Origin of the sequence: Butyrivibrio sp. NC2007 (assembly GCF_000421405.1) — a bacterium.
In the GTDB taxonomy this organism is placed as follows: Bacteria; Bacillota; Clostridia; order Lachnospirales; family Lachnospiraceae; genus Butyrivibrio.
Genome location: NZ_ATWY01000004.1, coordinates 115,343 through 173,013, shown reverse-complemented (window position 1 = coordinate 173,013; position 57,671 = coordinate 115,343). Strand labels below are relative to the sequence as shown.

General features: G+C 43.2%; 47 protein-coding genes, 2 tRNA genes, 1 pseudogene and 1 other annotated feature (1 of these 51 cut by a window edge). Of the genes and pseudogenes, 39 read left to right on the top strand and 11 right to left on the bottom strand.

Annotated elements, in window-relative coordinates; translation table 11 throughout:
• Nucleotides 1-23: 23 nt before the first annotated feature.
• The 15 genes from G632_RS0104820 to G632_RS0104750 are packed head-to-tail and all read left to right on the top strand — an operon-like array spanning nt 24 to nt 15,275.
• Nucleotides 24-740, top strand: a complete 717-nt coding sequence (locus G632_RS0104820; protein ID WP_022767898.1) for a Wzz/FepE/Etk N-terminal domain-containing protein — start codon at nt 24-26, stop codon at nt 738-740.
• A gap of 22 nt (nt 741-762) precedes the next feature.
• Complete coding sequence (locus G632_RS18835; RefSeq protein ID WP_022767897.1) at nt 763-1,467, top strand: CpsD/CapB family tyrosine-protein kinase; 705 nt, start codon at nt 763-765, stop codon at nt 1,465-1,467.
• A gap of 9 nt (nt 1,468-1,476) precedes the next feature.
• Nucleotides 1,477-2,397 carry a hypothetical protein gene (locus G632_RS0104810; RefSeq protein WP_022767896.1) on the top strand — a complete coding sequence of 307 codons (921 nt, stop codon included), beginning with the start codon at nt 1,477-1,479 and terminating at the stop codon, nt 2,395-2,397.
• 19 nt (nt 2,398-2,416) lie between these two features.
• On the top strand, nt 2,417-4,528 hold the full coding sequence (locus G632_RS20940) for a glycosyltransferase (protein ID WP_051154862.1): 2,112 nt from the start codon (nt 2,417-2,419) through the stop codon (nt 4,526-4,528).
• Nucleotides 4,529-4,539: 11 nt separating this feature from the next.
• Nucleotides 4,540-5,592, top strand: coding sequence for a glycosyltransferase family 2 protein (locus tag G632_RS0104800; RefSeq protein WP_022767895.1), 1,053 nt, complete (start codon nt 4,540-4,542; stop codon nt 5,590-5,592).
• A gap of 29 nt (nt 5,593-5,621) precedes the next feature.
• Complete coding sequence (locus tag G632_RS0104795) at nt 5,622-6,938, top strand: hypothetical protein (protein ID WP_022767894.1); 1,317 nt, start codon at nt 5,622-5,624, stop codon at nt 6,936-6,938.
• Nucleotides 6,931-8,031: an acyltransferase family protein gene (locus G632_RS0104790; RefSeq protein ID WP_022767893.1), complete on the top strand. Its 1,101-nt coding sequence runs from the start codon at nt 6,931-6,933 to the stop codon at nt 8,029-8,031. Before G632_RS0104795 ends, G632_RS0104790 begins: the two co-directional genes overlap by 8 nt.
• A gap of 15 nt (nt 8,032-8,046) precedes the next feature.
• The gene (locus G632_RS0104785; RefSeq protein WP_022767892.1) at nt 8,047-9,447 is read left to right on the top strand and encodes a class I adenylate-forming enzyme family protein; all 1,401 of its coding nucleotides are present in this window, start codon (nt 8,047-8,049) and stop codon (nt 9,445-9,447) included.
• Between the two features lie 21 nt (nt 9,448-9,468).
• Nucleotides 9,469-9,708: an acyl carrier protein gene (locus tag G632_RS0104780; protein ID WP_022767891.1), complete on the top strand. Its 240-nt coding sequence runs from the start codon at nt 9,469-9,471 to the stop codon at nt 9,706-9,708.
• 23 nt (nt 9,709-9,731) lie between these two features.
• Nucleotides 9,732-10,877: a glycosyltransferase gene (locus G632_RS0104775; protein WP_022767890.1), complete on the top strand. Its 1,146-nt coding sequence runs from the start codon at nt 9,732-9,734 to the stop codon at nt 10,875-10,877.
• A gap of 1 nt (nt 10,878) precedes the next feature.
• Nucleotides 10,879-11,721 carry an ABC transporter permease gene (locus G632_RS0104770; RefSeq protein WP_022767889.1) on the top strand — a complete coding sequence of 281 codons (843 nt, stop codon included), beginning with the start codon at nt 10,879-10,881 and terminating at the stop codon, nt 11,719-11,721.
• Between the two features lie 13 nt (nt 11,722-11,734).
• A complete protein-coding gene (locus tag G632_RS18825; RefSeq protein WP_022767888.1) occupies nt 11,735-12,673 on the top strand; it encodes a glycosyltransferase family 2 protein in 939 nt (312 codons plus the stop codon).
• A complete protein-coding gene (locus G632_RS0104760; RefSeq protein ID WP_022767887.1) occupies nt 12,663-13,892 on the top strand; it encodes an ABC transporter ATP-binding protein in 1,230 nt (409 codons plus the stop codon). The genes G632_RS18825 and G632_RS0104760 overlap by 11 nt, the downstream gene beginning before the upstream one ends.
• 10 nt (nt 13,893-13,902) lie before the next feature.
• Nucleotides 13,903-14,601, top strand: coding sequence for a polyphosphate polymerase domain-containing protein (locus tag G632_RS0104755; RefSeq protein WP_022767886.1), 699 nt, complete (start codon nt 13,903-13,905; stop codon nt 14,599-14,601).
• Nucleotides 14,598-15,275 carry a DUF4956 domain-containing protein gene (locus tag G632_RS0104750; RefSeq protein ID WP_022767885.1) on the top strand — a complete coding sequence of 226 codons (678 nt, stop codon included), beginning with the start codon at nt 14,598-14,600 and terminating at the stop codon, nt 15,273-15,275. Before G632_RS0104755 ends, G632_RS0104750 begins: the two co-directional genes overlap by 4 nt.
• 14 nt (nt 15,276-15,289) lie before the next feature.
• Here G632_RS0104750 and G632_RS0104745 read toward each other — a convergent pair whose 3' ends face one another.
• Nucleotides 15,290-16,645 carry a CotH kinase family protein gene (locus G632_RS0104745; protein ID WP_022767884.1) on the bottom strand — a complete coding sequence of 452 codons (1,356 nt, stop codon included), beginning with the start codon at nt 16,643-16,645 and terminating at the stop codon, nt 15,290-15,292.
• Between the two features lie 148 nt (nt 16,646-16,793).
• Between G632_RS0104745 and G632_RS0104740 the strand changes: the two genes are divergently transcribed.
• Nucleotides 16,794-18,350 (top strand): glucosyltransferase domain-containing protein, encoded by a 1,557-nt coding sequence (locus G632_RS0104740; RefSeq protein WP_022767883.1) that lies wholly within the window; start codon nt 16,794-16,796, stop codon nt 18,348-18,350.
• A 47-nt stretch (nt 18,351-18,397) separates the two neighbouring features.
• Here the strand turns inward: G632_RS0104740 and G632_RS0104735 are convergent, their stop codons facing one another.
• A complete protein-coding gene (locus G632_RS0104735) occupies nt 18,398-19,357 on the bottom strand; it encodes a glycosyltransferase family 2 protein (RefSeq protein WP_196802268.1) in 960 nt (319 codons plus the stop codon).
• A gap of 30 nt (nt 19,358-19,387) precedes the next feature.
• Between G632_RS0104735 and G632_RS0104730 the strand changes: the two genes are divergently transcribed.
• Nucleotides 19,388-20,173, top strand: a complete 786-nt coding sequence (locus G632_RS0104730) for a glycosyltransferase family 32 protein (protein ID WP_022767881.1) — start codon at nt 19,388-19,390, stop codon at nt 20,171-20,173.
• 24 nt (nt 20,174-20,197) lie between these two features.
• Entirely contained in the window at nt 20,198-21,157 is a 960-nt protein-coding gene (locus G632_RS18820) for a glycosyltransferase family 2 protein (protein ID WP_022767880.1), read from the top strand.
• 62 nt (nt 21,158-21,219) lie between these two features.
• On the opposite strand, the gene G632_RS0104720 is transcribed toward G632_RS18820, so the two are convergent.
• Nucleotides 21,220-21,292: transfer RNA gene (locus G632_RS0104720), tRNA-Gly, on the bottom strand.
• A gap of 112 nt (nt 21,293-21,404) precedes the next feature.
• On the opposite strand from G632_RS0104720, the gene G632_RS0104715 reads away from it, so the two are divergent.
• Together G632_RS0104715 and G632_RS0104710 are read left to right on the top strand one after the other, a co-directional pair.
• On the top strand, nt 21,405-22,646 hold the full coding sequence (locus G632_RS0104715; protein ID WP_022767879.1) for a class I SAM-dependent rRNA methyltransferase: 1,242 nt from the start codon (nt 21,405-21,407) through the stop codon (nt 22,644-22,646).
• Nucleotides 22,647-22,728: 82 nt separating this feature from the next.
• Nucleotides 22,729-22,801: transfer RNA gene (locus tag G632_RS0104710), tRNA-Gly, on the top strand.
• Nucleotides 22,802-22,913: 112 nt separating this feature from the next.
• On the opposite strand, the gene G632_RS0104705 is transcribed toward G632_RS0104710, so the two are convergent.
• The gene (locus G632_RS0104705; protein ID WP_022767878.1) at nt 22,914-24,647 is read right to left on the bottom strand and encodes an ABC transporter ATP-binding protein; all 1,734 of its coding nucleotides are present in this window, start codon (nt 24,645-24,647) and stop codon (nt 22,914-22,916) included.
• 441 nt (nt 24,648-25,088) lie between these two features.
• Between G632_RS0104705 and G632_RS18815 the strand changes: the two genes are divergently transcribed.
• The 7 genes and pseudogenes from G632_RS18815 to G632_RS0104665 all read left to right on the top strand — a co-directional run bounded on the left by G632_RS18815 (nt 25,089) and on the right by G632_RS0104665 (nt 36,324).
• Nucleotides 25,089-26,387, top strand: a complete 1,299-nt coding sequence (locus G632_RS18815; protein WP_035782011.1) for a GNAT family N-acetyltransferase — start codon at nt 25,089-25,091, stop codon at nt 26,385-26,387.
• A 150-nt stretch (nt 26,388-26,537) separates the two neighbouring features.
• The gene (locus G632_RS0104690; RefSeq protein ID WP_022767877.1) at nt 26,538-27,005 is read left to right on the top strand and encodes a GAF domain-containing protein; all 468 of its coding nucleotides are present in this window, start codon (nt 26,538-26,540) and stop codon (nt 27,003-27,005) included.
• 12 nt (nt 27,006-27,017) lie between these two features.
• A complete protein-coding gene (locus tag G632_RS0104685; RefSeq protein WP_022767876.1) occupies nt 27,018-28,088 on the top strand; it encodes a threonine aldolase family protein in 1,071 nt (356 codons plus the stop codon).
• Between the two features lie 64 nt (nt 28,089-28,152).
• Nucleotides 28,153-28,394 (top strand) — a binding site (T-box leader).
• A 40-nt stretch (nt 28,395-28,434) separates the two neighbouring features.
• Nucleotides 28,435-31,626: an isoleucine--tRNA ligase gene (gene ileS / locus G632_RS0104680; protein WP_022767875.1), complete on the top strand. Its 3,192-nt coding sequence runs from the start codon at nt 28,435-28,437 to the stop codon at nt 31,624-31,626.
• A gap of 219 nt (nt 31,627-31,845) precedes the next feature.
• Nucleotides 31,846-32,247, top strand: a pseudogene (locus G632_RS22655) (flagellin); the annotation flags it as partial.
• 279 nt (nt 32,248-32,526) lie between these two features.
• Nucleotides 32,527-33,744 carry a flagellin gene (locus G632_RS22650; RefSeq protein WP_442852341.1) on the top strand — a complete coding sequence of 406 codons (1,218 nt, stop codon included), beginning with the start codon at nt 32,527-32,529 and terminating at the stop codon, nt 33,742-33,744.
• A 99-nt stretch (nt 33,745-33,843) separates the two neighbouring features.
• Nucleotides 33,844-36,324, top strand: a complete 2,481-nt coding sequence (locus tag G632_RS0104665) for a glycogen/starch/alpha-glucan phosphorylase (RefSeq protein ID WP_022767874.1) — start codon at nt 33,844-33,846, stop codon at nt 36,322-36,324.
• 52 nt (nt 36,325-36,376) lie between these two features.
• On the opposite strand, the gene G632_RS0104660 is transcribed toward G632_RS0104665, so the two are convergent.
• Complete coding sequence (locus G632_RS0104660; RefSeq protein ID WP_022767873.1) at nt 36,377-37,291, bottom strand: AraC family transcriptional regulator; 915 nt, start codon at nt 37,289-37,291, stop codon at nt 36,377-36,379.
• Nucleotides 37,292-37,415: 124 nt separating this feature from the next.
• On the opposite strand from G632_RS0104660, the gene G632_RS20930 reads away from it, so the two are divergent.
• The 4 genes from G632_RS20930 to galT all read left to right on the top strand — a co-directional run bounded on the left by G632_RS20930 (nt 37,416) and on the right by galT (nt 42,773).
• On the top strand, nt 37,416-38,660 hold the full coding sequence (locus tag G632_RS20930) for a 5-bromo-4-chloroindolyl phosphate hydrolysis family protein (protein WP_196802267.1): 1,245 nt from the start codon (nt 37,416-37,418) through the stop codon (nt 38,658-38,660).
• Nucleotides 38,661-38,703: 43 nt separating this feature from the next.
• Nucleotides 38,704-39,876, top strand: a complete 1,173-nt coding sequence (locus tag G632_RS0104650; RefSeq protein WP_022767871.1) for a toxic anion resistance protein — start codon at nt 38,704-38,706, stop codon at nt 39,874-39,876.
• A gap of 177 nt (nt 39,877-40,053) precedes the next feature.
• The gene (locus G632_RS0104645) at nt 40,054-41,217 is read left to right on the top strand and encodes a galactokinase (protein ID WP_026512389.1); all 1,164 of its coding nucleotides are present in this window, start codon (nt 40,054-40,056) and stop codon (nt 41,215-41,217) included.
• A gap of 14 nt (nt 41,218-41,231) precedes the next feature.
• Nucleotides 41,232-42,773 carry a UDP-glucose--hexose-1-phosphate uridylyltransferase gene (gene galT, locus G632_RS0104640; RefSeq protein ID WP_022767869.1) on the top strand — a complete coding sequence of 514 codons (1,542 nt, stop codon included), beginning with the start codon at nt 41,232-41,234 and terminating at the stop codon, nt 42,771-42,773.
• Here galT and G632_RS0104635 read toward each other — a convergent pair.
• A complete protein-coding gene (locus G632_RS0104635; RefSeq protein WP_022767868.1) occupies nt 42,742-43,371 on the bottom strand; it encodes a hypothetical protein in 630 nt (209 codons plus the stop codon). The genes galT and G632_RS0104635 overlap by 32 nt on opposite strands.
• 63 nt (nt 43,372-43,434) lie before the next feature.
• On the opposite strand from G632_RS0104635, the gene G632_RS0104630 reads away from it, so the two are divergent.
• From G632_RS0104630 to G632_RS0104595, 8 genes are all read left to right on the top strand, one after another.
• Nucleotides 43,435-45,012 carry a VanW family protein gene (locus G632_RS0104630; RefSeq protein ID WP_022767867.1) on the top strand — a complete coding sequence of 526 codons (1,578 nt, stop codon included), beginning with the start codon at nt 43,435-43,437 and terminating at the stop codon, nt 45,010-45,012.
• Nucleotides 45,013-45,029: 17 nt separating this feature from the next.
• Entirely contained in the window at nt 45,030-45,998 is a 969-nt protein-coding gene (locus G632_RS0104625; RefSeq protein WP_022767866.1) for an AIR synthase-related protein, read from the top strand.
• Between the two features lie 50 nt (nt 45,999-46,048).
• Nucleotides 46,049-46,537, top strand: a complete 489-nt coding sequence (locus G632_RS0104620) for an Lrp/AsnC family transcriptional regulator (protein WP_026512388.1) — start codon at nt 46,049-46,051, stop codon at nt 46,535-46,537.
• Nucleotides 46,534-47,691, top strand: coding sequence for an aminotransferase class I/II-fold pyridoxal phosphate-dependent enzyme (locus G632_RS0104615; protein ID WP_022767864.1), 1,158 nt, complete (start codon nt 46,534-46,536; stop codon nt 47,689-47,691). Before G632_RS0104620 ends, G632_RS0104615 begins: the two co-directional genes overlap by 4 nt.
• A 199-nt stretch (nt 47,692-47,890) precedes the next feature.
• Entirely contained in the window at nt 47,891-48,859 is a 969-nt protein-coding gene (locus G632_RS0104610) for a glycoside hydrolase family 43 protein (RefSeq protein ID WP_022767863.1), read from the top strand.
• A complete protein-coding gene (locus G632_RS0104605) occupies nt 48,856-50,421 on the top strand; it encodes a glycoside hydrolase family 43 protein (RefSeq protein ID WP_081647070.1) in 1,566 nt (521 codons plus the stop codon). The genes G632_RS0104610 and G632_RS0104605 overlap by 4 nt, the downstream gene beginning before the upstream one ends.
• Nucleotides 50,399-51,904, top strand: a complete 1,506-nt coding sequence (locus G632_RS0104600) for an alpha-N-arabinofuranosidase (RefSeq protein WP_022767861.1) — start codon at nt 50,399-50,401, stop codon at nt 51,902-51,904. The genes G632_RS0104605 and G632_RS0104600 overlap by 23 nt, the downstream gene beginning before the upstream one ends.
• Nucleotides 51,905-51,948: 44 nt before the next feature.
• Nucleotides 51,949-52,872: an ArsR/SmtB family transcription factor gene (locus G632_RS0104595; protein ID WP_022767860.1), complete on the top strand. Its 924-nt coding sequence runs from the start codon at nt 51,949-51,951 to the stop codon at nt 52,870-52,872.
• A 54-nt stretch (nt 52,873-52,926) separates the two neighbouring features.
• On the opposite strand, the gene G632_RS0104590 is transcribed toward G632_RS0104595, so the two are convergent.
• The 5 genes from G632_RS0104590 to G632_RS18795 all read right to left on the bottom strand — a co-directional run.
• Complete coding sequence (locus tag G632_RS0104590) at nt 52,927-53,823, bottom strand: carbohydrate ABC transporter permease (RefSeq protein WP_022767859.1); 897 nt, start codon at nt 53,821-53,823, stop codon at nt 52,927-52,929.
• Between the two features lie 13 nt (nt 53,824-53,836).
• Nucleotides 53,837-54,754 carry a carbohydrate ABC transporter permease gene (locus tag G632_RS0104585; protein ID WP_022767858.1) on the bottom strand — a complete coding sequence of 306 codons (918 nt, stop codon included), beginning with the start codon at nt 54,752-54,754 and terminating at the stop codon, nt 53,837-53,839.
• 81 nt (nt 54,755-54,835) lie between these two features.
• Nucleotides 54,836-56,317: an ABC transporter substrate-binding protein gene (locus tag G632_RS0104580; protein WP_022767857.1), complete on the bottom strand. Its 1,482-nt coding sequence runs from the start codon at nt 56,315-56,317 to the stop codon at nt 54,836-54,838.
• Between the two features lie 165 nt (nt 56,318-56,482).
• Nucleotides 56,483-57,427: a 3'-5' exoribonuclease YhaM family protein gene (locus tag G632_RS0104575; protein ID WP_022767856.1), complete on the bottom strand. Its 945-nt coding sequence runs from the start codon at nt 57,425-57,427 to the stop codon at nt 56,483-56,485.
• A gap of 24 nt (nt 57,428-57,451) precedes the next feature.
• A protein-coding gene (locus G632_RS18795) for a S1C family serine protease (protein WP_022767855.1) crosses the window boundary here: on the bottom strand, nt 57,452-57,671 show its 3' end. The gene runs 1,127 nt beyond the window's last position; the window shows 220 of its 1,347 coding nt (coding positions 1,128-1,347); its start codon lies off the right edge, out of view — the gene reads right to left on this strand; its stop codon occupies nt 57,452-57,454.

The window sequence follows — 57,671 nt, the reverse complement described above, 5'->3', positions numbered from 1 at the left end:
ATTAGTAAGTGAAAGGAAAAGATATGTATAAGAATGAGTATGAAATAGACGTATTTAGATGTGTACGTTCATTATTCCAACACAAGTTATTCATCATTATTGTCACTACACTAGGTTTTTTGGCAGGATTAGGATTAACACTGGATGTGGGAGAAGACAAGTACACGTCAGTAGCTACCGTTTATGCTGCAGCGGACACTTCATATTCTGATGCTACGGCAGCTGTTACAGCCATGAATGCATATCTGGATGTTGCTTCATCCCTTAAAGTAAGCAAGAGGGCAGCACTTTTATTAGGAAGAAGTGATGTGGATGCATCCGATATTCAGAGAGCAGTATGGGTCAATTCTTCAGTGAAAAAAGCCTCTTCATCATCTTCGATTTCAAGTTTCATGAACAGTTCGGCTACGATCATATCTTTTTATGCCACCACGACAGACCCCGAATTGTCAAGGCAGATAGCGGACGCAGTGGCGGATTCATATGTTATTGAGATGGCCAATATTCTTAAGCTCGACTCTGTTAAGAATCTTGATAATGCTGAGACAGGAAGTTTGTCAACAAATGCAAATCGTGAAGCATGGAAAGGCAGGATTCAGTATATGCTTGGCGGTTTTATGATTGCCTGCATGATCGTTGTTGGTTGTGAGATGTTTGATAAAAAAGTCAGAACTGTCAGAGAAGCTACTATCAGAAATCAGTTGCCGGTTATAGGGGTTATTCCTGAGTACAAGAATTAATTTAGGAGAAAGAACATTGAAAATGCTAGAAATATATAAAAATGATAATGTGGTACTAAATGATGCGTTTGATCAGGCGGTCATGAATTTGCACGTCCTCAAAAGGCAGAATGGATATAAGAGCTTTGTAATATGCGGATGTGAGCCTGGAGATGGAGCAACAACTGTGGCTATTAACCTTGCTGCAGCCATGGCTTCTTCCGGATGGAAGACGGTTCTGATTGACGGAGATATGAGAAAAAAGAGTAGCTATAAGAGATTGAATGAAAATGCCAACTGTGGATTGTCAGATTATCTTCTTGGAAAAACTGCTCTAGAAAACGTTATATATGATACGACTACTGATAATTTATCGTATATACCTTGTGGTGAGTTGATTGATAATCCTATAAGGCTTCTTTGTTCAAACAAGATGAACGAAGTAAGGGAAGAGCTTTCTAAATCGTTTGACTACGTTATTTACGATATGCCGGCACTGGATTCTTCAATGGATGCTAAGGTGATCGCGGTTGCTGCAGATGCGACTATTTTGGTATCTGCAATTGGTAAGACATCAAAGGCGGGGCTGGTAGAAGCTGCCAATACCCTACAGGAAGGTAAGGCCAATCTTATAGGAACGATTATTAACAAGACTGATATGGATCAGTATGCATCACTTCATAAGGACTATGATTATTTCCTGAAAGAGAGATACGCCGGCAAATCGAAGAGAAAGGCTAAGAGGTAATTTGGAACAATGAAAATGCTTAAGAGATTAAATAAAATTATTAGTTGCCTTTTGGTAGTTGTGCTCACTGCATTATGTTCGAATTTTGTGGTATATGCAGTTGAGCCGACCGAGGAGCAGGGCAGCATCTCCTTTAACTCCGTAGTTGAAATTGAGAGTTACTCCATAGAGGGAGGATATATTGAGGCGGGAAAGGAGTCCAATATATCGTTGACACTTCACAATGCCAACAGAACTTCTGATGTACACAATTTAGTTGTCGTTAGCAGAAGTTATTCCGGAAAGATTTACCCACAATATGGTGATGATAACCAGCTCTTTGTGGGAGATCTAAAGGCCGGCAGCAGAACAACAATAAACATACCAATCCTTGTTTCGACGGATTTTTCCGGTGATTATGTGGACTTTATATGTGATCTTGTATATGTATGCGGAGGTCAGAGGTGTACAAATTCTTCCACGATGATCCTAATTGGACAGAGCTATGATGTTGTTGTAGTGAATTCCATCGAAGTTAGCGCTCATGCGGTAAAGAATAATCAGTCACTTTTGAGTATGGGTTATAGCAATAAGGGAAGTGATAACATAATTGACGCAAAGCTTGTTGTTGAAGGAAATGTCAGTGAGTCGACTAGAGAGATAGATCTTGGCGCTATAGCAGCAGGCAAGACATACAGCAAAGACTTTAACGTCATTTTTACAGAATCCGGAGACCAGACTATATCAGTTGTGCTTAAGTACACAGATTTGGGCGGTGAACCGGTTCAGAAAGAGCTGGGAACTTTCAGGGTAAATGTTACAGAAGATCATGCTTCTACAGTTATTGAGAAAGCTCCTAATCCTTATCTTGTGTGGGGGGGAAGAGGTATTTTTGTGGCAGCTGAGCTTTTGGCTTTGATTGCAATAATCATGTATATAAAGAAGCGCTGATTTATTTCGGAGTCTTGTTATGATGAAAATAGCTATTATTGCGCCTTGTATCCTTCCGGTTCCGGCGAGCAGGGGAGGAGCTGTAGAAGTATTGATATCAAAACTCATTGATGCCAATGAAGAGCACAAAAAGTTTTCCATAGATCTGTTTACCATTGATCATGATGAGAAGCCTAACTACTCTTTTGCTTCCACAAATCTTATATATATTAAAACAAGTGGTTATGCAAAAGCTGTAGACAGAGTCCTTGATAAGTATTACAGAACAGTTCCGAGCAGCAGTGCCACGCGATTACTCGACGCATCGATACAAAAGGCTTTCTTCAACAGACTATCTGAGCTTTCTTATGACTATGATGCAGTTATCATTGAAAATATGATGTCTACTGCTTGCGAGATAGTACGCAATTGCAAGGGGGAATATGGTTTTTCTGTATATTTTCACATGCACAATGATGTGGATATTTATCGCACTCCGGAATATATCAGAGAACTAGTGAGAAACGGCGTTCAGTTTATTGCTGTCAGTGGCTATATCAAAAAACAGATTCTTAAATATGCTAGTGATGCAACAGTACATCTTCTCTACAATGGTGTTGACCTGTCCGAATATCGGGCTGACGTGAGAAGTAATGACGGGGTATCTTTTCTGTATGCCGGAAGGATAATTCCGGATAAGGGAGTAAAAGAGCTGGCGACAGCCTTTAATATGTTTATAGACGGGATTGAATCCTCGGAAAAACAGAAATATTCCATGGAAATAGTTGGCTTTTCGGGTTTTGATAATAGATATGAGAGTGAAGTACGTAGTTTATCAGAACGAAACAAACAGATATCATTATATGAGCAGGTTTCTGGTCGGGAGCTTGTAAAGAGATATGATTCTGCAGATATAGTTGTTATTCCCAGTATGTTTGAAGAGCCCTTTGGGCTGGTTGCACTGGAAAGCATGGCTATGGGAAAAGTGATCATTGCATCTGATTCCGGAGCTTTACCCGAGGTACTGGGGGACGCGGCAATAATTGTAGATAAGAGCAAAGAGTTTTCAAAACATCTCTGTGAGGCGATGAGAGAGGCTGCAATGGATGAGAAGCTTCGGGATAAACTGGCAGAGAGCGCATATAATCGAGCAAGACAGATTAAAGATTTTGATATATCGTTCTATTATTCAAATTTTCGCAGGATAATTGACAGAGGAAAACCTGAAGGCAGAATATCAGTAATAGTTCCTGTGTACAATGTTGAAACCTACCTTCCCAATTGTGTCGAGTCTCTTATTTCACAGACATACAGTAATATTGAAATAATACTGGTAAATGACGGATCCACGGATTCATCCGGAATGTTATGTCGGAAATATGCCGACAAAGACACCCGTATCAAAATTGTTGAACAGGAGAATCAGGGATTGTCGGTGGCACGTAATACTGGGTGTGACATCGCTACAGGGGACTATATTTTCTTTTGCGACAGTGATGACCATATAAAGCCTGATACATTTGAGAAAATGGTAAATAAAATGTTTGCTGATAATTCAGATGTTGTTGCGTGTGGTATCGATAGAGTTTGGTATGGTAAAAGTGGTGAGATTATCCGGCAAAAGCCCTTTACAAACGCATTGCCGGGCAAATGGAGTGGAAGGGAGTCTCTTGTGCAGATGATGAGAAATAATAACATCTGCACGGTTGCCTGGAATAAGCTGTATAAAAAGAGGATTTTTGACAACATACGCTTCAATGCTGGGGTGCTTCATGAGGATGAAGCCGTGGTATACAAGCTGTTGTACAGGGCAGGAATAGTATCATATATGCCTGAAGGCCTATATCTGTATCGCCAGCGCAGTGGCAGCATAATGCAGGATGACATGGAAAAGCGATACAAAGATCTTATCAGGGCAATCCAGGACAGGACAACTTTTTTTGAAAGTCATGGGGAACATGAGCTTGTACAGCAGAGCCGTGCTTCACTACTGAACCACATCAAATATATATACAGAAATATTGAAGATAAACAGAAAAAGAAAGAATTAAGTGAATTATACAGAGAGGAATTACATTCAGGAGGTATTCCTGATGTGAGAGGGCTCAAAAAAAAGATTTCACTTTTGGCATGGGAATTTATTAAGTATTAAGTAAGTGTGTTATGAAAAAATACAATTTAGTTTCGGTAGTAATACCGGCGTATAATGCAGAGAATTCAATAGAGGAATGTCTAAGGGCTGCAATTTTCCAGACTTATAGAAATATTGAGATAATTGTGATTGATGACGGCTCTGATGATGGAACATTTGTAAGAGCGGATTCATTTTCAAAAAAGGATAGCAGGATACAAGTGATACGACAGGATAATTCCGGGCCATCAGCAGCCAGAAATCGCGGTATTAAAGAAGCAAAAGGCGATTATATCGTATTTTGGGATGCAGATGATTATCCGGAGCCAGATCTTATAGAGAGCTATGTCGTGGCGTATGACAGCTGGGTTGGTAAAGATATTTCTTTTGTAGCATGCGGGATGTTTTTTGATAACAGATTTAATAAAAATATAGATGACAAGGTCAGTATTTTAGAGTCGGGACTGGGTTATGCTGAAGGCGAGAACTATATCATGCTCCGAAGTTCAGCTGCTATGATGGCATATCTCAAGCTGTTTAATTTTGTGACAAATAAGTGTTACAGCTTAAAAACAATCAAGGATAAAGTGATTATTTTTGATGAAGAGATTAAGATTGGAGAGGATCTAAAGTTTAATCTGGACTATCTTGACAATTGCCCCGGTAGTATCGGAATGATTAACAGACCGCTCTACCATTACGTCAAAAGAACTGATGACAATCTTTCAATTTCATATCATAAGGGAGATATGGAAGATACCAAAGCGGTTTATAGACGCTTTGTTGAGTGGGAAAGTCGTCAGTTGGGAGCTACAGCCGACAGCATTCTCGTCGTAAAGGGGATATTTATTACTGACTGGGTAAGCAGAATGACTTCCATGTATGAAGCGCTTAATAAGACCGACAAGCGCTTTAAAATGCAACATACGCTTCGTCAGGAACTGGGAAGCAAAGAATTTAGGAATATGCTCAGTGAGGTTCATAAGGCTCACAAGATTAGCACACTGAGATACCTGTGCCTAAAGACTACAGATTTCTATATGTTTTATTTCTTTAGAGGGTTCTATCAGTGGTTCAAAGGATAAAAATAAAGGATAATTGGAGATAAGGTAAAATGGAAAGAAAAGATAGAGAATTAGGTGTGGATGATCAGGTATATTTCTGGTTTAGCTCCGGCAATCAGTCATGTACTGTGGAATGGGGAATTGAACTAAAGGAAGAGATTGAGGAGGAAAAGCTTAGACAAGCTGTTTTATCTGCAATGAAAGACCTTCCTGTATTCAGAAGCCACTTTGTAGTATCAAAAGGAAGAGTCAAAGCATTTATTGAAGACAATATTGAAAAGGTGCCTGTTTTTGCTGAAGATAACAAGTTGCGCAGGTTTGGAACAGCAGATACTTATGGATATCTTTTTTACCTTTCTTTTAATAAAAAATCTTTGGTATATCATGAATTTCATGCGATGACTGATGGTACATCTATTCATGTTTTTTTAAAAACTATAATGATGTACTACCTTTCTGAAACAAAAGGTGTTCAGGTTGATAAGACTTACCTATCGGATGTGGGTGAATGTGTTTTAATGACCGAGAGTGTGCTTAAGAGCAACGCAGATTCCGATTCAAAAGGGGATTTTGTTGTAGAAGATCATGCGGAAGAGGTATTTCATTTTCCGATAGAATTATTTAAGGAAAGCGATCGTAAATGGCGCTACTTTGAAATAGATCTGCCTATAGCACCACTTCTTAGTCTGGCTAAGAGCTATAACAGCTCAGTCGTTCCGCTTTTGGAATCAATGATTGGAAACGCTATAAGAAGTAATTTTGAAGTTGGTGAAAAGATCATTGTGGGTCATACTCCTGTCGATATGCGACGTATATTTGGAATTAAAACCATGAGCAATGGTACAACAACTGCAGCACTTCCCTACGGCCCCATGATGGATAAACTGGCGCCTGAAGATCGCGCTGCATTATTACGAAAAATCCTCAAAAACCAAATCCAACCAGAAAATATCTGTGGACGATTGAAAACCATGTTGGATGAATACTTGCAGATGGATTCCCAGCCATATTCAATTGAACAGATTATTTCGGGATTACAATGGATAGAAAAGCGTAATAAAACCAGAAGCCCTTATACTTATGCATTGTCTTATATGGGGAAAGTTCACTACTCAGATGAAATTGACAAATATATTGAGGCAGTAAGGGGCAACACAGTGGTAAAAACAGTGCCGGTCATGATAGTAGCCAGTGAGAATGCCGGTGTTTTACACTTAATAATAACTCAGATGTTTGAAGGTGATGAGTTAGTTAGAAGCATTTACAATGAGCTTGTAAGCATTATACCTGAGACAAAATATTTAGATAGAGGTGTACGCTTCTTTGACAAATTGGATTTAGAAGAGTTGGAACATTTTGATGAATAAAGAAAAATATGTGATAAAAAATACGATAGGAATGTTTGACCTGATCAAAGGAATAGGAATGTTTTTTGTTGTTGCGATGCACACAACATCTCTTTTTCCAAGTGTATTTGGTGATTTTGCGGTACAGACTTATTTTAATACATTACCAATTCTACTAATTTTGCCATTAAGTTTATATGTTTCGATTGGCTTTTCCATGATGCCGGCCCTTTTTGTTGTTTCCGGATATGGATTTAGAAAAAGAGATGTTAAAAAGACTATTGTACAACAGGCAAAGTCGCTGCTGATTCCCTATTTCGTGACCGCTGTTATTACCATTGTATTTCATTTTTGTATGCATTATTTGTTTTTTAGATACTTTCCGGGAGCAGCAAAAGAGACATTAAAACTTGGACTTGGATTTTTGCTGGGGCTTTCCAAGACGGTTGAATTTGGCAATTATACTATATTCTCATGTGGCCCGGTCTGGTTTCTTCTTGCTTTGTTTTTTGGATGGAGTATTTTCGCAATAATCGTCAACTTTGTTAAAGAATCATTTATAGCTCCTACGGTCATATGTGTTGCTACAGTGGGATGGGGACTTAGCTTTTTAAAACTTTGTCCTTGGTGCATCAGTTCCGGCCTGGTTTCTGTTTTTTACTTATACTTGGGAATGTATATCAAAAAGAAAAAAGTTTTCTTAAGTGACCATTCTGCCGTGCAGAAATTGTTATACTTGCTACTTGTATTTGTGCCAACAGTGGCGATGAATATGTTTGGGCAATATATAGAAATGGCTGATAATTTTTACGGTTTGGGGCCGATAACCATTATTGAAACGGGTTTATTTTCCATCTTTTCAATTTATTGTTTTCTTTGGTTAAATAGGTTTAATGGTTTGATATCCGGTTTTATAAGGTACATTGGACGATCATCATTATACCTTTTCTGTATACACACTATTGAGATGATGGGGTTTCCGTGGTATGTAGTATCGGAAAAAGTCCCGGATACTGTTGCGGCTTACTGGATTTTTTCGATGTTAAGATTTGGTATTGATAGTATTATTTGTTTTATATTTTTAAAAGCTAAGAACATAAAAAAAGCAAGTTAAGAAAGGAAATCTGCTATGTTTAAATTTTTTGAAACTATTGCGCAAGGAAAGGAAAAACTTTTTTACAGATATCTGGATAATGATAATCAAATATGTGAATTGACTTATAATGACTATGCTGCTGATATATATGAGGCGTTTAACAATCTTAACAGAATGTTTTCGGATATACGCGGGAAGCATATAGGAGTTCTTTCTAATAGAGCATATGATTCTATGGTGTTATTGGCTGCGGCTAATCTTGGCAAAGCTGTTGTGGTACCGATAAACCAGTTTGAATCGCCTGATAATATTGAGTATATTATTGATAACGCTGATATAGAGATTTTGATAGTGTCAGATGCATATAAAAAGTATCATGCCACATTTACGGTTAGTGTGTCTGAAATAGTTACTTGTTCTCGAAAAGAGCGGTTTGAATATGATAATGCAATGGATGAGTTTTCAGATGATAATTACATGATTGTATATACTTCAGGGACTACTGGAAAGGCAAAAGGTGTTGTTATACCATTTGAAAACATTAAAAATCTGGTACAGACAAATACTGATGATATTCCCGAACTGCTTGAGAATGTCACTTCTATGTATTTAACAATACCCTTATACCATATCATGGGTATTTATTATTGGATTGGAGCTGTCTACACTGGATGGCTTATGCATGCAACACAAAATTTTGGTGACATGTTGCATGAATTAACAATATTCAATCCCAATATTGTGATAGCTACACCAGGGTTTATTAAAATGCTTGAGGCAGCTATAAAAAGGGGAAGGGACGATATATTTGGGAATCTTAAATATATTATATCAGGAGGAGCAACGCTTAGCGAAATCCTTGCAGATAGATTAGTTAAATTAGGAATAACGGTTCTTGATGGATACGGTATGACTGAGACAGCAGCTGCCGGAACAGTGAATAGAGATGCATTAGCCCATCCGGGATCAATCGGGAAACCTTTGCCATATGTGAATGTAAGAATTGTTGATGGCGAGATGTGCATAGAAACCAAATACAACATGAAGGGATATTATAAGAATGAAGCAGCCACAGCGGAATGCCTTATAGATGGAATGGTTCATACAGGAGATCTGGCTTATATTGACGAAGAAGGATATGTATTTATCACAGGCCGCAAAAAGAATTTGATCATTCTTTCTGGTGGAGAAAACGTCAGTCCTGAGGAGATAGAAAAGAAGCTATACGAGAATAAGTATATTAAGGAATGCAAGGTCTTTGCAAAAAACGACAGGATATATGCGGGAATATTTGCCAATGTTGAGCATCAGGAGGAAATTAGAGCATTTATCACAGAACTAAACAGTTCACTGCCTATATTTAAAAGAATCAATAAAGTAGAGTTCCAGGAATCAGAATTTGAAAAAACAGCAAATGGTAAAATAAAAAGGTAATTATATAAGAGGAGATTATAAATGAACGGAGAGATATTAAACAAGATAAAAGAAATAATAATGGATATAAGTGACATTGATGTGAGCGAGATACAGCTTGATTCGTCAATAATGGATGATCTTGATCTTTCTTCTGTTGAAGCTATGACAATTCTGGCAGAGATACAGAGAGCATATAACATTACTATTTCTGCAAATGAATTGATGGATGTAGAAACTGTTGGAGAGCTAGTTGAGCTGATTGATAGAAAGATACAATAATAACCTGTAATATGGGCACGAAAATGAAAAAGAAACTACTTATCATGAATGACCTTGCCTTTGGAGGCGGGGTAGAAAAGTTGATGTATGACTTAGTAATGGCTTGGCACGAGAAATATGACATTACAGTTCTTACGTATAAACATTACGAGAACTTCTATGACCAATATCCCGAGGATATCAAATACATCTCGCAGCAGGTACCCAAAGAGTATAAATCCAATTTCTTTGTTCATGTCTATAGCTACATCAACCGCAGATTGTATGAGAGTACCCTGAATTGGCGAATCGAAAAACAAAACTTTGATGTTTTGCTGTGTATGAAGGAGGGGGGGATGGCAAAAAGTGCTCTTTCGTATAATGTTCCCCTTAAGTATGCCTGGAATCATACAGATTACAACAATCATTACTATACTGCAAGTGTTTTTGGGGATGCTATGGCTGAACTGGAGGCTATGAAGCAGTTTAAAAATGTTGTCTGCGTCTCACAGGACATTAAAAAGGGAATCTGCGATGTAATTGGTGATCCGGGAAATCTTATAGTAAAGTACAACCCCATCAATGTTGAGAATGTGATAAAGAAATCCAAGGAGCCGGTAGTTGATATTGACTCTCTGGATCTTCCCAAAGAAGAACAGCCGGTAAGGTTTGTCAGTGTGGGCAGGATAAATGAGCAGAAAGGCTACACTATGCTAATTGAAGTGGCCAAGGCGCTTGAAGATGAGGGGTACAACTTTGAAATAATCGTAGTTGGCGGTAAGGAAGAGTGGCCGGTGGAGTATGACAGGATTCAGGCTCTTCTGGAAAAAATCAAGCCTAAATGCATTAAATTTATTGGAGCCAGAAACAACTCATACAAGTATATTGCCTGTGCTGACTGGTTTATTTCATCATCGATTTACGAAGGCTATTCTCTGGTGAGCCAGGAGGCGGCTGTACTCGATGTGCCCATGCTCCTGACAGACTGTTCCGGCGTCAGGGAACTTTTGGGTGATAGTGAATATGGCATAGTAATGCCTATAAGTATAATAGGTATTTATAGGGCTATGAAGAGGGTTCTTGATGAACCAAGTCTTCATGAACATTACAAAAAGAAGATCATGGAGCGAAAGAGCATTATAACTTATCAGGAGCGTATCAGAGAAATTGAACAGCTGATCGAGGAGTAAAATGAGCAAGAAGTGGACCACAGTGATTGAGCCAAAGGTTCCCCTTTTACGGATACCTTTCGGCGAGATAATTAAGTACAGGGAACTGGTCTGGACATTGGTAAAAAGAAATTATGAGGTTCAGTACAAGCAAACGATTCTAGGACCTCTCTGGTTGATTTTCAGCCTTATTATTAATTCCGGGTTATTTTCATTTATTTTTGGATATGTTGGTGGCTTTTCCTCTGACGGTACGCCATATTTTCTTTTTTATATGACAGGAAGTGTAGCTTGGGATTTCTTTGCCAGCTGCTTTGGTAGCAACACGACAGTTCTTTTGGACAACAGTTATCTTTTTGGAAAGGTTTACTTCCCAAGGCTTATAATGCCGATTGCCAATGTGTTTTTTAATATGATTCGCGTAGGAATTAAGCTGATTGTCACATTATTGGTATGGCTATTTTTCTTTCTTAACGGTGAAGCCAATATGATAGGTCCTAGAATAGTATTTCTTATTCCCTTAGGACTGATAATGGCAGCGCTTGGTACTGCAATGGGGCTTATAGTATCATGCAATACTATTAAGTACAGGGATTTTTCTCACATTGTAGGTCTTCTTACAACAATTATGATGTATGTGTCGCCTGTAATCTATTCCACTAGCCAGCTTCCTAAACTGATACAGGACGTGGTTTACATTAATCCAATATCATCTTTAGTTGAAGCATTTCGTTACTGTATAGTGGGGAATGGGGAGATTCACGTAATCCCTCTTATTTACAGTACATTGTTCACGCTGGTAATAGTTATGATTTCACTGGTGCAATATAATCAGACTGAGAAAGACTTCATTGATATTATCTGAGGCCATATATAATATGAAATATAGTTTTATAATTCCTGTTTATAATGTTGAGTTATATATTCGAGAGTGCCTTAAGGCGGTTGCAGAGCAAACCTTTAAGGATTATGAAGTTATCCTCGTCGATGATGGAAGTACAGACCATTCAGGTGAGATATGTGATGAGTTTAAAAAAAATTTCGAAGGAAAATGCCAGGTAATCCATAAAAACAATGGTGGACTCTCCTCTGCTAGAAATGCAGGGCTTGAAGTTGCCAAGGGTGAGTGGATTGTCTTTGTTGACAGTGATGACTATGTATCTGTGCAACTACTTGAAAAACTTGAGGATGCACAACAGGAGACTTTGGCAGATTTATATTCTTTTAATGCAATGCGTATTGACAGAGAGGGAAACCTATTTGGAAAGCTTGTTTATGCTGTGGAGAATGAGCATATTAGGCTAAAACAAGCAGTTGATATAAGTGAGTATATTATTAATAATATAGCTACGTATACAGCAGGATGGGAAGCATGCTTCAAGTGTTATAGAAAAAGAATAATTGATGAGTATAAAATAAGGTTTATCGATACCCGACAGGTTTTTGCAGAAGATCTTTGTTTTACGTTGGAGTATATGCTTCATGTACATTCGTTGTATAGAATATGCGATATGTTGTATTACTATCGTCTTACCCCTGGATCTTTAATACAAAATGCTGACAGGAATACGATGCTTGGCAGACTTTACAGTTTGACTGAGTATATTTATGAGAAATGTATTGTCTTCAATGAACCGCTGGCAGAGAATTATAATCGCTTCTTTGAAACGCTTATAGTCTATCACATAATATATAAGATGAAAGGCTATAGCGATGAGATGATTGAAGAACAATTGCAATGGATTAGAGAAAATACCCGTTACGGTAAAAATTGGGCGGATATTGATATTAGAGGGATAAAGCGAATTGAACGATAATGATGTTGTTCTGAAAATTGAAAATGTTGGTAAGGACTATATTCTGGGAACTGTTACGGGTGAGACTCTGAAGGATGCCATCAGGCGGAGGAGGAATCTGAAGAAAGGTGTTTCGTCCGATGATCTTGTTCATAACAGTGTATTTACGGCCCTGGATGATGTGTCGTTGGAGATAAGAAGGGGAGAGTGCATCGGTATTATTGGTTCAAACGGAGCGGGAAAATCCACACTTCTTAAGCTTATATCCAGAATAACTATCCCAACCAGAGGACGGATATTTATAGATGGCAAGGTATCAAGTATGCTGGAGGTTGGAACAGGCTTTCACCCCGAGCTTACAGGAAAGGAGAATATTTACCTAAATGGATCAATCTTGGGAATGAGAAGGCAGGAGATTGATGCCAAGCTGGATTCGATCATTGAATTTTCCGAATGCCAGGAGTTCATAGACACTCCTGTTAAGAGATATTCCTCCGGAATGTATGTAAAATTGGCTTTTTCTGTTGCTGCCCACCTGGATTCAGACATTATGATAATGGATGAGGTTCTGGCGGTTGGAGACATCAAGTTTCAGCACAAGTGTCTGGACAAGATGAAGGAGATAGCAAGGACTGAAGGAAGGACAATTCTTTATGTTAGCCACAACATGGAAACAGTGCATAATCTGTGCGACAGATGCATTGTTCTTAATCATGGCAGGCTGGTCTTCGATGGTTCGGTGGATGATGCGGTAAAAATGTATAATGGTGTCAACGTGAAAACTGAGACAACGGCTGACTTCGCCAGATATATAAGACCCGGTTGGCTCGGAAGAGATGATGTCAGGCTGAGTTGGGCAGAGTTTTCGGACAAAAATGATAACGTGTTTAAAGATGACAAAATGAATATATTGTTCAGATATAAGAACAATGCTGACGTTCATAATGCCGGAATACGGATTGAGTTTACGTCTGATTCAGACCATCCTTTTGCAACGCAGGTATTTAATAATGTTATTGATGGACCTGATGGTTCTGAGGGGGAGTTCTGTGTGTCTGTTGACCTGTCCAAAATCCAAAATGGAACATACCAGACATATTATACAGTGTTTGTGCTAGACCCTTATGATGATGGTGTGGATCTTGATTGTGTCCGTGGCCTTGATGTGACAATAGCAAGAGAGCATGTACCAGGTGAGATTAAATGGCGAGCTAGTTCATGGGGGAGCGTAAAGCTCTGATGAGTTTATTATGATGAAAAATAAGAGTAATAAGTACAGGCATGAATACAAGTACTTTATATCGGATTCAGAGGCTGCTATTTTGAGAAAGAGAATAGAAAAGCTAATGCCTCTTGATAAGCACGTAGGCCCATCAGGGGTGTATCTGATCACCAGTCTGTACTTTGACGATTATTACGATTCATGCCTGACTGAAAATGAGAATGGTACGGATCCCAGGGAAAAACTCAGAATCAGAATATATAACCATGATACGAGTAGAATAAGGCTGGAGTGTAAAAGAAAAGAGAGGGGTAAAACTCTAAAAAGATCTGCGAGAATCTCAAAGGAGCAGGTTGAGGATATTATAAATGGTCAATTGCTAAAATATGAAAACGATATAGACCCCTTGCTGATAAAGTTTGGCGAGCAGCAGCGTAGCAAGATGCTTGTGCCAAAAGTGATTGTTGAATATGAAAGAATACCCTACATATATAGTCTGGGTAATGTAAGAGTGACATTTGACAGGTATCTTTCGTCATCAAACAGAATCGAAAATTTTCTGAGCGGAGATTACATGAAGAGGCCGGTTATGCCTGCAGGTAAGCTTTTGTTAGAAGTAAAGTTTGATGAGTATCTGCCGGATTATCTTCATTCAGCATTGCAGCTGGATAACTTGGTACAGACTGCTTTTTCAAAATATTATTTGTGCAGGAAAGTTGGCTTATGATTAGTATTAGAGACATAATTAAAAAATCATTTTTAGAAGGTTATTCCGCAAAGGACATAAACCTTGAAGTGGTCATTTTCACAATTCTTTTTACCGCATTGATCGCAGCTTATATTTTTGCAGTGTACAAGCGTATGTGTAGAAAGACTTTTTATTCCAGAGAATTTAACATAAGTCTTGTGGGAGTAGCACTGATTGTAGCAGCAATAATAATCACAATCCAGTCAAGCATTGTGGTTTCTCTTGGTATGGTCGGTGCGCTATCCATCGTGAGATTCAGAACGGCAATAAAAAATCCATTGGATCTGATGTTTCTGTTCTGGTCAATTAGTACTGGTATAATCTGTGGAGCAGGATTTGCAGAGTATGCAGTAGTTCTGGCGGTTGCACTTACGATTATAGTGATGTTACTAGATCATTTTCCTGCAGGCAAAGCGCCTATTATTCTTGTAGTGAATGCTGACACGCTGGAGCTAGAAAAAAGCATATTGGATGTAGTAAGCGAATATTCTAAGCATTATACGGTTAAGGCAAGAAATATCTATTCTTCTTCGCTTGATCTGACTATTGAAATAACGTCTAAGGACGTCTCAGAACTACTAAAGAAATTGTCTTCCATTGAAGGTGTTAAAGGGGTATCTGCGCTGGCGCATGATGGAGAAACTACCTTCTGACATTTTGTAAAAGGTTATCCGTTATACAGTGACTTTAGATAATCAAGCCTTTTATATGTCCAAGTTTTCATATAGCTGATGGACTCATCATAGGTCTGCGCAGCCTGATACTCATCTTCGCCTATTCGGCCCCACGATGCACGAATATTGAATTCATTTTCAAGATCGCTTCCAGAATAATCAACTGCTTCGTCTATCTTTGTTTCAATAAATTCCCCTAGTCCAGGATAAATTTCCATGTATCTTTCTTTAAAGCGTTGATTAAACTCAGGGACCTCAGTAAGCTTCAGCCATAATGTGTTAATATAAACAATGACTTCAGATGAATTGGAACCTGCTCCAAAAGTAAGATCCATATCCCAAACTGGCCCATATGTCAATTTGCCACCAGAAGGAAGATAGTAATATAAGCTCTTGTAAGCAACATCTCCATTATTGGTTATTAATGAAACGAGATATCCATTTATGAAGGAATCTACATCAACAGCCTGTTGTATGGCATCCCAGTCCTTAGATAGTATTATGTCATATATTTCACCTAAGCGTTTTTGGGCGTAGGCGGTATATTCCCTTGTGTACCCATCGTCATCCGGGTCGGGGCTCTTGATCTCAAATGGGGATATAGATCTGTCAAACCAAAACCAGGCCAAACCTTCTTGGTCAGAACTCTTATCATAGTATGCATAAGCGTCATTTTCAAACAAGAAATCTGTTTCTTCAGGAGTAGACTTAACTTTACCGCTGATGGGGACGCGCGTTTTGCCGGTTTCAATCTGATCGCACAAATTATAGACACCCTGATACTCATTGTTGATATACAGATTGACTATCTGAACCATAGGAACGAAGGTATCCTTAGCAGATATTTGGCGGTAGATTTCCATGGCAATATAATTGTGTAATCCGGTGATATCGTTTGCATTCGCAAGTAAAACCCAGCTCTTTTCATCACCGCCGCCGAAAAGGGATGTTTTTTCATTGAACTTGATCTTGTATGGCTTTTTGTCAGCATACTGAGTTGAATTGCCGCGTATTCTTATCTTGGCGTCTGAAGGGTCCAGATTGTACTCTGCTGCATTAGATATTTGGACAGAGCATTCTGTGTAATTTGTTTTACTCAGACTATAATCATCGTCCATAAGAATATCAATTCTTGGAATTTTGCTGTTCTTAGGTTCTGTGTAGTTTAGAGTTGAATGGTAGTCTTCAACCGGTATCGAGGAGCTGCTTTTAAGCCGCGCCCACCTAGGGATTGAGAACTCACCATAACCTTTATAAACAAGAAAGACTGCTGCACCTGACAAAGTTAATAATGAGAGGACAACAATCAATATGGTACGAATGATTTTTTTGAATTTTACTTTTTCCATTTCTATGATCCAATTCTTGACATTTTTTGAAGTGATTTATGACATAATAATATAGTTTCAGCGAGAATTCAAGAAAACATCTTTTTCAGGCTTGGCAGATTACTATGGATGCTGAGCTTGGAAATTAATGAAGGAGTTACGAGTATAAATGAATAGTCTTGGAATCAAATATAATGAAAAGGGTTATTACTTTATAAAGTACACAATGATTATTATGCTTATTAGTGTAGTGTGTTTTCTTCCGATAATTGCTAATAGCCTTACAAATTCTTATGATGGTCTATGGTATTCTACTTATTATCAGGCAGGCAATCTTGAGTTGGCTAGTGGAAGATGGGCATGGCTTTTCTTGGATAAAATCAGAGAAGGCTATAGTGCAGAGCCCTTTAATTCTTTATTAGCCCTTCTTTTCATGACTGCCGGAACCTATTTTTTGTTCTTGCCATTTATGCATAAGAAACATATTTTGCTGTATGCGCTTTTAATAATCGTAAGCACAACAACATGTTGCTATCTTTCTTATAGGTTTCAATCGCCAACTTTTGGAGCATCTTTTTTTACGGCAACTCTTTCAGCATGGTTTGTTATCAACAGTGATACATCTGGAAATATCAAAAAAGTATTGCTTTCTTGTGCTTTAGGAACTCTGCTGCTTTCTGTTTCATTGGGGCTGTATCAGTCAAATATCGGTTGTTTTTGCCTGGCATTGCTTGCGTATTCCATGTACATGCTGCTCTCTGACAATAGAGCGAATACACCAATAATTCTAATTAGAGGAATTGGGGTATTATTAGCAGGATGCATTGTGTATAAAATATTATGGGATGTAGCACTGATTTTAAGACATACGGCAGCAGCAAGTTATAGAGGTGCAGATTCAGTATCTATCTTAACTATTATCAAGATGTTGCCTCAAAGTATTCTTGGCACATATGCTTCGTTTGTTGATTTTTTTAGCTTCAATGAGGGATATTATGTTTTCAAGATCATAAGATGTTTTCTTGTAATTGTTTTGTTCGCGTTTTTATTGTTTCAAGGGATCAGGAAGTTAAGAAATAATCTTAGAGATTGCATATTATTTATAGCGTTGTGGTTATTGATTCCTGTAGCAGCAAATCTTTTTTTGCTTCTTGCACCTTTTGCAGGTTGGCTAAGCATGCAGATGACCGGCCCATTATCCATTGTTGTTCCTTTGTTGCTATGTGTTTTGGAACAAGGCATTAAAAGAGCAAAAATATGTTTGATTTTGGGGTGCGTATTTCTTTATGGCAACATATATGCTGTTGGTACAGATATAGATGCTTTGTCACAAGGAATGACATCTTCGCAAGCTATCGTCCAAAATGTAATTGCGTCTATAACTGAAGAAGAAATATATTCTGACGATAATGAATACTTATTTGTTGGTAACATATCAGATAGTCCTCTTTTCAGAAAAAATATACTATGGAGTAGAGCGAGTTCATATGCGAAAGCCGGTGATTCTGGAATTTATAGTAGCAGTTATTATGATAGTTACAAAGGTGTGCTGGATGATATTGGAATACAATTAAAGATTGGATCTTTAGATGATTACTTTTCTGTTTTGGAGGATGATAGTGTATTAAGCGCACCAAATTATCCAAATCCTAAATCGATTATCAAGAAAGGCAACTTAGTGATTATTAAGATATCTGATAATATTGGTATAGAGTATCCACAGTGATTGTGCTGTGCCAATCTTATTTGATTTTACTGTTTGCAGTGGTGGAATTAAAGTGAAATAAGAACTTGTGCAGGTGCTAACTCATAGAAAATACGCCTTTTGCTCTTTTGGGCAAGGGGCGTTTTTGTTTGGCGCATTTCTTTCTGTAGCATTCTAATCTGAGCCTTGGTCTCAGCATTTTTGCCAAGCTTGTACTGATTCAACAAGGTGTACATGGAATAATCAAGAATGGAATTGTAGCTACTGAGCACATAATCTGATGAGATACAGCTGGAAATGCGGTCATATGCAGGCTTGTAAATGAAAGTTTCGCCATCAAAAAAGCACTTCGTCACTGTTGCTGAAGCCTGATCCTGTATGTAGTGGTACATGGGAAGGGGAAGGCATGCGAAATGTACATCTTTTGATGAAAAGAGCCGTGTCTGGAACAGAAGGTCCTCGCAAATTCTTATGTCCGTGTCAAAAGAAAGCTCTTTTAACAAATCTGTTTTAAAAAGTCTTGTGAAAAGAAATCCTCTAACCGTATCATCTGTAAACATTAGTCTTAACAAGTCTTCAGATGAAAGAATTTCAGATGAGTTATATGAATAAGGCGTCACAACACTGTCTTTGTGGGTGAAGTATCCGCAGAGGCAGCCGTCCACGTTGCGATTCCCGTTTAATCCATGGTCTGATGAAGCGGATTCGATAGCTTCTAGCATTTTTGCATACATATCAGGTTCGATATGATCGTCTGCATCAAGAAAACTGATCCAATATCCGCCGGCATTCTTTATCCCTAAGTTCCTTGCTGCTGACACGCCTGCGTGGCTTTGAGATAATGCCTTGATAAAAGCATATTTCTGTGCATAATTATAAGCGACGTCTGATGAACCGTCGCTTGAACCATCATCAATGAGAATTATCTCATAAGGTAGCATTGTGCCGGCCAGAATGCTCTCTAACATTCTAGGCAAAGCGTCTTTGCAGTTGTAGAATGGGATTATAATAGTAATTGTCTTATCCATGCTACTAATTATAGTTACTGAGGATATGAAATGGAAGATAAAAAACAGTATCCGATTCCGAAAATAATACATTATTTCTGGATGGGTGGGGGAGAAAAGCCCGAGTCTGTGCTGAAATGTATTGAGAGCTGGAAAAAGAACTGCCCAGACTTCGAGATCAGGGAGTGGAATGAGGATAACTACGATGTTCACAGCCATCCATATATGGAAGAAGCATATAATAAAAAGAAGTGGGCATTTGTTACTGATTATGCAAGATTGGATGTTCTGGTGCGTTTTGGGGGTATTTACCTGGATACAGATGTCGAGGTGTTAAAAGACCTCTCGCCTCTTTGTCAGTATCGGGCTTTTATTGGGTTTGAGAATCCTCAGAAAACCAATGACGGTCAGGGATTTGGCTGTGAGCCGGGTATGCCTGTGTTTCGAGAAATGCTTGAATGCTATGACGGAGACGGACCTTTTGAACTTATAGATGGAGTCTTAAGTTATGCAGAAAGCCCGAAGCTTCGGACAAAAGTGCTTCTGGCACATGGTCTCGTGCTTGATGGATCAAGACAGCAGGTGGATGGCGTTGAGGTGTTTCCTGTCGAATATTTCTGTCCTTTGGATTATGACACCGGCAGGCTTAAGGTCACAGAGAATACATTTAGCATTCACCACTTTGACTCCAGTTGGCAAGGGAAAAACGCCGCAATATACAATAAGATCCGTCAAAGCCTGAACATGATATTTGGAGTAGAACGCGGGAAGAGATTGTTTAAAAAAATCATGCAGGCAAAAGATGTAATAACGAAGCCATTAAAGAAAGATAATTGATAAGCATGACGATTAGGAGACACTTTGAAAACTGAGAGACAGATTTCGGTCATCGTACCGGTTTACAACGTGGAAAACTATATAAGAGAATGCCTGGATTCAATCATGGCTCAGACCGTCAGCTCTTTTGAACTAATACTGATTGATGATGGCTCCACGGACGACAGTGGCAGAATCTGTGATGAGTATGCGCAGCAAGACGAGAGGATACGGGTTATACATAAGGAAAACGGAGGGCTTTCGTCAGCTAGGAACAGTGGACTTGATATGGCGACAGGAGACTATGTATGCTTTATTGATTCCGATGACATTGTAAAGCCGGACTACATGGAGAAGCTGCATGATAGTATCATACAACACAAGTCAGACCTGGTAATCTGTGATATAGAGGATCAGAGGCTGGCCAATTGGAGCAATGAACCAGCCACAATGGTAGGGGGCACATCGAAAGATGCGCGGCGCTGGCTATATGATCAGCATTCTCGAGAGTATGTGCTCATGGTCGTGGCATGGAATAAGTTGTATTCAAAAGAACTTTTTGATGGCCTACGTTTCCCTCTTGGCAGGCTCCATGAGGACGAGTTTATGATCGGGCCGATTCTGAAAAAGGCCAACAAGATCTCTTTTGTCCCTGAAAAGCTCTACGTGTATAGGGAAAATACTTCCGGAATTACCTCTAATGCAAACAAGTTCAATATAAGGCATCTTGACGCAATAGATGCTTATACAGAAAGGATTGACGGCGCCGTAGAGGATGGTGACCTGGAATTTACTGTTGCTACCCTGAAAAACGCATTGTATAAATGCGCTAGATTTTACAAGGAAGGGAAGGAACTGGGATTCACAGAGTTTGCGAAAGCGGCAGCTAAGAAGTATAAAGAGGTTTTTGCAAGATATGGAAATCTTTTAAGTGCAAAACAGCAGCTTAAGTACAGGGTGTTCCTGATATTGCCTAGTGCATTTATATCGATGTTCAACCCTTGATCGATCCAATTAGTAAGAAATGACATAGAAAAAGGACATCCGATCGGATGTCCTTCTTTTAGAGCGATAGACGGGGCTCGAACCCGCGGTCTCGACCTTGGCAAGGTCGCGCGTTACCAACTACGCCACTATCGCATTTCGCTGTCATGATTATAAAGGTGACAACGAATTGATTTTAGAATAATATTGTTGTATTGTCAACATATATTTCAAAACAAGTCAGCAACAAATCAGGTTAGGAGCATTAATGAGCGCAAAAGTTATTCTTAGAAAAGGACAGGGAAGAGAGTTTAAGTCAGGAGGTCTCTGGATTTACGACAACGAGATCGACAGAGTTGAGGGTGGTTTTGAAAATGGCGATATCGTTGAACTCCATGACTTCGACGATTTCTTTTTGGGATATGGATTTATAAATGAGAATTCCAAGATAAGGGTTCGAATGATGTCCAGGAAGAAGGAGAATCTTGTCACAGATGAACTTATAGAGACAAGAGTCAGAAACGCCTGGGAGTACAGGAAGGCAGTTATGGCTGATTATTGTGATGAGTACTTAAAGGGTGATGATGCCCTTACGAGGCTCTCCTGTAGACTGATCTTCGGTGAAGCGGATTTCCTGCCTGGCATCACAATAGATAAATTTTCGGATGTGCTTGTTATTGAGTCTCTTGCCCTCGGAACAGACAGAATGAAGGACAAGATCCTTGATGCCTGCAAAAGAGTTCTTCTGGAAGATGGGGTTAAGATCCGCGGAATTTATGAAAGAAGTGATGCCAAGGTTCGTGAGCTTGAGGGCCTTGAGAGAACCAAGGGCTTTATCGGAGAGTCTTTTGACACAAAAGTACTTATAGAAGAGAACGGAGTAAAATACTACGTCGATGTTGAGAACGGCCAGAAGACAGGCTTTTTCCTCGACCAGAAATTTAACAGACAGTCTATCAGGGGGCTTTGCAAGGGTAAAAGAGTCTTAGACTGCTTTACACATACCGGCTCTTTTGCACTCAATGCAGCAGCCGGCGGTGCTGCTTCAGTCCTGGGCGTTGATGCTTCAGACCTGGGCTGCGAGCAGGCAAGAGAAAACGCAGCACTGAACGGCCTTGAGAATATTGCAAGCTTTGAGTGTGCAGATGTATTTGAGCTTCTTCCCGATCTTGAGAAAAAGGGCGAGAAATTTGATGTGGTCATCCTTGATCCTCCGGCCTTTACCAAGTCCAGAGCTTCGATCAAGAAGGCTACGACCGGATACAAAGAGATCAACCTTCGCGGAATGCGCCTTGTCAAGAACGGAGGGTATCTTGCAACCTGCTCCTGCTCTCACTTTATGGATGAGGAGCTGTTCCTTAAGACCATTGCAGATGCAGCAAGAGATGCTCACAAGCGCCTTCGCCAGGTGGAATTCAGACAGCAGGCGGCTGACCACCCGATCCTTTGGGGAGGAGCAGCTTCATACTATTTGAAGTTCGTCATCTTCCAGGTTTGCGATGAAATGTAAAAAAATTTAAAAAACATGTTGACAACACGCCACAAATGCTTTATTATTTATTTTGCTGTCGCGAAAGCGACTTTACATATATGCGATAGTGGCGTAGTTGGTAACGCGCGACCTTGCCAAGGTCGAGACCGCGGGTTCGAGCCCCGTCTATCGCTCTGAAACTTAGGACATCCAATCGGATGTCCTTTTTCGTTGCCCTGAATAATGAGTCAAAATGAAACGTCCCCGGTGTCTCATTTTGAGTCACCGGGGACGTTTCACTTTGACTCACATCTGCACCTTCTGCATTTCGTAGTAGAATCCCTTTTTATCCATGAGTTCCTGATGTGTTCCCTGTTCTATGATGCGACCTTCGCTGAATACAAGTATCAGATCGGCATTTATTATTGTTGAAAGCCTGTGGGCGATAGCGATGATTGTGCTCTTTCCGGCTATTTGATTTATTGCGGACTGAATCTGTCTTTCTGTCTGCACATCTACAGATGCAGTGGCTTCATCGAGAATTATGATCGGCGAGCTTCTAAGGATCGCTCTTGCTATAGCTACGCGCTGCTTCTGGCCGCCGGACAGGCGAAGGCCTCTTTCACCGACCTGTGTATCGTACAGCTTGGGCATGTTGAGAATATCGTCGTGGATATTGGCAGCCTTAGCTGCTTCCACAATTTCTTTTCTTGTGGCATCAGGTCTTGCGTATCCGATGTTCTCTGCAATTGTGCCGTTGAACAGGAATGTATCCTGAAGCACCGGTGAAATGGTGTGCCTCAAACTCTCAAGGGTTACGTGCTTGATATCCTTGCCGTCAATCAGTATTCGTCCTTCCTGAGGGTCATAAAATCTTGAAATGAGCTGAGTTGCAGTGGTCTTACCAACTCCGGTTGGACCTACCAGAGCCACCATCATGCCGGGCTTACAGGAAAAAGAGACATCTTTGAGCACAGGGATCTCATTACTATAGTGGAAACTTACATTTTCAAAGGCAATAGCCCCTTTGACATCGGTCAGCTCTTTTGCATCCTCTGAATCAGATATGGCTGATGGAGTATCAAGTATAAGCGCGACTCTCTCGGTCCCGGCAAGAGACTGCTGAAGGTCCTCAATGAGCTTGGCAAGTCCGGATACCGGCTGGTAAAAGAGAGAAAGATACAGCATAAAGGCTACAATATCTGCAACACCAAGCTGTCCCCTATAAGCTAGATAACCGCCAAAGAAAACTACTAGAATTGTACCGATAGATGAGAGGAACTCAACGCTGGGGTGGAAGATTCCGCTGGCCCTTAAGGCCCTTAGCATCGCTTTGACCTGCTGAAAGCTCTTTTCCCTGATCCGGTTGCTCTCATGCTTCTCCTGTCCAAAGGCCTGTATCTCATGTAGTCCGGACAAAGAGTCCTGGAGCAGGGCGTTTAGCTCGCCCATAGTCTTCTGGGATACTCTGAAAAAAGGACGTACAATTTTGGCAAAGATAACTCCGGACACCAGTATAAGCGGGATTGGGGCACAGGTGATAAGAGCGAGCCTTACATTTATCGTCATGAGAATTATCAGAACGCCGAAAAAGGTGACAAAATTAGTGATCATATCCGGGATCATATGAGCATACAAAAGCTCAAAATCCCTTGTGTCATTGACAATTCGGCTCATAAGATCACCGGTTTGCTTGTCATGGAAAAAGCCAAGGTCAAGGCTTTGAAGCTTATCATAGAGTCTGCTACGGAGGTCGCCTACAAGAAACCAAGCAGCTCTGTGCGCAAGATAATTGCTGAGAAACCTGAAAAGAACACGCAACAGATACAGAAAAAGCAGAATCAGAGCTAGGTGCTGAACCCTGACCAGAGCGACTTCATCCACGCCTTCTCCGACAATTCCCACCATGTTTGAAAGAACTTTTGGCGCAGTCAGATTTACAGCTGTAAGGCCAAAGGTAGCCAGGATTGCTATTATGTATAGCCCTTTATAACGAGCTGCTTCTTTGGTCAGTTTCCATAATGTTTTCCATACTCCCATGTTTACAATCCTTCCCCGAATTCTCTAACTGATTTGCATAAATATACTCTTGATACAGATAGTATCAAGAACGTGGACGCCTCACAAGCGAAAAATGAGTCAAAGTGAAACGTCCCCGGTGTCTCATTTTGAGACAATGGGGACGTTTCATTTTGACTCATCGATTTATGCTTGACACAGAGTTGTCAGTCAATTATACTAACAACTAATATTTTTCAGAAAAAGGAAATGCTTATGATCAAATTATTCCTCATCAACCCCAATACAGCATCTACTAAGCCCGTGAATGATAATAATCAGGGGTCTGTTGGTGTTACGGTGATGAGGATGAAGACAGGTGCATAAAGAGCTATCATAAATGCATTATAGTTGTTAATTAAGCCTCATCAGACAGCAAAGTTTGATGAGGCTTTTTATATTCAGAAAACAGGAGGAGAAATTATGGAACTAATCAGAGTGCAGGATTCAGACTACAAAAAGACCTATGATCTTTACATGACATTCCCGAAGAATGAGAACGGGTATATGAACAATGTATATGGCTATGATTATGAGAAGTTTCTCGATTGGATAGAGATGAAACGTAACTGGTCCATGGGAAAAGAGCTACCGGAGGGCTTCGTTGCGGATACGACATATGTACTTTCAGATAAGGGCAACTACGTTGGTGTATTTAACTTAAGGCATTACCTCAACGATTTTCTGAGGGAAGGCCCGGGGCATATAGGCTACTGCATATCCAAGGAATACCGTGGCAGAGGATATGCCACCAAAGGGCTGGCGCTGACACTTGATAAGGCAAGGCAGCGATGCATTCATGAGGTTTATATGTCTGTGAATAAAGACAATCCGGCGAGCCTACGGGTGCAGATCAAGAACGGAGCCTATATCCATCACGAAAACGAGACCGAATATTTCACCAGGATCAATGCAATAGAAGATGGCGCTTCGAGAAAAGAGATTGTCAGCAAATTCTATTCTCAATATGAAGAGGATGGCAGACTTGAAAGATCAGTACATGGCAGGCTTGAGTATGCAACAACCATGAATTATATTCACAGGTATGCACAGAAAGGCTCTAAGGTACTGGAAATTGGTGCCGGAACAGGCAGATATTCTGTGGCACTTGCAAGGGAAGGCATGGATGTTACTGCGGTTGAGCTTGTGGAAGAAAACCTGAAGGTTTTAAGAGAGCATAGCAAAGATATTGAGAATATAAAGTCATATCAAGGTGACGCCACGAACCTGTCTATGCTTGATGATGCTGCTTTTGATGTAACACTTGCCTTCGGACCGTTCTATCACCTGTATGAACCTGATGAGATAAGTAAAGCAATCGATGAGGCTATCAGAGTTACAAAGCCTGGCGGAGTGATCCTGTTTGCTTTTATTTCAGTATTTGCGATCATGTACTCCAACTACTTTTATGGTAACTGGGCTGCTGGAGAAGAAGAGAACTTTACAGATTATCATAAGGTAAGGCATTTTAAAGAGCAGCTTTTTACCGGCTACGATATAGAGGAGTTCGAGCAGTTATTTAAAGGAAGGCCTGTGGAATGGATCATCACAACAGGTGTTGATGGCCTTCTTGAACCAATCGAGAGAAGAGCAGATTTTTCCGTATCAGATGAAGACTTCGAGAAATTGGCAAGCTGGTATCTGGCATTTTGTGAAAAGAGAGAGCTCCTTGGAAACACAAACCACCTTCTCTATATTTGCAGAAAAAATGAGTCAAAGTGAAACGTCCCCATTGACTCAAAATGAGACAAAGTGAAACGTCCCCGGTGACTCAAAATAAAATGATTGTGCACAAGGTAAATTGATGTTAGGATAATGGGTGTGATTTCAGGAAACTGGAATCACTCCCATTTTTATTTGGAGGAAAAACAAATGACTGATTATAAACTTCTTGCAGCGCAGATCAGGTCACTGGCTGAGGATGAACCCAATTACATCCCTGTAATGTCCAATGCATCAGCACTGTTATATGAGAATATGGAAGACCTCAACTGGGCAGGATTTTATATCATGAACAAGGGATCCCTTATGCTTGGACCTTTCCAGGGCAAGGTTGCCTGCATCAGAATCGAGCTTGGCAAGGGCGTTTGCGGAACTGCAGCACAGAGCAATGAAACACAGCTGGTAAAAGACGTTCATCAGTTCCCGGGGCACATCGCCTGCGATAGCGCATCAAACTCCGAGATCGTCGTTCCCATTCACTCAGAAGGCAAGGTTGTTGCTGTACTTGATATCGACAGTCCGAGCCTTAGCCGCTTTGATGAGAATGATAAAGAGGGGCTTGAGCAGTTTGTAAAAGCGCTGGAAGAGACCGTAGATTTTTCAGAACTATCAAGATAACAGGAGATTACCATGGCACAGACCATTTCTTTTTCAAGTGATTACACAAAAAACGCACATCCCAATATCCTTAAAAGGCTCCTTGACATGGGTTTGGAGCAGAACGTGGGCTACGGTACCGATGATATCTGCAAAAGCGCCGCAGAAAAAATAAAGAAAGCCTGCGAGTGCCCTCAGGCAGAAGTCTTTTTCCTGGTGGGCGGAACCCAGACCAATCAGACCATTATAGATATGCTTCTTAAGCCCTACGAGGGTGTTGTTGCAGCACAGACAGGGCACATTGCAGCCCACGAAGCCGGAGCCATCGAGTTTTCCGGTCACAAGGTTCTTCCGCTTCCTGCTAAGGGAGAGGAGGCAGACACAGAGAAATACGGCTCAAACATCGGTAAGATTTCTGCAAAAGAGCTAAAGGCATACCTTTGCACTTTCTTTGGCGATGATAACCATGAGCATATGGTATTTCCGGGAGCTGTGTACATTTCTCACCCCACTGAGTACGGAACTCTTTACACCAAGAAAGAGCTTCAGGACATATCCGCAGTCTGCAAGGAGTATGAGATCCCTCTTTTCCTTGACGGAGCAAGGCTCGGATACGGTCTTATGAGCAAAAGAACTGACGTCACCTTGAAAGACATTGCAGAGCTGACAGATGTCTTTTACATAGGCGGAACCAAGGTTGGAGCGATGTTTGGAGAGGCGGTTGTGTTCACAAAGGGCGGAAAGCCAAAGCACCACGTTCCGATCATCAAGCAGCACGGAGCGCTTCTTGCAAAGGGATGGCTTCTTGGAGTTCAGTTCGACGAGCTCTTTACCGATAACCTCTACTTTGATATCAGCAGAAACGCCATCGATATGGCAGAGCTTCTGCGTGAAAAGCTCAGGGAAAAGAACTATGAATTCTTCCTTGATTCACCCACAAACCAGCAGTTCATTATTATTGACAACGACAAGCTGGAAGAACTAGGCAAGAATGTGGGCTACAGTTTCTGGGAGAAATATGATGATACTCACACAGTCATAAGACTTGCCACAGACTGGGCTACAACCAAAGAAAATATCGATACTTTGGTGGAGTATCTGTAAAAGTTCTTAAAAACCATTTGCATATTTTCTGATAAGGTAGTAGAATGTGTGCATTAAATCGAATAAAAAAGCTATGACGAAGACAGTAGGCTCTACTGAAAGCATCCAGAGAGCTGCCGGTTGGTGAGAGGCAGTGCGAGTAAGAGATGACCGAAGATCACTTCCGAGCTTCAGGATTGAAAGCGTAAGTAAGTAGAGCCTGACGTGAATCTCCACGTTAGAGAGAAGCGTATTCAACCGGATTTTCCGGCGCGTATGTGTAAACAGGTGGTATAACGAGAGTACATTATTGGCCTCGTCCTTTTTACAAAGGACGGGGCTTTTTCATTACTGAAAGGAGCTCAAGATGTATAACAAAGTCGAAACCGATATGAACTTTGTCGGAAGAGAGAAAAAAGTTGAGGAGTTCTGGAAAAAAGAAGACATATTCCAGAAGAGTGTTGACACCCGCAGCCAGGGCGAGATGTATATGTTCTATGACGGACCGCCTACAGCTAACGGTAAGCCACATATCGGACACGTTTTAACACGTGCCATCAAGGATATGATCCCTCGTTACAGAACCATGAAGGGATATACAGTTCCCCGTAAGGCAGGATGGGACACACACGGTCTTCCTGTTGAGCTCGAGGTTGAGAAGATGCTTGGCCTTGACGGCAAGGAGCAGATCGAAGAGTACGGAATGGAGCCCTTCATCAAGAAGTGCAAGGAATCCGTATGGAAATATAAGGGAATGTGGGAGGATTTCTCCGGCACAGTTGGATTCTGGGCTGACATGGAGCACCCATATATCACATATGATGACAATTTCATCGAGTCCGAGTGGTGGGCTCTTAACGAGATCTGGAAGAAGGGGCTTCTTTACAAGGGATTTAAGGTAGTTCCTTACTGCCCTCGCTGTGGAACACCTCTTTCATCTCACGAGGTTGCACAGGGCTATAAGACATTAAAAGAGCGCACAGCGGTTGTTCGTTTCAAGGTTGCTGGCGAGGATGCATACTTCCTTGCATGGACAACAACACCTTGGACACTTCCTTCAAACATCGGTCTTTGCGTAAACCCTGATGAGAAGTACGTCAAGGTTAAGGCAGCAGACGGCTACACATATTATCTGGCTGAGGCCCTTGCTGATACTGTTCTTGGCTCACTTGCCAAGGAAGAGGGACAGAAGGCCTATGAAGTACTTGAGACATATGTAGGAACAGATCTTGAGTATAAAGAGTATGAGCCTCTTTACCAGTGTGCTAAGGACGAGGCTGACAAGCAGCACAAGAAGGCATTCTTCATCTACTGCGACAACTACGTAACCATGTCTGATGGTACAGGTATCGTACACATTGCTCCTGCATTCGGTGAAGATGACGCAAGAGTTGGACGTAAGTACGACGCTCCTCTTGTACAGATGGTTGATTCAGAGGGTAGACTTAAACCCGAGACACCTTTTGCGGGATACAGATGTAAGCCTACTCAGAAAGAGATGGATGAGGGTGCTATCAGCGCAGATCCTGAGGTACTTAAGGACCTCGATAGCAGAAGCCTTCTCTTTGCAGCACCTAAGATGGAGCATGATTATCCTCACTGCTGGAGATGCTCAACACCTCTTCTGTACTACGCTCGTTCATCATGGTTCATCAAGGTTACAGAGGTTAAGGATGACCTTATCCGCAACAATAAAGAGATCAACTGGGTTCCTGAGTCAATCGGTAAGGGAAGATTCGGCGACTGGCTTGAGAACATTCAGGACTGGGGTATCTCCCGTGACAGATACTGGGGAACACCTCTTAATATCTGGGAGTGCGATGACTGCGGCCATCAGCTTTCAGTAGGTTCAAGAAAAGAGCTTGCTGAGCTCTCCGGAGATCCGGCTGCTGAGACAACAGAGCTTCACAGACCATACATCGATCAGTTCGAGATCACATGTCCCAAGTGCGGCAAGAAGATGCACAGGGTAAAAGAGGTTATCGACTGCTGGTTCGATTCAGGAGCAATGCCATTTGCACAGCTCCACTATCCATTTGAGAATAAAGAGCTCTTTGAGAAGCAGTTCCCTGCTGAGTTCATCTCAGAGGCTGTAGACCAGACAAGAGGATGGTTCTACTCACTGCATGCTGAGGCTACACTGCTCTTCAACAAGCCTGCATTTAAGAACGTTATCGTTCTGGGTCTTGTACAGGATGAGAACGGACAGAAGATGAGTAAGAGTAAGGGTAATGCGGTAGATCCTTTCGAGGCTCTTGAGAAGTACGGCGCAGACGCGATCAGATGGTACTTCTATACAAACTCAGCTCCATGGCTTCCTTCACGTTTCTCCGGCGATGCGGTTATGGAGGGACAGCGTAAGTTCCTTGGAACACTTTGGAACACTTATGCATTCTTTGTACTTTATGCAAACATCGATGGTTTCGATGCTGCTAATTATAAACTTGAGCTGGATAAGCTCACAGTTATGGACAAGTGGCTTCTTTCTAAGCTTAACAGCTGCGTAAAGGCTGTTGACGAGAACCTTGCAAACTACAGAATTCCTGAGGCAGGTAAGGCGCTTGATAACTTCGTTGATGAGATGAGTAACTGGTATGTTCGCCGCAGCCGTGAGAGATTCTGGGCTAAGGGAATGGAGCAGGATAAGATCTCTGCTTACATGACTCTTTACACAGCTCTTGTAACCGTTGCCAAGGCAGCAGCTCCTATGGTTCCTTTCATGACAGAGGAGATCTACCAGAACCTTGTAAGAAACAGCTTTAAGGATGCGCCCGAGAGTATCCATCTCTGCGACTTCCCTGCTGTAGATGAGAGCCTTATCGACACCAAGCTTGAGAAGGACATGGAAGAAGTCCTTGATATCGTAGTTCTTGGAAGAGCAGCAAGAAACGCAGCAAACATCAAGAACCGTCAGCCTATCGGCCAGATGTACGTAAAGGCTGAGCAGACTGTAGGTGAGTTCTACACAGATATCATCAGAGAAGAGCTCAATGTAAAGAATGTAGCCTTCACAGATGACGTAAGAGACTTTACAAGCTACAGCTTCAAGCCACAGCTTAAGACCCTGGGACCTAAGTACGGCAAGAACATCGGTGCTATCAAGGCTTACCTTGAGGGACTTGACGGAAATGCTACAATGGACGAGCTTAATGCCAACGGAAACATCAAGTTCACTGTTAATGATGTAGATGTTGAGCTTGTTAAGGACGACCTTCTTATCGAGATGGCTCAGAAAGAGGGCTTCATCTCACAGGAGAACTGGGGAATCACTGTTGTCCTTGATACAAACCTCTCTGAGGAGCTTATCAACGAAGGATTCGTTCTTGAGGTTATCAGTAAGGTTCAGACCATGCGTAAGGACTCAGGATTTGAGGTTATGGATCACATCAAGGTTTCTCTTAACGGCAATGACAAGCTTGCACAGATCGTCAAAGCCAACGAGAGCAGCATTTCAACCAAGGTTCTTGCAAACGAAGTTGTATACGGCTCTGATGTTGCAAATGCAAAAGAGTGGGATATCAACGGCGAAAAAGTTACAATCGGCGTAGAGAAAGTCTGATCCTTTAACGCATATAGCAGCTACAATTTGATAGAAAACAGATATTAGGGCACCTCCATCTGGAAAGATGGAGGTGTTTTTTTACAAAAAGTTAATGAAATGAAATTTTATTCCGATATAAATAATAGCCAAAGGGATGTGGCTGATAACTTGCATGGATGCTTTCTAAGGAACTTACCTGATTATGGACATCAGGAGACTTAAGAAGGATCTTTTACCATGGTAATCCAGCATAACCTTTCGGCAATGAATTCTAATAGACAGCTTGGCATAACGACCGGCCTTCAGGCTAAGTCGTCTGAAAAGCTGTCGTCCGGATATAAGATAAATCGCGCTGCAGATGACGCAGCAGGACTCGCAATCAGTGAAAAAATGAGAAGACAGATACGCGGACTGGGCCAGGCATCAGAGAATGTCCAGGACGGTATTTCCTATGTCCAGGTGGCAGATGCTGCTCTGGCAGAGATAGATGAGATGTTAAATCGCATGACTGAACTCTGTGTTCAGGCTGCCAACGACACTCTTACCCCTGAGGACAGATCCTATATAGATTCCGAGATTCAGCAGCTTAAGGTTGAGTGTAACAGAACCTTTCACACTACAACTTTCAACGAAAAGCTCATTTGGGACGAGAATACATCTGACAGAAAGGTGGTCGGAACAGAGGACAGACCGATATTTACCTGGAGTACCGGTTATAGTGGATACTCAGGCACAGTAACTGAGACCAATAAGGCTGCATGGCCCAGTGACGGTGGATTTAGGTTCGCTGCGACTGACAGTGGTGTCAAGGTAAAGTGGAAAGGTTATGACGGAATAGAGTATGAGAGCAATGAAATCCCATTTCCATCAGAGGAAGACCTGAAAGAAGGTTTTACTATTTCTTTAAACAGCGGAACCATGGACTACACAAGGTTTCCGGGGGCGGTCGGAATTTCTCCGAATCTCAGGCTGACCCTGGATAGTGATGCGACTAAGGCACAGCTTGTTTCTGAGCTCAACAATAAGACAGTATCTGCAAGCTCTCATTTTGGTATCAGCGGAACAGTAGTGGGTGACAGCAGATCAAGCATCAGCGGATCAATATCGTATCAGACGGGACTTGCCAGCAGAGACCAGGTATCAGGCTCAACCGATCATATTGACCCGGATGGCGGGAACAGCGCAAACAGAAAAAATGCAGCTGATACATCCACCATGAGTTTTGACTTTGACTTTGGGAAAAATGCCAACACTCAGCCCACATCGCCTTCAACCTTTGATGTAACTGCTAAGTATTCAGGCTCTGTATATACAAGCTCCGGTGAGCGCAGTGCGCAAACCGAAGGCGTTTGGTGGTATTACTATCGCGGTCAGAAGTACAGCAGAAACGAATATTTTAATAATGGAGACCTGGCGACAGCTATAAATGAAGCGTTGAATGGAACAAAATCAAACAATTCACTTATAGATACCAGTACGGTTGGTGGCCAGCTTCATATCAATTTTACTCTGACAACCGGAGATTCAGTGAAATATACTTCAGACGGCACAGAGCTTACAGGAACGATCGGAAATTACACTCTCCACATGAATGTCAATGAAGGCGAGACTGCCGGCAATATCATAAACAGAATAGCCAATATACGCGGTGTTGATATAACTAACAGTTCGCCTTCCACCATGACGATGTACAACGGTTCGGCCAATTATTTTAAGGCCAATATTTATGCCGGAACCATGCAGCTTAATATTCAGGCTGGATCTGAGAGCAGCGATGATAACATTATTCCGCTGATCTATGATGTTTTAAACAATCATTCACTTGGAATCAATGCTATTGGCACACAAACAAGAGAGACTTCCCTTGAGGCTTTGGACAAGGTAAAATCCGCATCCAAAGTTGTTGATGAACAGAGAGCTGTTTTCGGTGCATATCAGAACCGAATGGAGCATGCATACAAAAATCTCACCAATACTGTTGAAAATACCCAGCAGGCAGAATCTCTTATCAGAGATACAGATATGGCAGCTGAGATGGTTAAGTATTCAAATGAAAATATCCTTGCTCAGGCCGGACAGTCAATGCTGGCTCAGGCAAATCAGACAAATCAGGGTGTTTTGAGCCTCCTACAGTAACGAAACAACGCTAATTTACCGAATGTTTATAGAAAAGAACACTTATTTGCGGTAAAATAGATAAGTGTGAAATAAGTAACTGTTCTTTTAGGAGGTAACATGAAGAAGAAAAAGCTTTCTTTTGACAAGGATCTTTTCAAGAGAAGTGTCCTATACAACGTAAAGACCCTTTACAGAAAGACTATGGATGAGGCTACACCTCAGGAGCTCTATCAGGCTTCTGCGTATGCCATTAAGGATGCCATAGTAGACCACTGGATGACTACTCAGAAGGCAGCAGCCGAGCAGGATCCGAAGATTGTTTATTATATGTCCATGGAGTTTTTGATGGGAAGGGCATTTGGTAACAATCTTATTAACCTTCAGGCTTACAAGCCTGTCAAAGAAGCGCTTGACGAACTTGGAATAGATGTAAACCTTGTGGAGGACCAGGAACCCGATCCTGCCCTTGGAAACGGCGGCCTTGGAAGACTGGCAGCGTGCTTTTTGGATTCCCTCTCCACCTTGGGATACATGGCTTACGGCTGTGGAATCCGCTATAAATACGGTATGTTCCGCCAGAAGATAAGGGATGGCTATCAGATAGAGGCTCCCGATAACTGGCTTGAGAACGGAAATCCCTTCGAGCTCAGAAGAAGCGAGTATGCCAAGGAAGTTAAGTTTGGCGGATATGTGAATATGCATACCGACGAGAGAGGCAGAACTGTCTTTACTCAGGAGGGATATCAGGTTGTTAAGGCTGTTCCTTACGATCTTCCTATCGTGGGATATGGAAACGGTGTTGTAAATACACTTAGAATCTGGGATGCAGAGCCTGTTCAGTGTTTCCAGCTTGATTCCTTTGATAAGGGCGACTATCAGAAGGCTGTAGAGCAGGAGAATCTTGCAAGTCAGCTCTGCGAAGTCCTCTACCCCAACGATAATCATATTGCAGGAAAAGAGCTAAGACTTAAGCAGCAGTATTTCTTTATCTCTGCGTCTGTTCAGACTGCAATTAAGAGATATTTAAAGTCTCATGACGACATCAGAAAGTTCTACGAGAAGGCAGTATTCCAGCTCAACGACACTCACCCGACAGTGGCTGTTGCAGAGCTTATGAGACTTCTTATGGATGAATACTACCTCTCATGGGATGAGGCATGGGAAGTAACCATAAAGACCTGCTGCTACACAAACCACACCATCATGGCAGAAGCTCTTGAGAAGTGGCCGGTAGATCTTTTCCAGAGACTTCTTCCCAGAATCTATCAGATAGTAGATGAGATCAACAGAAGATTTGTTGACCAGATCATGCGTCAGTACACAAATAGTGCGGGCATTGACGTTCAGGCCAAGATCAGAAGCATGGCTATCCTCTATGACAACCAGGTTAAGATGGCTCACCTTGCCATTGTCGGCGGTCATTCGGTAAACGGCGTTGCCAAGCTTCACACTGAGATCCTTGAAAAGAGAGAGCTCAAGGACTTCTACGAGATGATGCCCGAGAAGTTCAACAACAAGACCAACGGTATCACTCAGAGAAGATTCCTCTTACATGCTAATCCTCTCCTTGCTGACTGGGTTACAGAGAAGATCGGTGATGGCTGGATCACAGACCTGTCAGAGATGGATAAGTTAAAGGCCTTTGTTGATGACAAGAAGGCTCTCGAGGAGTTCATGGACATCAAGTACCAGAACAAGAAGCGCCTTGCAGCTTACATCAAGGAGCACAACGGTGTAGTAGTTGATCCTAAGTCAATCTTTGATGTGCAGGTAAAGAGACTTCACGAGTACAAGAGACAGCTCCTTAACATACTTCAGGTAATCCACAAGTATAACGATATCAAGGCTCATCCGGGCAAGGATTTCTATCCTAAGACCTATATCTTCGGAGCAAAGGCAGCAGCCGGATACCTTACAGCCAAGCTTACAATCAAGCTTATCAACTCAGTAGCTGATGTTGTAAACAACGATCCCGATATCAAGGGTAGGCTCAAGGTTGTATTCATCGAGGATTACAAGGTATCTAACGCAGAGCTTATCTTTGCTGCAGCTGATGTATCAGAGCAGATCTCTACAGCAAGTAAGGAAGCTTCCGGAACCGGTAACATGAAGATGATGCTCAACGGAGCAGTAACTCTTGGAACCATGGACGGAGCTAATGTTGAGATCGTTAACGAAGTCGGTGAAGAGAACGCGGTTATCTTCGGTCTTACTTCTCAGGAAGTTATGGACTATGAGAGAAACGGCGGATACAATCCGATGGATATCTACAACAGCAATCCTAACGTTAAATCTGTTCTGGACAAGCTTGTTGACGGTACATTCTCAGAGGACAGAGAGCTCTTCAGACCGCTCTATAACTGCCTGCTCAACACCATCAACTCCAACAAGGCGGACCAGTACTTCATTCTTAAAGACTTCGAGGCATACCTCGAGGCTCAGAGAAAGATAACTGACGCCTATGCAGACAAGAAGCGCTGGGCTAAGATGGCACTGATGAACACAGCTTGCTGCGGTAAGTTCTCATCAGACAGAACCATCCAGGAATACGTTGACGAAGTTTGGCATCTGGACAAGCTTCAGATTGAAGTTAAATAAGATCATCAGAAATAAGAAGGCCCTCCACCATAGAAGTGGAGGGCTTTTTTGATTAATTCGGATCGTTGGATTCAAGGTGCCTTTCTTCGATGAGTTTTTCTACCTGCAACAGGTGCTCCTTGCTGGCTGCCTGTGTATCGCTCTTTGGCAGGGATTTCCTGTACTGGGAGGGCGATAACTTCTTTTCCTGGCGGAAGGCCTTTGAAAAGACCAGTGGATCAGAATATCCGCAGGAGATGGCGATGGACTCTATGGGGAGCTTTGTAAGCTGCAGCAGTTCTACGGCCTTGGCTATCCGGTAGCTGGTCAGGTACTGCTGAGGGGATATCCCAAGACTCTTTTCAAAAAGAGTGTACAGATAGCTCCTGTTGATGCAGACATAATTAGCAATATCCGAGACCTTAATGGGGTTACAGTAGTTGCTGCGAATGTAGGCCTGTGCCTTGGTAACGTAGTCGTTGGCGCTTCCGGAGTCGCTCTTTGCCGTAACGCTGATGCCGGACGCTATGACGGAGAGGAACATGGATAGAAGGCCGTTTCTTCGAAGTACATCTTCCACGCTGAAGGTGTTATGGTCCATCATGTCTTTTACCAGGTCATAGATATCCTTGGAGGCTGTGCTCTTAAAGACAGGCTGGTTGACCGAAAGACCCAGCTGGGAGACTATTGCTTCTGCTCTTTTTCCGCCAAAACCTACCCAGGCATAGGTCCATGGGTCTTTTTCATCTGAGACGTAGTATGCAAGCTCGTCCGGAACGATCAAAAAGCCATATCCTTCCTTAAGGGGATAGGTCTTACCTCCGATCTGGAACTTGCCCTTTCCGCTTAGGCAGTAGTGGATCATGAAATGCGGCTTAAGAGCAGGCCCGAAGCTGTGTCCGGGCAAAGTCTTTGAGAGTCCGCAGCAATATACGTAAAGGTCATCTGATTCTTCTGTGTTAAATAGTAGTTTATATGCTTTTTCCATAGCTTAATTGTAATATGCAAATTGTGAGCTTTTCAAGAGGGGGCAATTGTGTTTTCCGCAGTTTTACTGTACAATGAAAGGTGCATTTTGGTATTATCCATCAAAATGTGAAAGGAATTTTGTTTTGGGTAAAGATATACAGGAATTTTTACAAGCAGGAAATCAAATATTGGACAGTGTTTCCAGCGCCATTGACAGAAATGATTACAGCACGCTCCATGCAGATGTGGCAAGGGCTATCAAGTCCGTCAACATCGAGAGACGAGTAAACTACGCAAGTCAGACGGGCTCCACTGCTCAGAGAGCAGCCAAGGCTAAGCCCAGGATCATTCCGTTCTTCCAGAAACATATCAGCAGATACCTGGGAGTTCCGCAGATGGCATTCACAGGAGCTATCGGATCCTTCATCTTCATGAGTTTTCTGGGAGCGTTGATTACAGGATCAATCGGGGGATCGATTGCAACAGGCATTATTACTGCAGGTTGTGCATTCGGGTTCTTCAGAGGAATGAAGAAGTACGACCTTGCCAAGAAGTATTATCAGTACGGCAATATTCTGGGAGAGGCAGAGTACTTCAACATAGCTGATCTCGCCAAGGTAGCACTGAAGAGAGACAAGGATGTGCTTAAGGATATCAAGGGCATGATCAAGCTTGGATTTCTTCCAAGAGCAAGGCTTGATTCCACAGAGAAGGTCTGCATGGTAACCGACAGAGCTTACGAGCAGTACCTTGGAGCCGAGCAGGACAGAATTGCCAGAGAGCAGAGAACAGCCGAGCAGAAGAAGGCTGAGATGGAACAGCTAAAGGCAAGGAACGCCGAATATGCGAAGCTCCCTGAGGAGGCAATCGCAATCCTTGAGGAAGGTAAGGAATACATCACCTTCGTCAGAAACATAAACGACAAGATCCCGGATACAGAAGAGCTTTCAACCAAGCTTTACAGGCTTGAAGAGATAATGAACAGGATCTTTGCTCAGGTCAAAAAAGATCCATCCAGCGCAGATGAGCTTCACAAACTTATGAGCTACTACCTGCCCACCACCAAGAAGCTCCTCAACGCTTACGTGGAGCTGGACAAAGAGCCTGAGGTTGGAAACAATATCACTCAGACCAAGCTTGAGATCGACGCAGCAATCGATACCATCAACATGGCCTTTGAAAACCTGCTGGATAGCCTTTTCCAGGATATGGCTTGGGATATTTCATCCGACATTTCGGTTATGAAGACCATGATGGCTCAGGACGGACTTACAAACGAGAGCCAGGGAATCGGAGCACAGGTTATGGGAATGAGCGCTGGAGCATCACAGGCACAGGCGCAGGTTCAGGCCCAGGGCGGCGCACAGGCGCAGACAAGACCGGAATAAACAGTAACTAATTTATAATGAATATAGTTTTTAGGAGGACGATATGGGAGCAGAGTTAGAATTCGGAGCAGCACCTGCTGCACCATCACTTAGTTTTGGAGCAGAGGCTCAGGCGGCAGAAGCGCCTGCAGCTGCAGCAGCACAGGCAGCACCCGAGGCAGAGAAGACAAACGGAAACATCGCACTTGAGGCACAGCTCACAGCTGAAGAGCTCAAGCAGGTTGATGAGTTCAGTAAGCAGATTGATATTTCCAACACCACAGGCGTTATGAACTACGGTGTAGGAACACAGAAGAAGCTTGCAGACTTCTCCGAGAAGGCAATTGAGAATGTAAGAACCAAGGACATGGGCGAAGTTGGTAACATGATCACAGATCTTGTTACAGAGCTCAAGGGCTTTGAAATTGAAGAAGATGAGAAGGGTCTTAGAGCTCTTTTCAAGAAGAGTGCCAACAAGTTTGAAGGCATGAAGGCTAAATATGCCAAGGCTGAAGTTAACGTTCAGACAATAGCTAATGAGCTTGAGAAGCACCAGGTTACACTTCTTAAGGACGTAGATGTTCTTGATAAGATGTATGACCTCAACCTCAACTACTACAAGGAACTTACAATGTACATCCTTGCAGGTAAGAAGAGACTTGAGGAAGAGAGAAACACAACTCTTGTAGAACTCCAGAAAAAGGCTGAGCAGTCAGGACTTCCTGAGGATGCAGAAGCTGCTAAGGACTTCGCAAATAAGTGCGACAGATTTGAGAAGAAGCTCTATGACCTCGAGCTTACAAGAACAATCGCAATGCAGACAGGTCCTCAGATCCGTATGGTACAGTCTTCAGACACCATGATGGCTGAGAAGATCCAGTCAACAATCGTAAATACCATTCCTCTGTGGAAGAACCAGATGGTTATCGCTATGGGTATCGAGCACGCTACTCAGGCAGCCAGAGCAGAGAGAGAAGTTAACGATATGACCAACAACCTTCTTAGAAAGAATGCCGATGCTCTTAAGGTTGCTACCATTGAGAGCGCTAAAGAGGCTGAGAGAGGAATCGTTGATATCGAGACTCTTAAGCACACCAATGAGTCCCTTATCTCAACACTTGATGAGGTTCTTAAGATTCAGACTGAAGGTAAGGCAAAGCGTCGTGAAGCTGAGGCTGAGCTTGCTCAGATCGAGAATCAGCTCAAGGACAAGCTTATCGAGGCAGCCAAGAACTAATACGGAATGTATAACAAGAGCCCTGCGACGTTTAGGTCGCGGGGCTCTTTTTAACATTTTGACAGGTTGTGCAAACAATGTGGTATGGAAAAAGATAGCGCTAAAGGGTATTATTAACTCACAAGAAAACGCTATTTAGTTAATTATAAACAGGAGGTTACTATGATCGATCAGGAGATGAAGAAAGCAGTCCTTGAAAACTTTGAGAAGGTTTTCGGTAAGAATGACAAGGTAAAGGCTTATTTTGCCCCGGGAAGAGTCAATCTTATCGGCGAGCACACAGATTACAACGGAGGACATGTTTTCCCATGCGCACTCACTATCGGTACTTATGGCGCAGCTGTTAAGAGAGATGACAACAAGATCAGATTTTATTCCGTAAACCAGGATAAGCGCGGCGTTGTTGAGACAAGCCTTGACGATCTTAAGCCTTCTGATGAGGCAGGCTGGACCAACTATCCCAAGGGAGTTGTATGGGCTTTTGCCAAGAGAGGAATGAACCTTGATACCGGCTTCGACATGGTTATCTACGGAAATATCCCCAATGGTTCAGGCCTTTCATCATCAGCTTCTTTAGAGGTCCTCACAGGATTTATCTTAAGAGATCTCTACGGTTTTGAGGTCTCCAACCAGGATATAGCACTTATCGGACAGTACTCAGAGAACAACTTCAACGGCTGTAACTGCGGAATCATGGATCAGTTTGCTGCAGCTATGGGAAAAGAGAATAACGCCATTTTCCTCGATACTGCCGATCTGTCTTTTGAATATGCACCTATTGCTCTTGAGGGTGCCAAGATCATAATCGCCAACACCAACAAGAAGCACAAACTCACAGATTCCCAGTACAACGCCAGAAGAAGCACCTGCGAGGCAGCGCTTGCAATTCTTCAGAAGAGCCTTGATATCAAGACTCTGGGCGATCTCTCCATCGAGGAGTTTGAGGCTAACAAGCACCTTCTTACCGACCCTGACATGCAGAAGAAGGCAAAGCACGCTGTATATGAGAACCAGCGCACAATCGAGGCTGTTAAGGCTCTTAAGGCAGGCGATATAAACCACTTCGGAGAGCTTATGAGACAGTCACACGAGTCCCTCAGAGACGACTATGATGTTACAGGCGTTGAGCTTGATACACTTGCTGAGGAGGCATGGAAGATTCCCGGAGTTATCGGCTCACGTATGACAGGTGGTGGCTTTGGTGGATGCACAGTTTCTATCGTCAAGGACGAGGCTATTGAGAACTTTAAGAAGATTGTAGGCGAGAACTACAAGAAGAAAATCGGCTACGATGCGACCTTCTATACAGTAGAGATTGGCGGAGGCCCTGAGGTTATCTAAGGAGAGGATTTGAAATGGAAGCAGTTAATAAACTTGTTGCGTATGCACTTGCAACTAAACTTATAGAAAAAGAAGATATCATCTATTCGGTAAATTCCCTGCTTATTGCCCTGGGACTTGATGCTGCTGAATATGAGATTTCTGATATCGAGGCCCTTTCAAGAGAGATCTCTCTTGATGAAAAAGACCTTTCGGCGTACCTTGAGACTACATTAAAGGAGCTTGATGACTTCGCTGCAGAAAAAGGCCTTATAGAAAACGACAGTGTTGTCTTTAGAGATCTGTTTGACACAAAGCTTATGGGTCTTTTAACAGAGAGACCAAGCGCTGTTATTGCAAAGTTTAACAGCCTTTATGAAAAGAGTCCTGAAGAAGCAACAAACTACTACTACAACTTCTCCAAGAATACCGATTATATCAGACGCTACAGGATTGCCAAGGATATGAAGTGGATTGCCCCCACTGAGTACGGTGATCTTGATATAACCATAAACCTCTCCAAGCCGGAGAAGGATCCCAAGGCCATTGCTGCTGCAAGAAATGCCAAGCAGAGCGGATATCCCAAGTGTCAGCTGTGCTGGGAGAATGAGGGATACTCAGGAAGGGTTGATCACCCTGCAAGAGAGAACCACAGGATAATCCCTGTAACTATCCAGGATTCCAAGTGGGGATTCCAGTATTCACCTTATGTCTATTACAATGAGCACTGCATCGTGTTTAATTCAAAGCATATTCCTATGAAGATTGAGCACGGTACCTTCTGCAAGCTCTTTGATTTTGTTAAGCAGTTCCCTCATTACTTTGTTGGATCAAACGCTGACCTTCCGATAGTTGGAGGATCTATCTTAAGCCACGACCATTTCCAGGGCGGACACTACACCTTTGCAATGGCTAAGGCTCCTGTGGAAAGGTCTTTTACCGTAAAAGGATTTGAGGATGTACAGAGCGGAGTGGTTAAGTGGCCTATGTCAGTAATAAGGCTCTCATCACCCGACTATGAGAGGATAATCGCTCTTGCGGATGTGATCCTTGAAAAGTGGAGAGGATACACTGATGAAGCGGCATTTGTGTTTGCCGAGACTGACGGAACTCCTCACAATACCATTACTCCTATCGCCAGAAAGCGCGGAGACAACTTCGAACTTGACCTGGTTCTGAGAAACAATATAACCACAGAGGAGCATCCTCTTGGCGTATATCATCCACACGCTGAGCTCCATCACATCAAGAAGGAGAACATCGGACTTATCGAAGTTATGGGACTTGCTGTCCTTCCTGCAAGACTTAAAGGTGAGATGGCAGAGCTTAAAGAGGCTATGCTCTCCGGTGCAGACCTTCGTGCTAACGAAGTCCTTGAAAAGCACGCTGACTGGGTGGATGCATTTAAGACAAAGTACGATAAGATTGATGAATCCAATATAGATGAGATAATTCAGAACGAGATCGGAGAGGTCTTCATGCATGTTTTGGAGGACGCGGGCGTATATAAGCGCACTCCTGAAGGCCAGGAAGCCTTTAACAGATTTATTCGCTCTCTGCCGGCTGAAGGAGTTTAAGGATTGTCTGACGGCTTAGAGAGTTGAGATTTTTGGCAATCGGAACAAGACCATCGAGCTTTCTTTGGATCTCTTCTTCGTTAAGACCAAGCTTTGTCTTGTAGAGATCTATGAGAAGCCTGTAGGTCGCTGTGATATCCGAGCGGGTTTTTACAGCAAATTCAAGGACCTTTGCAGCATCTTCAAATCTGCCGAGGTCATAAAGAGCCTGACCCCACTTCTGCAGTGAGCAGACCAGGGCTGTGTAGTTCTGGTCGTACTGAGTTAGGGGAGTTATGTTGGCTGTGCCATATTCGAGTTTAAGATCGGTGTTGCTGATTCCGGTGAGATTGACAATCTTTTCATCCTTGAGGGCGGTAAGTTCGTTTTCTGCGTCCTGAAGAGTTTTGTCATCGCCTGCAGTGCCGAAGGGAAGAAGGTCGAAGGGAATGTGGATGTATTCCAGATTCTCGAGACTTTTTTTTCTTACATTATTAGACTGCAGCTCTTTTTCCCAGAAGCTTGCCTCCTGTTCTTCCGTCTTTCTTGAGGTTCTGCGCATGAGAAGATTCATGACGATACACAGGAGTATGAAGCTTGCTAAAAAGGGGAATTTCATCTATAATATCCTTTCAGTAAAAACGTGGTGAATATATTTACATAATATCACAGAGGAAGTATTATGAAAAAATTTTTTGGGGCCATTGGAATTGCGGTTCTACTGATGGTCTTGATGCCTCAGACAGCTGCCTATGCTTCTGATGGCAGACAAATCGCAAAGGGTGTGTTCATCGGACCGGTTGACGTGTCCGGAATGAGCGTAAATGAGGCAGAAAATGCAGTAACTGCATATGTTGACCAGGTATCAGGACAGACTCTGACTCTCTATGTCGGCGAGGGAAAAGAGAGACAGTTCACCGGCCAGGATATCGGCCTTTACTGGAGTAACACTTCAGTGGTTGAGGATGCATATTCACTGGGACACCAGGGCAACATCATTCAGAGATACAAAGCTCTTAAGGATCTTCAGCATCAGAACAAGATCTTTGATATTGAATACGGCTATGAAAAAGACATTATAGAAGGCATTGTTAATGAATGCGGAGATGCCTTTGATCAGGAAAAGATCAATTACACACTGACCAAGACAGAAAACGGATTCCAGGTATCCGACGGACAGACAGGATATCTTGTGGACCGTCCTGAGTCAGTATCTATAATAGAAGACTTTATTCAGAATAAGCTCGGTGGTGACAACAATGTCATCCAGCTCTCTGTTAAGGCTGATGAGCCTCAGGGCAGCGAAGAGGAGCTCTCTCTGGTAAGAGATGTTCTTGGAACCTTCACTACCAGCTACAAGACATCAGGCGCATCAAGAAGTGCCAACGTTGCCAACGGATGCAGACTGATAAACGGATCAACCATATACCCCGGAGAGGAGTTTTCTGTTCTTGATACCATAACTCCTTTCACAGAGGCTAACGGATACTTCCCTGCAGGTTCATATCTCAACGGACTTGTTGTTGAGAGTATCGGAGGTGGTATCTGCCAGGTTTCAACAACTCTTTACAACGCAGTTCTTCTTTCAGAGCTGGAAGTTACAGAGAGACACAACCATTCCATGATCGTAACTTATGTTTCACCCTCTGCTGATGCAGCCATTGCTGAATCCGGAGGCAAGAACTTCAAGTTTGTTAACAGCACAGACCATCCTATCTATATAGAAGGATACACTACATCAGACAAGCACATTACATTTACCATATACGGCGTTGAGACAAGACCTTCAGGAAGAAAGGTTTCCTATGAGAGTGAGGTTCTTGAGACAACTCCTGCTTCTGCGGATGAGTTCGTGACCGACCCTTCCCAGGGTGTCGGATATGTTGGCACACAGTCAGCTCACCTTGGCTACAAGGCTCAGCTCTGGAAGATCGTTACAGAGAACGGCGAGACCACCAAGGAAGTCGTTAATTCCAGCAATTACAAGATGGTTCCCAAGATCATTACCGTGGGAACAGCCGGAGCGGATGAAGCAGCTATGTCACAGCTTCAGACAGCAATAGCAACAAGGGATGTTGGCACAGTCAAGGCAGTTGCCGGTGCTCTTGCAGCAGCAAGAAATGCAGCAGGAACAGAAGGCGCAGAGGCAGCTAACCAGGCAGCAGCCGATGCCGTAAACGCAGCCAACGAGCAGCTAAGAGCCCAGGCAGAAGCAGCACAAGCGCCTGAGGGCGATGCTGAGGCCATCCAGACAAACTAACCGGCGCCGGAGAGTGTATGAGAATTGGTAAGATAACTGAGAACGCTTTAAAGCGCTCGGTTTTAAAGCTACTTAGAACAGAATATAAAGATGTTAAAAGCGCAGCTGTAGGGTCAGACTGCGCTTTTTCTGCAAATAAAGAGGCCTTCAGCACAGTATCGAGCGTTACGGCAGACACAAGAGATCCCGGATTTTATGCAGCTGCCAAGGCGCTTATAGGTCTTTTCTCCCAGGGCATAACCCCTGACCATGTCTCAGTATCTATAATGCTTCCCGCAGATGCAGAGGAGCAGATGGTAAAAGACATTGTGAAGGGCGCGATAGCTGCGGCTAAGATGTTCGATGTTCCCTATGCCGGTGGACATACGGAGGTAACAGAGGCAGTAAACAAGGCGCTTGTAACTGCAGTTGCTGTGGCGGGAAGTTCAGATAGTCCACTCATCGGTGCAAAGCCTTTGGCTGGAGATGACCTTGTTGTCACCAAGTGGATTGCCCTTGAGGGCACATCAATGCTGGCCTTGGAGAAAAAGGATGAACTTTCATCCAGATACCCGGTACCTTTTATAGAAGAAGCGGAGCGCTTCAGAGCGCTTTTAGATATTCGAGCGGAGGCTGCAGTCGCCGTGAAGTCCGGAGTCATAGCTATACATGATATTTCATCAGGGGGAATATATGCTTCTCTCTGGGAGATGTCTGAAAAGGCAGGCTGCGGACTGGAGGTAGACCTCAGGAAGATTCCCGTAAGACAGGAAACTATTGAGATCTGCGAGTTCTTTGAATTAAACCCGTATCAGCTCACATCGGGTGGAGCTCTTTTAATAGCAACAGGCGATGGAAAAGACCTGGTTAAAAAGCTGGAGGACGAAGGAATTCCTGCGGCGGTGATAGGAGCTCTTAAGGAAGGGAACGATAAGATAATAGTAAACGGAGATGAAAAGAGATTTCTCGAATCTCCTCAGGCAGATGAGATACATAAGGTCTTATGACGGAATTAGTGGTATTATAGTAAATAAATCAGAAGGGGAGAATGATAAAGATGAGTACAAGAGAAGAAATTCTAGGTATTATTGAGAAAAACAGCCGTATAGATGTGCATGAACTCAGCGTTCTTTTGGGAGCGGACGAGCTTCTTGTAGCCAATGAACTTAAGAACCTTGAGGAAGAGGGTATCATCTGCGGATATCACACAATGATAGACTGGTCCAAGACCGATATTGAGAAGGTTAATGCGCTTATCGAGGTTAAGGTTACACCTCAGAGGGGCCTTGGCTTTGATAGCATCGCTGAGAGGATCTACAAGTACCCGGAGGTTACCAGTGTATACCTTATGAGCGGAGGCTTTGACCTCATGGTCATCCTTGAGGGCAAGACCCTTCAGGAGGTAGCAAGCTTTGTAAGCAACAAGCTCTCTACACTTGATACCGTTCTTAGCACAGCAACTCACTTTATTTTAAAGAAATACAAGGACCATGGAACAATCCTCGCAAAGAAATATGAAGACACAAGGGAGATAGTATCGCCATGAGAAACCCAATCGGAAAGAAAGTAGTAGATATAAAGCCATCGGGTATCAGAAAGTTCTTTGATATTGTCCTTGAGACTGAAGGCGCTATTTCTCTGGGTGTTGGTGAGCCGGACTTTGATACTCCCTGGCATATAAGAGATGAGGGTATCTATTCCCTGGAGAAGGGACGTACCTTCTATACCTCCAACTCAGGACTTAAAGAGCTCAGAACTGAGATCTCCAATTACATTCAGAGGACTCAGGGAGTGAGCTACGACCCGATAAAAGAAGTATTCGTTACGGTAGGAGGATCTGAGGCCATCGACCTTGCTCTTCGCGCAATGGTTGATGAGGGAGACGAAGTTCTGATCCCACAGCCCAGCTATGTATCCTACGAGCCCTGTGCAATTTTGGCAGATGCTGTTCCTGTTATCATTGAGCTCAAGGAAGAGAATCAGTTCAGATTAACAGCTCAGGAAGTGCTTGATAAGGTTACGGACAAGACAAAGATCCTGGTTCTTCCGTTCCCCAACAACCCAACCGGTGCCATCATGGAGAAGGAAGATCTCGAGGCTATTGCCAAGGTCGTTATAGAAAAAGACCTCTATGTCATATCCGACGAGATCTACGGAGAGCTCACCTACAGTGGCAAGCACGTATCCATCGTATCTCTCCCGGGAATGAAGGAGAGAACTATCCTTATCAACGGCTTCTCCAAGGCCTATGCTATGACGGGCTGGAGACTTGGATATGCCTGCGGACCACAGGCCATCATGGAACAGATGGTCAAGATCCATCAGTTCGCTATCATGTGTGCTCCTACAACCAGCCAGTATGCTGCTGTTGAGGCCTTAAGGAACGGCGATGACGATGTTCTTATGATGAAGGAGCAGTACAATCACAGAAGAAGATTCCTTCTTAGTGAGTTTGAGAGAATCGGACTTCCGTGCTTTGAGCCCTACGGTGCATTTTATGTGTTCCCTTGCATCAAGAAATTCGGAATGACCAGTGATGAGTTCTGTACAAGACTTCTTAAGGAAGAGAAGCTCGCTGTTGTTCCGGGTACAGCCTTTGGTGACTGCGGAGAGGGTTACATTAGAGTTTCCTACGCATATTCACTTGAAAATCTCAAGGCTGCCATGGAGAGACTGGAGAGATTTATCAGTAAACTCTGATGCGAAACAAATTAAATATCTTTAGGTAAAACTAAAACTCCTGCTTGCTTGAGCAAATATGCACAAAAAGCAGGAGTTTTTTTGTGAAAATCCTTAGAATATCTAAAATAATTCATTTAAATCTAAAATAATCGTTGACTTCATATTTCTCGCACTTTAGAATTGATAATAGCAAGGTGTATTAGGAGAAATTGGATAAATGACAGCGGAAAGACAGCTAAAATATAACGAACCATGGATACTTCAGAGGGCTGACCCCTATGTTTACAGACATACGGACGGAACCTATTACTTCACAGCCTCTGTTCCCGAATATGACAGGATTGTCCTCAGGAAATCCGATACTCTCGCAGGTCTTGCAGATGCAGAAGAGACAGAAATCTGGCACAAGCATGAGTCAGGTCCCATGAGTGTACACATCTGGGCTCCTGAGCTGCACTACCTTGACGGCGCATGGTACATCTACTACGCAGGAGGGGATAAGGACAACATCTGGGAGATAAGGCCCTATGTTCTTCAGTGCAAGGATGAAGACCCCATCACCGGAACCTGGACAGAGCTTGGCAAGATCCAGAGAGCTGACGCAGACGAGTTCTCTTTTAAAGCCTTCTCTCTTGATGGCACAGTGTTCGAGAACAAAGGCGTGAGGTACTATGTCTGGGCTGAGAAGGTAGGAGTCGGAAGACAGATAAGCAATCTCTACATTGCCAGTATGGAAACCCCCTGGAAGCTCGCAACCGTTCAGGTGATGCTGACAACCCCTGATTATGACTGGGAGAGAGTGGGCTACTGGGTAAACGAGGGCCCTTCAGTCATTAAGCACGGCGGAAAGATCTTTTTAACCTACTCTGCAAGTGAGACGGGCAAGCCCTACTGTATGGGAATGCTGACTGCAGATGAAGACAGCGACCTTCTTGATCCGAAGAGCTGGACCAAGGAGAGACATCCGGTTCTTGAGTCTGATGAGAAGCTTGGCATCTACGGACCGGGGCACAACAGCTTTACAGTGGATGAGAACGGGCAGGATATCTGCGTATACCATGCAAGAAATGAAGAGACCATAACGGGAGATCCGCTCTACAATCCCAACAGGCACGCAAGACTTATGCCGGTTGTCTGGGACGAAGAGGGAAGACCGGTTTTCTCTTTTAACCGGGGAGATAAATGATGCGAAACAGATACATGAGATTTATCGCAGCAGGGATGAGCTTTGTCCTTGCTGCTTTGGGAAGTGGATGCTCGGCGCCTTCAGGGGCTGAGAACACAGTTCTTCCTCAGGAGGCGAGTATGGAGGAAATAGCAAAGGGATCCGTTAATTCGGGGGCATCTCTTCACGACCCTCAGGTCATTGTGGCAGAAGACGGCACCTATTACTGCTACGGAACGCACATGACGGCGGCTACATCTTCCGACCTGATAAAGTGGGACACCTGGGCTGATGGGGTAAACGGCAGCAACAAGATCTATGACAATCTGCTGGCTGAGCCTTTTGATGCCTTTTCTTTTGTGGGTAAGAACGAGCAGAACGGCTATTCAGTCTGGGCTCCAAGCGTTATCTACAACAAGAAGACAGGCAAGTACTGGATGTACTTCTGCACCACGTCTTCTTATATCAAGTCAAATATCGTGCTGGCAACTTCTGATAATATCGGAGGTCCTTACCACTACGAAAAAACAATAATTTACTCAGGATTCGCAAAATCTGACCTGAATCTGACTAACTTTTGTGAGATAATGGGAGAGGATGCAGCCACAAGAAACCGATATGTATCAGGCGGAGCTTATAACAATCAGCTCTGGCCCAACGCCATCGATCCTGCCATGTTTTATGACGCAGATGACAGGCTCTGGATGGTATACGGCTCCTGGTCCGGCGGAATCTTTATCTTAGAGCTCGATCAGGAAACCGGCGAGCCAATCCATCCGGTAACAGATGACGAGAGCGAAGTGGATGCATACTTTGGCAAAAGACTTATCGGCGGATTCCACCACTCCATAGAAGGTCCGTATATCCATTATGACAAGGCTACCGGCTACTATTACCTGTTCCTGTCCTATGGAAACCTTCAGGCAGATGGCGGATATCAGATAAGAGTCCTTAGGTCGGAAAACCCTGACGGTCCATATGTTGACGCTACAGGAAACAGCCTTGGGATCAAAGGAGACCTGGATTCCTACGCTGATTACGGCGTTAAGCTCATGGGCAATTACACACTTCCGAGCCTTAACGTCACATATATGGCACCCGGTGGACAGTCCACCTTTGAAGGAGCAGACGGTAAATTATACATCGTCTATCATCAGAGATTTAAGAACAACGGGGAGTTCCATTCGGTAAGAGTCCATCAGATGGCCATGAATGAGGATGGCTGGCCTTGCGTTTTCCCGTTTGCCACAAACGGTGAATCCCTTTCGGAAGAGGGTTATAAGACAAAAGACATTCAGGGCACCATCTACGTTGTCGACCACGGCCTTGAAGTTAACAACCTGGTAAATGAGCCTGTAGAGTGCAAGTTTGCAGATGGAAATATCACAGGCGGAATAACAGGAACCTATGAGGTAAAAGAAGGAACAAACTTTATCACCATAAAATCCGGGGATGTTACTTTTAAGGGCGTTATGGTGGAAATGACAGATGAAGCAGGAAACAACACCTTCTGCATCAGCGCAGCAGGTGACAATAATCATTCAATATGGGGAGTAAGATATGGCAAAACTAGTGATCAATGAAACAAAGAAAATGGGAGAGATAGCGCCCGAAGTATACGGACACTTCTCCGAGCATCTGGGAAGATGTATCTATGAAGGCCTCTATGTAGGTGAGAATTCAGATATTCCCAATGTCAACGGCATGAGAACCGACGTGGTTGAAGCGCTGAAGGAGATGAAGGTTCCTGTGCTTCGCTGGCCGGGCGGATGCTTTGCCGATGAGTACCACTGGATGGACGGTATCGGAGAGAAGTCAAAGAGAAAGAAAATGATAAACACTCACTGGGGCGGAGTTATGGAGGATAACAGCTTTGGAACAGATGAGTTCATGGAGCTCTGCAGACAGCTTGGCTGCAAGACCTATGTAAACGGAAACCTCGGAAGCGGAACAGTTCAGGAGATGAGCCAGTGGGTTGAGTACATGACTCTGGACGGAGTATCTCCTATGGCTGACCTTCGTAAGGAGAACGGACATCCCGAGCCTTATAAGCTTGACTACTTTGCAGTAGGAAATGAGAACTGGGGCTGCGGCGGAAATATGAGACCTCAGTACTACGGAGATCTCTATCGCAGATATCAGACCTATCTTCGTCAGTACAATCCTGACAAGAAGTTCAAGAAGATTGCCTGCGGTGCAAATAATGATGACTATCACTGGACAGAGGAGGTTTTAAAGACTTGCTTTGATCATTCACCTGCACATGAGCACGGCTTTATGGACCTGATCTCTCTTCACTACTATGACATGCCATACGGCTGGGATCCTAAGGTAAGTGCAACAGAGTTTGATGATGAGTGCTACTACAGAACTCTTAGCAAGGCATACCTCATGGATGAGCTTGTATCAAGACATTGCAATGTTCTTGACCAGTACGATCCCGATAAGCATATCGGACTTGCTGTTGATGAGTGGGGAACATGGTTTGAGGTTGAGCCCGGAACAAATCCCGGATTCCTCTATCAGCAGAACACAGTAAGAGATGCCCTTGTAGCCGGCATTACTCTCAACATCTTCAACAAGCACTGTGACAGAGTTAAGATGGCGTGTATCGCTCAGATGGTTAACGTTCTTCAGTCCGTTATCCTCACAGACGGCGAGAAGATGATCAAGACTCCTACTTATCATGTATTCCACATGTATCGTCATCACCAGGGCGCTGAGCTTCTTGGCAGCAGCATAACAGGAGCTACAGAGATCGGTGTTGAGGATGGCTTTAAGGTACCTGACCTCAATGAGTCTGTATCTGAGAAGGACGGAATCATCACAATCACAGTCAGCAATCAGTCTCCTACCGAGGCAAAAGAGCTTGATGTTGTATTTGCTGAGAAGAAGAGCTTTGAAGTTGTTGAAGCAAAATATGTAGGCGGCGCAGATGCGCATGATTACAACACCTTTGAGGATCCTGAGAAGGTTGTTGAAAAGAACTTTGAGGATTACAAGACAGAAGGCGGACTTAAGCTTAACATACCTGCAGCAAGTGTAGTTGAGATTAGACTAAAATAAAGGTATAATATTTTAATCTAATATGAAAAGGGTGGGTACGTATTATGTTACATATCAAGTCGCTTGATGAGGGGCTCGAGCTCTTTAAAGCTCTGGGTTCTGATATTCGAGTTGAGATAATCAAGATACTTCTGAATGAAAATGCCATGAACATGAATGAGCTTGCAAGCCGTCTTAATATCACCAACGGCGCGCTTACAAGCCATATCAAGAAGCTGGAAGAATGCGGAGTTGTTACCGTTTCCTCCGAGGCATCGGGCCATGGCAATCAGAAGGTATGCTCAGTACATCTGGACAAGATTCTTATAGAGCTTCAGGATAAGCCTGAGAGTGAGAATATCTACACAACGGATATCAAGGTTGGTCTTTTTTCAGACTATAATGTTTATCCGACATGTGGCCTTGCAACCAGCAACAGGCTCATCGGTGAAGTGGACGACACCAGATACTTTGCTCATCCCGACAGATATGAAGCTGATATTCTTTGGTTCACCAAGGGATATGTTGAATATGCCATCCCTAACTTTGTTCCGGCCAATCAGAGGATTGACGAGATCTGCATTTCCATGGAGCTGAGTTCTGAAGCGCCCGGAGTTAATAATGTATGGCCTTCGGATATCTATTTTTACTTAAACGGAACTCTTCTCGGCACCTGGACGAGCCCCGGAGACTTCGGAGATGTAAAGGGTATCTTTACTCCCGACTGGTGGTTCCCCAACTGGAATCAGTACGGACTTCTCAAGATGCTGGTTATAAACCACAAGGGAACATTTATAGACGGCCTTCAGATCTCTGATGTGACCATTGATCAGTTCAAGATATCAAGTAAGAGTCCTCTTAAGTTTAAGCTCGAGGTTCCCGAGAATGCTGAGCATGTAGGCGGTCTTACAATCTTCGGAAGAGGTTTTGGTAACTACAACCAGGATATAAACATAAAGATGGCATACAGCCCTATAGAGTTGCCATAATAAAGGTAAAAAATAAGAGGTTAGCTTAAACGCTAACCTCTTTTGTTATGTCTTTTACTTGATTCCGCTGATCGCGATGGACTCGATGATGACTCTCTGGAACAGGAAGAACAATATCAGTGTCGGAAGCATTGCTATAACCGATGCTGCCATGATCAGAGCGTAATCACTTTGAATCGCGTAGTAGTGGTTAAAGGATCTGATAACTACCTGAAGGGTCCAGGTCTTTTCACTTCTAAGGAAGATCGTTGGAGCAAGGTAGTCATTCCATATTCCCATGAACCAGAGCATGAGTTGTGTACCAAGAGCACCCTTCATAAGTGGAAGGAAGATCTTCCAGTAGATTCCGAAGTAGTTGCATCCGTCAATCTTGGCTGCATCCATAAGGTCTGAAGGGATGCTGTAAAGGTTCTGACGAAGGAAGAAGATCATGCTGACGTTTCCAAAGCACCCCGGAATGATAAGTGGTGCCAGGGAATTGGTCCAGTGGAGCTTGGTAAAGAGTACGTACTGAGGGATCATTACAACCGCAAATGGAATCATGATGGTTGCAAGGAGTGCCAAAAACAGTGCGTTTTTACCTCTGAATTCCATCTTGGCAAAGGCAAAGGCTGCAAGGGATGAAGTAAAGCCTCCGATAATGAGCACAGGGATCTCAACCTTGATGGTGTTGATGATACCGCTTATGAACTGTCCCTTTTTCATAACCTCGCTGTATTTACCGATAAGGATCGGATCGGGAATGATCGTCAGGGTTCCTGAGAGGATCTGGTTTTTGGTCATAAAGGATGTTGCCACCATGTAGATGAGGGGGAACACCATTGTTATTGCAAATAAGAACAGCAGGACAAAGATAATGATGTTGAACGTCTTTTCTTTGGGGGATGTGACGCGATCATTCATATAGTCTTTTTGGCTGCTTTTTGGTTTTGATAAAATTGCTGTAGCCATCTGTCACACCTCCTTAATCTATAGTCTTAACCCATTTATCCTGGCCCCAGAAGTTGATGGCCGTGATAATGAATATGATGGTCGCAAGAATTACCGCAACTGCACTACCGTAGCCGAGCTGGCCGTTGGTAAAGGCTTTCTCATAGAGATAGAATACAACAGTTGCTGAGCTGTAGTTTGGTCCGCCGTTTGGTGTCATGACCTGAACTTCTACGAATACCTGGAAACCTCCGATGAGGGAAGTGATAAGTACGTAGAAGGTTACCGGTGAGAGCAGCGGGAGAGTTATATTGGTGAACTTCTTCCAGCTGTTTGCTCCGTCGATCATGGCTGCTTCATAGTAGTCTCTCGGAATGTTCTGAAGTCCTGCAAGATATAGGATTACCGTTCCGCCAAGACCCTTCCATACCATGAAGATTATGAGGGATATCTTTACCATGTGCTCATCGCCCAGCCAGTTGGGACCGTGCATTCCCGTGAGAGCTTTGTAGATACCGTTTAAAAGACCGTAGTCGTAGTTAAATACCCATGCCCACAAAATAGAGACAGCAACCAGTGAAGATACCACGGGAACATAGTACATTGTGGTAAGAACTCTTTTGCCCGGAATCTTTCTGTTAAGGCCCATGGCGATGAGGATTCCCAGAATCATTCCGATGGGAATACCTATCATGTAGATTATGGTTGTTCCCATGGATCTCCAGAATTTGTAATCGCCAAAGATCTTAATGTAGTTGCCGAGGCCGACTATATTTCCCCAGAGAGAATTCATTCCGGTCCATTTACTGGTACTGGCGATCAGGGCGAATACGATCGGGTACGCCATAAAGAGCATGAAACCGATAAAGGGAGGTGCGATAAAAAGCCATGCCCAGCGTTCTTCTCTTTTTGCCATGGCGGATCTGTGTACTTTGACTTTTGTTTTTGCCATTTTCTCTTTCCTCTAAATCTTATAAAACGAGCCCCTCGGCATCAAATACAGAGGGGCTCTGTCTGGTTCTAAACTGGGTTATCAGCCGTTCTTTGTAGCTGAATTCTGAAGCTCTATAGCCTCGTCAAGAAGCTCCTGCATCTCAGGCTCAACCTGCTTTAAGTAATCCTCAACAGAGATATCGCCGTTCTTGATGTTGAATACACCTGACCAGAAAGGTGTGAACCACTCTGAGTTGTATGTGTAGTCTGTCTCCTGAAGAGCTGCAGCGTAATTGTCGTTTCCGTCGAAGTATCCGAAGATAACGTCTACGTTTGAAGCGTAAGGAACTTTGCCGCTGTTTACAGCATCCTTGAACTCGCCGTATGCAAGCTCTGTGATGTTAGGAAGCTGGATTGAAGCACCTGTTGAGATACCTGAAACTGCTCTCTGTCCGTCAGCATCTGTTGAAAGCTTTGAAACAAGCTCTGCGCAGAGGTCAGGGTACTCTGTTGTGGATGATACGCAGTATCCAACTGATCCCATCCATGTGTGTGATCTTCCGTCACCTGAAGGTCCTACAGGCCATCCGCAAAGGTTCCACTTGTAAGGGAATGTAGCATCATCCATGAATGCTGCAACGTCCCATGTTCCGCAAGCGTAGAAAGCAACCTGTCCATCGAGCCATCTCTGGTATCCGCCAAGAGCTGTATCCTGCTCAACTGAAGGTGTAAGGCCGTTCTTTGTAAGATCTGTGTAGAATGTAAGAGCCTCTGTGAGCTGAGGGTTGTTTGCAACGTTAACCTTAGTCATGTCGTCATTGAGGAACTTAACGCCGTTTGAATAAAGAATAGGTGTCATGCCCCACTGGTCTGCACAGGCAACGCCCCACTGATCAATTTCTCCGTCGCCGTCCTTGTCCTTTGTAAGGGCCTTGCATACTTCCTCGAACTCTGCGTATGTGTAAGGCTTGTTAGGATCGGGATATTCAAGACCTGCCTCGTCGAAGAGGTCCTGGTTGTAAGCAAATGCAAAGCAGGAAAGATCCTTAGGGAATGCGTAGAGTGAACCCTTGCCGATCTCGCTGCCGTCATAGCGGTAGATTTCCTGAGTTGTTCCCCAAATGCTGCTGATTGTTGCATCGTCCACATAGTTGTCGAGTGGAAGGATGTAACCGTTGTCTACATAAGAACGAACTGCTGCAGGTCCTACGTAGAATACATCAGGCATATCGCCTGCTGTCATGTTGGCGATCATCTTCTGGTTGTACTCATCCTGTGTTGTAACTTCGAATACAACTTCCTTAACCTGATCCTTGTGCTCTTCAACGAACTCATCGATGAGCTGCTGGTAGATTTCCTTCTCATGCTCCTGCATGTAAAGGAATACGTGGATTGTCTGATCACCTTCACCTGCAAGGGTCTCGGTTGAAGACTCTGAGGTGGTCTCAGCTGCAGCTGTGTCTGCTGCCGGTTCTGCAGGAGTAGCTTCGCCTGCTTCCTCAACAGTTGTTGTTGAGCAGCCTGCAAGAATACCCATTGACATGCATCCGGCTAATAGAATACTCAAAACTTTCTTCTTCATAGCAAATCCTCCTAAAAAATTGCGTTAACTAGCATCTGTTACAGCAATTTTACTAAACAGGATTATTGGGCGTCAATGGGTATTTTAGATTTTTCTTAAATATTTTAAATTTTTGTCGTTTTACACAAAAAACTAAAGTTGTTTTTGTTAATCTATAAATGGTAATCAGTCAATCTTGGTTTCGAAGATGTTTGTTTCAAAGAATTTGTTGAATCCCTGCCATCCGGGAGTGGTAATATTCTGCAGGATTTCAGTGAAGGTCTCCATCTTGGCATCTGTGTTGTCGGCAAGATTCAAGGCTACAGCTTCCATGATCGCGGGCTTTTTGGGTGAGCCATATTCAAACTCTCCGTGATGAGCAACTATGCAGTGCTGAAGCTCCTGCTTTAAGAGCTCCGGGAAGCCTTCGATGAGGGCGGCTTTTTCTCCAACCATCATAGCTCCCATGACGATGTGGCCAAGGAACTGGCCTTCATCGGTGTAATCGTTGACAGGGAAAAGAGACAGCTCTTTTGTCTTACCTATGTCATGGCAGATGGCTGCTGTAAGAAGCAGGTCTCTCTTGAGCATAGGATAGGCGCCTGCCATGTAGTTGCAGAGCTTGGTAACACTTAAGGTGTGCTCTAAAAGACCGCCGATAAAGCCGTGGTGCACGGTCTTGGCTGCGCTGGATTTGCGGAACTTCTCGATAAAGGCTGTGTCCTTTACAAAGAATTCTTCCAAAAGCTTTTTTAAATAAGGGTTCTCGATAGTAGCGATGATCCCCAAAAGCTCTTTATACATTGTGTCGTTGTCCTTGCTTGAAACAGGAAGGAAATTGGCAAGGTCGTATTCTCCCTCGGAGCACTTTCTGGCTCTCTTTATGTTGATCTGGATAGCGCCGTTGAAGCTGGTAACTTCGCCAAAGACATCTATGCAGTCCTGATCGTCGAACTCATCGATGCCGGCTCCTCCCGGCTCCCAGATCTTGGCATCTACTGTGCCGGTCTTATCCTGCAGGGTTACGGAATAGTACTCCTTTCCATTCTTGGTTGTGGCTGACTGTTTGTGCTTACACATGTAGATGTCAGCAACTCTGTCCCCTGGTTTAAGATCTTTGATAAATTTCATAAAAACCTCATTTCTAACAATAAATTAATTGTGGGTGGCACTTGATAAAGTCACCTCTATATCAAGCTCTATGTAATCATTTGGAGCCTGTCTTTTTACTGCAACAGTTATTATATCATCCGGTGAGCACTGCGCAAGTTTGGAAATGAACTGCTCATAGGAACTGACTTCGACGCCGTCTATGGCGGTTATTATGTCTCCGCTCTGGATTCCGGCCTGCATAGCTGGAGAGCCAAGCTCAGTC

Coding starts and splice junctions, on each gene's coding strand:
- G632_RS0104820 (WP_022767898.1), top strand. CDS start 24: ATGTATAAGAATGAGTATGAAATAGACGTATTTAGATGTGTACGTTCA.
- G632_RS18835 (WP_022767897.1), top strand. CDS start 763: ATGCTAGAAATATATAAAAATGATAATGTGGTACTAAATGATGCGTTT.
- G632_RS0104810 (WP_022767896.1), top strand. CDS start 1,477: ATGAAAATGCTTAAGAGATTAAATAAAATTATTAGTTGCCTTTTGGTA.
- G632_RS20940 (WP_051154862.1), top strand. CDS start 2,417: ATGATGAAAATAGCTATTATTGCGCCTTGTATCCTTCCGGTTCCGGCG.
- G632_RS0104800 (WP_022767895.1), top strand. CDS start 4,540: ATGAAAAAATACAATTTAGTTTCGGTAGTAATACCGGCGTATAATGCA.
- G632_RS0104795 (WP_022767894.1), top strand. CDS start 5,622: ATGGAAAGAAAAGATAGAGAATTAGGTGTGGATGATCAGGTATATTTC.
- G632_RS0104790 (WP_022767893.1), top strand. CDS start 6,931: ATGAATAAAGAAAAATATGTGATAAAAAATACGATAGGAATGTTTGAC.
- G632_RS0104785 (WP_022767892.1), top strand. CDS start 8,047: ATGTTTAAATTTTTTGAAACTATTGCGCAAGGAAAGGAAAAACTTTTT.
- G632_RS0104780 (WP_022767891.1), top strand. CDS start 9,469: ATGAACGGAGAGATATTAAACAAGATAAAAGAAATAATAATGGATATA.
- G632_RS0104775 (WP_022767890.1), top strand. CDS start 9,732: ATGAAAAAGAAACTACTTATCATGAATGACCTTGCCTTTGGAGGCGGG.
- G632_RS0104770 (WP_022767889.1), top strand. CDS start 10,879: ATGAGCAAGAAGTGGACCACAGTGATTGAGCCAAAGGTTCCCCTTTTA.
- G632_RS18825 (WP_022767888.1), top strand. CDS start 11,735: ATGAAATATAGTTTTATAATTCCTGTTTATAATGTTGAGTTATATATT.
- G632_RS0104755 (WP_022767886.1), top strand. CDS start 13,903: ATGATGAAAAATAAGAGTAATAAGTACAGGCATGAATACAAGTACTTT.
- G632_RS0104750 (WP_022767885.1), top strand. CDS start 14,598: ATGATTAGTATTAGAGACATAATTAAAAAATCATTTTTAGAAGGTTAT.
- G632_RS0104745 (WP_022767884.1), bottom strand. CDS start 16,645: ATGGAAAAAGTAAAATTCAAAAAAATCATTCGTACCATATTGATTGTT.
- G632_RS0104740 (WP_022767883.1), top strand. CDS start 16,794: ATGAATAGTCTTGGAATCAAATATAATGAAAAGGGTTATTACTTTATA.
- G632_RS0104735 (WP_196802268.1), bottom strand. CDS start 19,357: ATGGATAAGACAATTACTATTATAATCCCATTCTACAACTGCAAAGAC.
- G632_RS0104730 (WP_022767881.1), top strand. CDS start 19,388: ATGGAAGATAAAAAACAGTATCCGATTCCGAAAATAATACATTATTTC.
- G632_RS0104715 (WP_022767879.1), top strand. CDS start 21,405: ATGAGCGCAAAAGTTATTCTTAGAAAAGGACAGGGAAGAGAGTTTAAG.
- G632_RS0104705 (WP_022767878.1), bottom strand. CDS start 24,647: ATGGGAGTATGGAAAACATTATGGAAACTGACCAAAGAAGCAGCTCGT.
- G632_RS18815 (WP_035782011.1), top strand. CDS start 25,089: ATGGAACTAATCAGAGTGCAGGATTCAGACTACAAAAAGACCTATGAT.
- G632_RS0104690 (WP_022767877.1), top strand. CDS start 26,538: ATGACTGATTATAAACTTCTTGCAGCGCAGATCAGGTCACTGGCTGAG.
- G632_RS0104685 (WP_022767876.1), top strand. CDS start 27,018: ATGGCACAGACCATTTCTTTTTCAAGTGATTACACAAAAAACGCACAT.
- ileS (WP_022767875.1), top strand. CDS start 28,435: ATGTATAACAAAGTCGAAACCGATATGAACTTTGTCGGAAGAGAGAAA.
- G632_RS22650 (WP_442852341.1), top strand. CDS start 32,527: ATGGACTACACAAGGTTTCCGGGGGCGGTCGGAATTTCTCCGAATCTC.
- G632_RS0104665 (WP_022767874.1), top strand. CDS start 33,844: ATGAAGAAGAAAAAGCTTTCTTTTGACAAGGATCTTTTCAAGAGAAGT.
- G632_RS0104660 (WP_022767873.1), bottom strand. CDS start 37,291: ATGGAAAAAGCATATAAACTACTATTTAACACAGAAGAATCAGATGAC.
- G632_RS0104650 (WP_022767871.1), top strand. CDS start 38,704: ATGGGAGCAGAGTTAGAATTCGGAGCAGCACCTGCTGCACCATCACTT.
- G632_RS0104645 (WP_026512389.1), top strand. CDS start 40,054: ATGAAGAAAGCAGTCCTTGAAAACTTTGAGAAGGTTTTCGGTAAGAAT.
- galT (WP_022767869.1), top strand. CDS start 41,232: ATGGAAGCAGTTAATAAACTTGTTGCGTATGCACTTGCAACTAAACTT.
- G632_RS0104635 (WP_022767868.1), bottom strand. CDS start 43,371: ATGAAATTCCCCTTTTTAGCAAGCTTCATACTCCTGTGTATCGTCATG.
- G632_RS0104630 (WP_022767867.1), top strand. CDS start 43,435: ATGAAAAAATTTTTTGGGGCCATTGGAATTGCGGTTCTACTGATGGTC.
- G632_RS0104625 (WP_022767866.1), top strand. CDS start 45,030: ATGAGAATTGGTAAGATAACTGAGAACGCTTTAAAGCGCTCGGTTTTA.
- G632_RS0104620 (WP_026512388.1), top strand. CDS start 46,049: ATGAGTACAAGAGAAGAAATTCTAGGTATTATTGAGAAAAACAGCCGT.
- G632_RS0104615 (WP_022767864.1), top strand. CDS start 46,534: ATGAGAAACCCAATCGGAAAGAAAGTAGTAGATATAAAGCCATCGGGT.
- G632_RS0104610 (WP_022767863.1), top strand. CDS start 47,891: ATGACAGCGGAAAGACAGCTAAAATATAACGAACCATGGATACTTCAG.
- G632_RS0104605 (WP_081647070.1), top strand. CDS start 48,856: ATGATGCGAAACAGATACATGAGATTTATCGCAGCAGGGATGAGCTTT.
- G632_RS0104600 (WP_022767861.1), top strand. CDS start 50,399: ATGGCAAAACTAGTGATCAATGAAACAAAGAAAATGGGAGAGATAGCG.
- G632_RS0104595 (WP_022767860.1), top strand. CDS start 51,949: ATGTTACATATCAAGTCGCTTGATGAGGGGCTCGAGCTCTTTAAAGCT.
- G632_RS0104590 (WP_022767859.1), bottom strand. CDS start 53,823: ATGGCTACAGCAATTTTATCAAAACCAAAAAGCAGCCAAAAAGACTAT.
- G632_RS0104585 (WP_022767858.1), bottom strand. CDS start 54,754: ATGGCAAAAACAAAAGTCAAAGTACACAGATCCGCCATGGCAAAAAGA.
- G632_RS0104580 (WP_022767857.1), bottom strand. CDS start 56,317: ATGAAGAAGAAAGTTTTGAGTATTCTATTAGCCGGATGCATGTCAATG.
- G632_RS0104575 (WP_022767856.1), bottom strand. CDS start 57,427: ATGAAATTTATCAAAGATCTTAAACCAGGGGACAGAGTTGCTGACATC.